The 57,671-nt window shown below is 61.0% G+C and carries 50 protein-coding genes and 4 pseudogenes (1 of these 54 running past the window's edge); 23 read left to right on the top strand and 31 right to left on the bottom strand.

The window, feature by feature from the left end; all coding sequences use genetic code 11:
* The 5 genes from aroK to pilM form a co-directional block, all read right to left on the bottom strand.
* On the bottom strand, positions 1 to 167 hold the beginning of the coding sequence (aroK, locus tag CEC48_RS07010; protein ID WP_088423068.1) for a shikimate kinase AroK. Its footprint begins 352 nt before the window's first position; the window shows 167 of its 519 coding nt (coding positions 1-167); its start codon is at positions 165 to 167; its stop codon lies beyond the left edge, outside the window.
* Positions 168 to 171: 4 nt separating this feature from the next.
* The gene (locus CEC48_RS07005; RefSeq protein WP_088423067.1) at positions 172 to 1,509 is read right to left on the bottom strand and encodes a type IV pilus secretin PilQ; all 1,338 of its coding nucleotides are present in this window, start codon (positions 1,507 to 1,509) and stop codon (positions 172 to 174) included.
* Positions 1,510 to 1,578: 69 nt separating this feature from the next.
* On the bottom strand, positions 1,579 to 2,592 hold the full coding sequence (locus CEC48_RS07000; protein ID WP_088423066.1) for a pilus assembly protein PilP: 1,014 nt from the start codon (positions 2,590 to 2,592) through the stop codon (positions 1,579 to 1,581).
* Positions 2,589 to 3,140 carry a PilN domain-containing protein gene (locus CEC48_RS06995; RefSeq protein WP_088423065.1) on the bottom strand — a complete coding sequence of 184 codons (552 nt, stop codon included), beginning with the start codon at positions 3,138 to 3,140 and terminating at the stop codon, positions 2,589 to 2,591. The genes CEC48_RS07000 and CEC48_RS06995 overlap by 4 nt, the downstream gene beginning before the upstream one ends.
* Positions 3,140 to 3,793: a type IV pilus biogenesis protein PilM gene (gene pilM / locus CEC48_RS06990; RefSeq protein WP_088423064.1), complete on the bottom strand. Its 654-nt coding sequence runs from the start codon at positions 3,791 to 3,793 to the stop codon at positions 3,140 to 3,142. The genes CEC48_RS06995 and pilM overlap by 1 nt, the downstream gene beginning before the upstream one ends.
* A 220-nt stretch (positions 3,794 to 4,013) precedes the next feature.
* On the opposite strand from pilM, the gene CEC48_RS06985 reads away from it, so the two are divergent.
* Positions 4,014 to 6,470: a penicillin-binding protein 1A gene (locus CEC48_RS06985; protein WP_371917747.1), complete on the top strand. Its 2,457-nt coding sequence runs from the start codon at positions 4,014 to 4,016 to the stop codon at positions 6,468 to 6,470.
* A 158-nt stretch (positions 6,471 to 6,628) separates the two neighbouring features.
* Here the strand turns inward: CEC48_RS06985 and CEC48_RS06980 are convergent, their stop codons facing one another.
* The 3 genes from CEC48_RS06980 to rpmE all read right to left on the bottom strand — a co-directional run bounded on the left by CEC48_RS06980 (position 6,629) and on the right by rpmE (position 9,149).
* Entirely contained in the window at positions 6,629 to 7,897 is a 1,269-nt protein-coding gene (locus CEC48_RS06980) for a malic enzyme-like NAD(P)-binding protein (RefSeq protein ID WP_088423062.1), read from the bottom strand.
* A 180-nt stretch (positions 7,898 to 8,077) separates the two neighbouring features.
* Positions 8,078 to 8,896 carry a thermonuclease family protein gene (locus tag CEC48_RS06975; RefSeq protein WP_088423061.1) on the bottom strand — a complete coding sequence of 273 codons (819 nt, stop codon included), beginning with the start codon at positions 8,894 to 8,896 and terminating at the stop codon, positions 8,078 to 8,080.
* Between the two features lie 10 nt (positions 8,897 to 8,906).
* Positions 8,907 to 9,149, bottom strand: a complete 243-nt coding sequence (rpmE, locus tag CEC48_RS06970) for a 50S ribosomal protein L31 (RefSeq protein WP_076018081.1) — start codon at positions 9,147 to 9,149, stop codon at positions 8,907 to 8,909.
* 326 nt (positions 9,150 to 9,475) lie between these two features.
* On the opposite strand from rpmE, the gene CEC48_RS06965 reads away from it, so the two are divergent.
* The 10 genes from CEC48_RS06965 (at position 9,476) to CEC48_RS06920 (ending at position 22,439) form a co-directional block, all read left to right on the top strand.
* Positions 9,476 to 11,695 (top strand): primosomal protein N', encoded by a 2,220-nt coding sequence (locus tag CEC48_RS06965; protein ID WP_088423060.1) that lies wholly within the window; start codon positions 9,476 to 9,478, stop codon positions 11,693 to 11,695.
* Positions 11,696 to 11,909: 214 nt separating this feature from the next.
* Entirely contained in the window at positions 11,910 to 13,646 is a 1,737-nt protein-coding gene (gene argS, locus CEC48_RS06960; RefSeq protein WP_088423059.1) for an arginine--tRNA ligase, read from the top strand.
* Position 13,647: 1 nt separating this feature from the next.
* The gene (locus CEC48_RS06955; protein WP_017478234.1) at positions 13,648 to 14,352 is read left to right on the top strand and encodes an SPOR domain-containing protein; all 705 of its coding nucleotides are present in this window, start codon (positions 13,648 to 13,650) and stop codon (positions 14,350 to 14,352) included.
* Positions 14,353 to 14,608: 256 nt separating this feature from the next.
* Positions 14,609 to 15,139, top strand: a complete 531-nt coding sequence (gene hslV, locus CEC48_RS06950) for an ATP-dependent protease subunit HslV (protein WP_088423058.1) — start codon at positions 14,609 to 14,611, stop codon at positions 15,137 to 15,139.
* Positions 15,140 to 15,177: 38 nt separating this feature from the next.
* Positions 15,178 to 16,515 carry an ATP-dependent protease ATPase subunit HslU gene (gene hslU / locus CEC48_RS06945; RefSeq protein ID WP_088423057.1) on the top strand — a complete coding sequence of 446 codons (1,338 nt, stop codon included), beginning with the start codon at positions 15,178 to 15,180 and terminating at the stop codon, positions 16,513 to 16,515.
* A 164-nt stretch (positions 16,516 to 16,679) separates the two neighbouring features.
* Positions 16,680 to 17,057 carry a gamma-butyrobetaine hydroxylase-like domain-containing protein gene (locus CEC48_RS06940; RefSeq protein ID WP_088423056.1) on the top strand — a complete coding sequence of 126 codons (378 nt, stop codon included), beginning with the start codon at positions 16,680 to 16,682 and terminating at the stop codon, positions 17,055 to 17,057.
* Positions 17,058 to 17,306: 249 nt separating this feature from the next.
* Complete coding sequence (phaC, locus tag CEC48_RS06935; RefSeq protein ID WP_088423055.1) at positions 17,307 to 18,986, top strand: class II poly(R)-hydroxyalkanoic acid synthase; 1,680 nt, start codon at positions 17,307 to 17,309, stop codon at positions 18,984 to 18,986.
* Between the two features lie 175 nt (positions 18,987 to 19,161).
* On the top strand, positions 19,162 to 20,007 hold the full coding sequence (gene phaZ / locus CEC48_RS06930; RefSeq protein WP_010169185.1) for a poly(3-hydroxyalkanoate) depolymerase: 846 nt from the start codon (positions 19,162 to 19,164) through the stop codon (positions 20,005 to 20,007).
* Between the two features lie 101 nt (positions 20,008 to 20,108).
* Positions 20,109 to 21,791 carry a class II poly(R)-hydroxyalkanoic acid synthase gene (phaC, locus tag CEC48_RS06925; protein ID WP_088423054.1) on the top strand — a complete coding sequence of 561 codons (1,683 nt, stop codon included), beginning with the start codon at positions 20,109 to 20,111 and terminating at the stop codon, positions 21,789 to 21,791.
* A 27-nt stretch (positions 21,792 to 21,818) separates the two neighbouring features.
* Positions 21,819 to 22,439 (top strand): TetR/AcrR family transcriptional regulator, encoded by a 621-nt coding sequence (locus CEC48_RS06920; protein ID WP_088423053.1) that lies wholly within the window; start codon positions 21,819 to 21,821, stop codon positions 22,437 to 22,439.
* Between the two features lie 76 nt (positions 22,440 to 22,515).
* On the opposite strand, the gene CEC48_RS06915 is transcribed toward CEC48_RS06920, so the two are convergent.
* The 3 genes from CEC48_RS06915 to CEC48_RS06905 all read right to left on the bottom strand — a co-directional run bounded on the left by CEC48_RS06915 (position 22,516) and on the right by CEC48_RS06905 (position 24,330).
* Positions 22,516 to 23,514 (bottom strand): phasin family protein, encoded by a 999-nt coding sequence (locus tag CEC48_RS06915; protein ID WP_088423052.1) that lies wholly within the window; start codon positions 23,512 to 23,514, stop codon positions 22,516 to 22,518.
* Between the two features lie 12 nt (positions 23,515 to 23,526).
* Positions 23,527 to 23,949 carry a phasin family protein gene (locus CEC48_RS06910; RefSeq protein WP_017478218.1) on the bottom strand — a complete coding sequence of 141 codons (423 nt, stop codon included), beginning with the start codon at positions 23,947 to 23,949 and terminating at the stop codon, positions 23,527 to 23,529.
* Positions 23,950 to 24,054: 105 nt separating this feature from the next.
* Positions 24,055 to 24,330, bottom strand: coding sequence for a polyhydroxyalkanoic acid system family protein (locus CEC48_RS06905; protein WP_017478217.1), 276 nt, complete (start codon positions 24,328 to 24,330; stop codon positions 24,055 to 24,057).
* 143 nt (positions 24,331 to 24,473) lie between these two features.
* Here CEC48_RS06905 and ubiE point away from each other — a divergent pair, with 143 nt between their 5' ends.
* The 12 genes and pseudogenes from ubiE to CEC48_RS06850 all read left to right on the top strand — a co-directional run bounded on the left by ubiE (position 24,474) and on the right by CEC48_RS06850 (position 34,665).
* On the top strand, positions 24,474 to 25,244 hold the full coding sequence (ubiE, locus tag CEC48_RS06900; protein WP_003209306.1) for a bifunctional demethylmenaquinone methyltransferase/2-methoxy-6-polyprenyl-1,4-benzoquinol methylase UbiE: 771 nt from the start codon (positions 24,474 to 24,476) through the stop codon (positions 25,242 to 25,244).
* The gene (locus CEC48_RS06895; protein ID WP_088423051.1) at positions 25,244 to 25,867 is read left to right on the top strand and encodes an SCP2 domain-containing protein; all 624 of its coding nucleotides are present in this window, start codon (positions 25,244 to 25,246) and stop codon (positions 25,865 to 25,867) included. The genes ubiE and CEC48_RS06895 overlap by 1 nt, the downstream gene beginning before the upstream one ends.
* A complete protein-coding gene (gene ubiB, locus CEC48_RS06890; RefSeq protein WP_088423050.1) occupies positions 25,864 to 27,468 on the top strand; it encodes a ubiquinone biosynthesis regulatory protein kinase UbiB in 1,605 nt (534 codons plus the stop codon). Before CEC48_RS06895 ends, ubiB begins: the two co-directional genes overlap by 4 nt.
* Before the next feature lie 41 nt (positions 27,469 to 27,509).
* The gene (hisI, locus tag CEC48_RS06885; RefSeq protein WP_010169173.1) at positions 27,510 to 27,902 is read left to right on the top strand and encodes a phosphoribosyl-AMP cyclohydrolase; all 393 of its coding nucleotides are present in this window, start codon (positions 27,510 to 27,512) and stop codon (positions 27,900 to 27,902) included.
* Between the two features lie 2 nt (positions 27,903 to 27,904).
* The gene (locus CEC48_RS06880) at positions 27,905 to 28,237 is read left to right on the top strand and encodes a phosphoribosyl-ATP diphosphatase (RefSeq protein WP_017478214.1); all 333 of its coding nucleotides are present in this window, start codon (positions 27,905 to 27,907) and stop codon (positions 28,235 to 28,237) included.
* A 25-nt stretch (positions 28,238 to 28,262) separates the two neighbouring features.
* Complete coding sequence (locus CEC48_RS06875) at positions 28,263 to 28,541, top strand: twin-arginine translocase TatA/TatE family subunit (protein WP_088423049.1); 279 nt, start codon at positions 28,263 to 28,265, stop codon at positions 28,539 to 28,541.
* Positions 28,542 to 28,551: 10 nt separating this feature from the next.
* Positions 28,552 to 28,998, top strand: coding sequence for a Sec-independent protein translocase protein TatB (gene tatB, locus CEC48_RS06870; protein WP_088423048.1), 447 nt, complete (start codon positions 28,552 to 28,554; stop codon positions 28,996 to 28,998).
* Entirely contained in the window at positions 28,995 to 29,786 is a 792-nt protein-coding gene (gene tatC, locus CEC48_RS06865; RefSeq protein ID WP_088423047.1) for a twin-arginine translocase subunit TatC, read from the top strand. Before tatB ends, tatC begins: the two co-directional genes overlap by 4 nt.
* Complete coding sequence (locus CEC48_RS06860; RefSeq protein ID WP_088423046.1) at positions 29,783 to 30,490, top strand: 16S rRNA (uracil(1498)-N(3))-methyltransferase; 708 nt, start codon at positions 29,783 to 29,785, stop codon at positions 30,488 to 30,490. Before tatC ends, CEC48_RS06860 begins: the two co-directional genes overlap by 4 nt.
* 178 nt (positions 30,491 to 30,668) lie before the next feature.
* Positions 30,669 to 31,727, top strand: a pseudogene (locus CEC48_RS32095) (methyl-accepting chemotaxis protein); the annotation flags it as partial.
* The gene (locus CEC48_RS32090) at positions 31,713 to 32,585 is read left to right on the top strand and encodes a methyl-accepting chemotaxis protein (protein ID WP_371917746.1); all 873 of its coding nucleotides are present in this window, start codon (positions 31,713 to 31,715) and stop codon (positions 32,583 to 32,585) included. The pseudogene CEC48_RS32095 and the gene CEC48_RS32090, both read left to right, overlap by 15 nt.
* 172 nt (positions 32,586 to 32,757) lie before the next feature.
* The gene (locus CEC48_RS06850) at positions 32,758 to 34,665 is read left to right on the top strand and encodes a methyl-accepting chemotaxis protein (protein ID WP_088423044.1); all 1,908 of its coding nucleotides are present in this window, start codon (positions 32,758 to 32,760) and stop codon (positions 34,663 to 34,665) included.
* Between the two features lie 138 nt (positions 34,666 to 34,803).
* On the opposite strand, the gene CEC48_RS06845 is transcribed toward CEC48_RS06850, so the two are convergent.
* The 20 genes and pseudogenes from CEC48_RS06845 to CEC48_RS06755 form a co-directional block, all read right to left on the bottom strand.
* On the bottom strand, positions 34,804 to 35,538 hold the full coding sequence (locus CEC48_RS06845) for an amino acid ABC transporter ATP-binding protein (RefSeq protein ID WP_088423043.1): 735 nt from the start codon (positions 35,536 to 35,538) through the stop codon (positions 34,804 to 34,806).
* Complete coding sequence (locus CEC48_RS06840; protein ID WP_088423042.1) at positions 35,531 to 36,490, bottom strand: amino acid ABC transporter permease; 960 nt, start codon at positions 36,488 to 36,490, stop codon at positions 35,531 to 35,533. The genes CEC48_RS06845 and CEC48_RS06840 overlap by 8 nt, the downstream gene beginning before the upstream one ends.
* A 129-nt stretch (positions 36,491 to 36,619) precedes the next feature.
* Positions 36,620 to 37,417, bottom strand: a complete 798-nt coding sequence (locus CEC48_RS06835) for a transporter substrate-binding domain-containing protein (RefSeq protein WP_088423139.1) — start codon at positions 37,415 to 37,417, stop codon at positions 36,620 to 36,622.
* A 218-nt stretch (positions 37,418 to 37,635) separates the two neighbouring features.
* A complete protein-coding gene (locus CEC48_RS06830) occupies positions 37,636 to 38,439 on the bottom strand; it encodes a transporter substrate-binding domain-containing protein (RefSeq protein WP_088423041.1) in 804 nt (267 codons plus the stop codon).
* A 220-nt stretch (positions 38,440 to 38,659) separates the two neighbouring features.
* Positions 38,660 to 41,247 (bottom strand): annotated as a pseudogene (gene mdoH, locus CEC48_RS06825) (glucans biosynthesis glucosyltransferase MdoH).
* A complete protein-coding gene (locus CEC48_RS06820; RefSeq protein WP_088423138.1) occupies positions 41,240 to 42,979 on the bottom strand; it encodes a glucan biosynthesis protein G in 1,740 nt (579 codons plus the stop codon). The pseudogene mdoH and the gene CEC48_RS06820 overlap by 8 nt, the downstream one beginning before the upstream one ends.
* Positions 42,980 to 43,246: 267 nt before the next feature.
* Positions 43,247 to 43,684, bottom strand: coding sequence for a D-aminoacyl-tRNA deacylase (gene dtd, locus CEC48_RS06815; RefSeq protein ID WP_017478202.1), 438 nt, complete (start codon positions 43,682 to 43,684; stop codon positions 43,247 to 43,249).
* Positions 43,681 to 44,652: a prolyl aminopeptidase gene (gene pip, locus CEC48_RS06810; RefSeq protein WP_088423039.1), complete on the bottom strand. Its 972-nt coding sequence runs from the start codon at positions 44,650 to 44,652 to the stop codon at positions 43,681 to 43,683. The genes dtd and pip overlap by 4 nt, the downstream gene beginning before the upstream one ends.
* 103 nt (positions 44,653 to 44,755) lie before the next feature.
* Positions 44,756 to 45,691 carry an alpha/beta hydrolase gene (locus CEC48_RS06805; RefSeq protein WP_088423038.1) on the bottom strand — a complete coding sequence of 312 codons (936 nt, stop codon included), beginning with the start codon at positions 45,689 to 45,691 and terminating at the stop codon, positions 44,756 to 44,758.
* Positions 45,692 to 45,844: 153 nt separating this feature from the next.
* Entirely contained in the window at positions 45,845 to 46,792 is a 948-nt protein-coding gene (locus tag CEC48_RS06800; RefSeq protein WP_088423037.1) for a choline ABC transporter substrate-binding protein, read from the bottom strand.
* A gap of 259 nt (positions 46,793 to 47,051) precedes the next feature.
* Positions 47,052 to 47,852: an N-formylglutamate deformylase gene (hutG, locus tag CEC48_RS06795; protein ID WP_088423036.1), complete on the bottom strand. Its 801-nt coding sequence runs from the start codon at positions 47,850 to 47,852 to the stop codon at positions 47,052 to 47,054.
* An 11-nt stretch (positions 47,853 to 47,863) separates the two neighbouring features.
* Complete coding sequence (hutI, locus tag CEC48_RS06790) at positions 47,864 to 49,069, bottom strand: imidazolonepropionase (RefSeq protein WP_088423035.1); 1,206 nt, start codon at positions 49,067 to 49,069, stop codon at positions 47,864 to 47,866.
* Between the two features lie 17 nt (positions 49,070 to 49,086).
* The gene (locus CEC48_RS06785) at positions 49,087 to 50,493 is read right to left on the bottom strand and encodes an amino acid permease (RefSeq protein WP_088423034.1); all 1,407 of its coding nucleotides are present in this window, start codon (positions 50,491 to 50,493) and stop codon (positions 49,087 to 49,089) included.
* A 170-nt stretch (positions 50,494 to 50,663) separates the two neighbouring features.
* Entirely contained in the window at positions 50,664 to 52,202 is a 1,539-nt protein-coding gene (gene hutH, locus CEC48_RS06780; RefSeq protein WP_088423033.1) for a histidine ammonia-lyase, read from the bottom strand.
* A gap of 114 nt (positions 52,203 to 52,316) precedes the next feature.
* Positions 52,317 to 53,840 (bottom strand): histidine ammonia-lyase, encoded by a 1,524-nt coding sequence (hutH, locus tag CEC48_RS06775; protein ID WP_088423032.1) that lies wholly within the window; start codon positions 53,838 to 53,840, stop codon positions 52,317 to 52,319.
* A 146-nt stretch (positions 53,841 to 53,986) separates the two neighbouring features.
* On the bottom strand, positions 53,987 to 54,811 hold the full coding sequence (locus tag CEC48_RS06770; protein WP_088423031.1) for a glycine betaine/L-proline ABC transporter ATP-binding protein: 825 nt from the start codon (positions 54,809 to 54,811) through the stop codon (positions 53,987 to 53,989).
* Entirely contained in the window at positions 54,808 to 55,659 is an 852-nt protein-coding gene (locus CEC48_RS06765; protein ID WP_088423030.1) for a proline/glycine betaine ABC transporter permease, read from the bottom strand. Before CEC48_RS06765 ends, CEC48_RS06770 begins: the two co-directional genes overlap by 4 nt.
* A 71-nt stretch (positions 55,660 to 55,730) precedes the next feature.
* Positions 55,731 to 55,873, bottom strand: a pseudogene (locus CEC48_RS32085) (histidine ABC transporter substrate-binding protein); the annotation flags it as partial.
* Entirely contained in the window at positions 55,866 to 57,305 is a 1,440-nt protein-coding gene (locus CEC48_RS06760) for a cytosine permease (protein WP_088423029.1), read from the bottom strand. The gene CEC48_RS06760 and the pseudogene CEC48_RS32085, both read right to left, overlap by 8 nt.
* Before the next feature lie 142 nt (positions 57,306 to 57,447).
* Positions 57,448 to 57,671: pseudogene (locus CEC48_RS06755) on the bottom strand (urocanate hydratase); the annotation flags it as partial.

Below are 57,671 nucleotides of genomic sequence, written 5' to 3'. Positions count from 1 at the left end.
AAGCCCAGCTCGCCTTCCTTATCGAAGATCCACGGGATATTGGCGCCCGTGCGCAATTCAATTTCCTTATCGGAGTCTTTGAATGGCAGGCGCAGCTCTTTGGCCAGCAAACGGCCGATGGTGCTTTTTCCAGCCCCCATCGGTCCAACAAGAATCAAATTTCGCACAGAATCAACGACTCACAGCAATCGCCTGGTTATTCATAATACGCGGAGTCAGGAATACCAGCAGCTCGGATTTTTTCTCCGAAACCACATCCCGCCGGAAAAGGCGGCCAAGATACGGCACATCGCCCAAAAATGGCACTTTATCTACCACTTTGCTTTGCGTATTGGAGAAAACCCCGCCAATCACGATGGTCTCCCCGTCCTTGACCAACACCTTGGCGTTGACCTCGTTTTTCTTGATCGGCGGCACATCGTTGAGCTTGTTGAGGTAGTCGGGCTCGTCCTTGGTGACCTTGACCTCCATGATCACCCAGCCATCCGGGGTGATTTGCGGGGTCACCTCCAGTGACAGCGAGGCTTCCTTGAATGACACCGAGGTGGCGCCGGTGGAGCTGGATTCCTGATAGGGAATCTCGGTGCCCTTGAGGATTCGCGCAGTTTCCTTGTCGGAGGTGACCACCTTGGGCTGCGAGACAATTTCACCGTTGCCGGTTTTTTCCATGGCGGTCAGTTCCAGGTCCAGCAGCAGGTTGTCGGTGATAAAAGCGACACCCAGGCCGGCGCTGCCATTGACCGAACCCAGGTCGACAAACGGCGAGCTGGGCGGGGTTTCGGGTGGCTCAGCACCTTCGGCCAGCGGTTTCCTGATCCCGCCTGCGCTCCAGTTACCCCGGTTGGCCTGCCCGCCCCAGCGCACGCCAAGACTTTTGTCGTAATCAACATTGGCCTCGACAATCCGCGCCTCGATCATCACCTGGCGCACCGGAATATCCAGCTGCGCCACGATTCTGCGCAGCTCCTCCAGGCGCTCCTGGGTCTGGTAGGCGATGATATTGTTGGTGCGGTCATCCACCGCCACCGAGCCGCGCTCGTCGGTTGCACCTTCCAGGCCCACGGCCGACTGGAACAGCTTGGCCAGGTCCGACGCCTTGGCGTAATTGACTTGCAGCAGCTCGCGGCGCAGCGGCGCCAGCTCGGTCATTTGCTTACGCGACTCCAGCACCAGCAGCTCACGGGCCGCCAACTCTTCGGCCGGTGCGACCAGCAGCACGTTGGCCGTCACACGCTTATCCAGCCCCTTGGTTTGCAGCACCAGATCCAGGGCTTGATCCCAGGGCACATCCTTGAGACGCAGGGTAATCGAGCCCTGCACATCGTCGCTGGCCACCAGATTGAGGCCGGCGACTTCGGCAATCTGTTGCAGCACCGCACGCAACTCGATGTTCTGGAAGTTGAGGGACAGCTTGTCGCCGGTGTAGGCCACACGCGGCGTGCTCAGGGGCACATTGCCAGGTGGCGGCAGGTGAATCAGGTCGATTCGATTGGGCACAGCCATGACCATCGGTGCCGTTAACGCTATCCATAGCGCTACACCGAAGGACGAAAAAGTCCTTTTCATTGTTTGTTTCCGTTATGAGTTCACGTTCAGGGCAAGGGTTTGCGAGCGTTCCAGCCATGCGCCCTGGCCATCCGGGAAAAGCTCGGCCAGTTCGACATGGGAGTCATGAATCGCCGTGATGCGCCCGTGGTCCGGGCCCAGGTAATCGCCGATTGCCAGGCGATGGATTGACGACGCCCCGCGCAGCAGCGCGTAGGTTTGGGTGCCAATAGACAAGGTGCCGACCATTTCGAATTGCTCTACAGCGAAGCCTTCGAGCACTCCGCGCGGCCTGGCGAAATCAGGCCCGGCAGCCGGTCGCCCTGCTGGCCTCACACGCTGGTGAGAGGGCAGCCGGAAAGGATCGCGCAAGGACGCAAAATCGTAGGCAATGGGCTCGGCGAAAACCGGTGGCGCTTCGCGTGAATCAGGCTCCAGGTCATCGCCCGCCTGATGGTTATAGCGATAAGTCTTGGCCACCAGGCTGAGGCGCAGCGCAGAGGGATCGACATGACTGAACATCAAGTCATGCACTGTGACAATCCTTGGCAGGCCGGCCATGCCATTGATGAACGCCGCCAGATCGTGAAAAGCGCCGGTGACGCCTATCTGCATGGGCGATTCGATATACAGGGGCTGAGGCTGGTCATCCAGAAGGTCGATGACCTCCAGCACCAAGCCATTGGCTGCGCCCAGGCGGCTGATGTCTTCAAGCAGCCCCGGCACTTCGGTATCTGCAGGGAGCTGTCGCAACAGGTGGGTGAAACGGCCTCGCATCGTTTCGAGTTCGCGGGCCTGAGATTCCAGACCGGCAGCCTCGCTGGTTTTTAAAGCAACCTGCTGCTCAAGCACCACTTCCTGCGCCTCAAGCTGGTGCAATTGCTCGCGCGACCCACTCAAGTAGAAGGTGTTGCCCGCTATCCACAGCAGGCAAACCAACGCGCCACCCAGCAAAGCCTTGCCCGGCAGGGGCCAGTTCGCGGCGTTTCGGTAGAGCTGGGCAATGTCGAGTTCCGTCAGCCTTGGCAGGCCTGACGCCCCTCTCATTGGCGCACCTCATCCGAGTGGCCGTGGCGAACCGTCAACTGAAAGCCATTATCGTCGCCCTGCTGCGCGCCGCGAACGCGCTGAAGCATTGGCGCCTGCAGGTCATCCGCAGCCTCAAGGCCACGCATCAACTGGGCAATGTCATGGTTCGATTCGGCAGTGCCGCTGATCGAAACAGAACCACCCTCCACGCTCACCTCACGCAACTGCACGCCGTCCGGCACGGCACGGGCCAACTGGTCCAGCAACTGAGCGCCCGCCGAACGGTCGTCCTGCAAACCCTGCACAACCTTCATCCGCGCCATCAACTGCTGGCGCTGCTCGTGCAACTCGTCGATGGCCTTGATCCTGGAGTCGAGCCCGGTGACGCCCTGGCTCAATTGGTTGTTACGGGCCATTTGCCGATCAATCGCGCGGTCGATCACCTGGTCTGCCAGCCATACCGCGGCCAGCGCCACAAGCGTCGCCCCCAGCAAAAACACCAGAAAATATTTACGCCGCCGCTCATTCCGTTCTGCGCGCCACGGCAGCAGGTTGATTCGTGTCATCAGTCGAAACTCCTCAGGGCCAACCCGCAGGCCACTCCCATTCCCTGGGCATCCACGGCCCATTGCGCACCATCGACGCGACGGCCCGGCGTGATGCTGTCCGAAGCCTGCCTGCCCGCGCGGGCCAATGCAAATGCTTCGACATCCACTATTCGCGTCGCCAGCCCGGCCAGGGCCAAAACTGCCTCACGGGCCTCGACCTGTTCCTTGAGGCAGGCGACAAGCAACACGTCGATTCGTTGCGGATCACGGGCCGACGGGCCCTGCACCTGAAAGTCGATGGCCACATCTTCCAACGGATAGGGAATGTACTGGTCCGCTTCCGCATGGATTCGACGCACCATTTCAGCATCGGTGAGCCCCGCATCCATCTCAAGCACACGGGTGATCACCGAAGGCCCGGCCACAGCCACGGCGGCATGCCTGAGGGAGGTGTGCACTTGTGCCAGCGCGCTGGAAAGTGCCTGCGCGACCGCATCAAAATCAACCACAGTGCTGTCGACCACCGCGTGGGCCGGCAACTGTTGCGTGGCATAAGCCCGGACGCTGTAGCCGCTGCCTGAAACCTCCAGTTCCACCAGCCTGATGCCGGCATCATTGATATCGACACCGAGGACGGCATCGGCTTTTCGCCTGAAAAATCCCTTTCCCATAAAACTCCCCAAAACTTTCCCTGTCTTACGGACTGATTGCTGCCAGGCTTCATGCATTCGGTCGGCTTGTATGAGCGGCGCGAATGACGCCCCAAGCCGAAAAATGCTTTAATGCCCAGCGTTTTTTCCCGCGTTTATCTGCTGGCCGGGTCGAGCCACCGCTTACCGTGCATGCCCCGACGCCTAACCCATTCTTTTCCTTGGAAATCCAAAAGCCTTGATTCGTCTGCTGAAGTTTTTCGGGTACTCCATTGTCGCGATCGTCTGCGGGCTGATGCTCGTGCTCAGCGGGGCCTATCTCTACCTTAGTCCGGGTTTGCCCTCCGTAGAGGCCCTGAGAAGTATCCAGTTGCAGATTCCTTTGCGGGTCTACAGCAGCGATGAAAAACTGATCGCGGAGTTCGGCGAAATGCGCCGCACCCCGATCCGTTTCGCCGACATTCCACCCAATTTCATCAACGCCCTGCTGTCGGCTGAAGACGATAACTTCGCCAATCACTATGGCGTCGACCCCAGCAGCCTGGTGCGGGCGGCCACGCAGTTGGTAAAAAGCGGACACATTCAGTCCGGTGGCAGCACCATCACCATGCAGGTGGCGAAGAACTTCTTCCTGACCAGCGAACGCAGCTTTTCTCGCAAGGCCACGGAAATTCTCCTGGCGTTGCAGATCGAACGTCAGCTGACCAAGGACGAGATCCTTGAGCTGTACGTCAACAAGATCTACCTCGGCAACCGTGCCTACGGCATCGAAGCGGCTTCCCAGGTTTACTACGGCAAGTCGATTCGTGACGCCAGCCTGGCGCAGATGGCGATGATTGCCGGCCTGCCCAAAGCCCCATCGCGCTTCAACCCGCTGGCCAACCCGGCGCGCAGTAAAGAGCGCCGCGACTGGATCCTGGGCCGCATGTACAAGCTGGGCAAGATCGACCAGGCCGCGTACGAAAGTGCGGTGGCCGAGCCGTTGAACGCCAGCTATCACGTGCCGACGCCGGAAGTGAATGCTCCGTATATCGCCGAAATGGCCCGTGCCGAGATGGTCGGTCGTTTTGGCAGCGAGGCGTACACCGAAGGTTTCCGCGTGACTACGACGATTCCGAGCAACTTGCAGGAAATCGCCAACAAGTCGGTACACGATGGTCTGGTCGCCTACGATCAGCGCCACGGCTACCGTGGCCCTGAATCGCGCCTGCCGGGCAAGACCCTCAGTGCCTGGACCGTCGAACTGGGCAAACAGCGCCCGATCAGCGGCCTTGAGCCCGCCATCGTCACCCAGGTGAAAAAAGATGGCGTGCAGGTACTGACCCGCACCGGCGAAGAACATGTGTCGTGGGACAGCATGAAATGGGCTCGCCCGTTCCTGAATACCAACAGCATGGGCGCGATGCCCAAGCAGCCGTCAGACGTGGCGCAGGTCGGTGACTTGATCCGCGTGCAGCGCCAGAAGGACGACAGCCTGAAATTCAGCCAGGTCCCCGTGGCACAGGGCGCACTGGTGTCGCTTGACCCGCAGAACGGTGCAATTCGCGCCCTGGTCGGCGGTTTTGCCTTTGAGCAGAGCAACTACAACCGTGCCACCCAGGCCAAGCGCCAGCCGGGCTCGAGCTTCAAGCCGTTTATCTACAGCGCTGCCCTGGACAACGGCTATACCGCCGCCAGCCTGGTCAACGATGCGCCGATCGTGTTTGTCGACGAATACCTGGATAAGGTCTGGCGTCCGAAGAACGACACCAACACCTTCCTCGGCCCGATCCGCATCCGCGAGGCGCTGTACAAGTCGCGTAACCTGGTGTCGATCCGCCTGCTGCAAGCGATGGGTGTAGGCAAGACCATCGACTACATCACGCGCTTCGGCTTCAACAAGTCGGACCTCCCGCCCAACCTGTCCCTGGCGCTGGGTACCGCCACGCTGACGCCGATGGAAATCGCCACCGGCTGGAGCACCTTTGCCAACGGCGGCTACAAGATCACGCCGTACCTGATCGACAAGATCGAAAGCCGTAGCGGCGAAACCCTGTTCACCGCCAACCCGCCGCGCGTGCCGGGCGACGTGGTCAATGGTGTTGCAGCCACTGACGGGCAGGCAGCACCGACCAATGGCGGCATCACCATCAATCCGACACCCGGCGAAGCTCCTGCCGCCGGCGCACCCGCCGCACCACAAGCGCCGGCCGTAGCCGAACGTATTGTGGATGGGCGCACCACCTACATCCTCAACAGCATCCTGGAAGACGTGATCAAGAAAGGCACCGGCCGTCGCGCACTGGCCCTGGGCCGCGCAGACATCGCCGGTAAAACCGGTACCACCAACGATTCCAAGGATGCGTGGTTCTCGGGCTACAACGCCGACTACGTGACCACCGTATGGACTGGTTACGACCAGCCGGAAAGCCTCGGTCGCCGGGAGTTCGGCGGCACGGTCGCACTGCCGATCTGGATGAGCTACATGGGTGCTGCGCTGAAGGATATGCCGCTGCATACCCAGCCAGAACCGGAAGGCATTCTCAGCCTGCGGATCGACCCGGTCAGCGGTCGTGCGGCAGCACCGAGCACGCCGAATGCATACTTCGAGTTGTTCAAGAGCGAGGACACGCCGCCGTCGGTCAACGAGCTGGGCAATGGTGTTGCACCGGGCAGCCCGCTGCCGGCGGATGAGGCGGCACCGATCGATCTGTTCTAACCCGATCTGTGGCTGAGCACAGATCCAATGTGTGGGGGCTTGGGTGGGAGCGGGCTTGCTCGCTCCCACATTTGGATCACCACAGGGCTCAAGCTAATCGCCACAAAAAAGCCCCGACTCGCAAGAGCCGGGGCTTTTTGTTGGTGCGCTACAACGGCTTAGCCGTTGAACACATCATCCACGCTTTGCAGCGGGTAGTTCTTCGGATACGGCAGGGTGGCCACACCAGTCTCGATTGCGGCTTTAGCCACGGCATCGGAGATCAGGGTGATCAGGCGCTTATCCATTGGTTTCGGGATGATGTACTCACGACCGAATTCCAGTTTTGCGCCACCGTAGGCATCGCATACATCCTGAGGCACTGGCAGCTTGGCCAGTTCGCGCAGGGCGTTGGCGGCAGCTACTTTCATCTCTTCGTTGATGCGCTTGGCGCGAACGTCCAGGGCACCACGGAAGATGAACGGGAAGCCCAGTACGTTGTTGACCTGGTTCGGGTAGTCCGAACGGCCGGTGGCCATGATCACGTCGTTACGGGTGGCGTGGGCCAGTTCCGGGGAAATCTCCGGATCCGGGTTGGAGCACGCGAACACGATCGGGTTGGCCGCCATGGCCTTGAGGCCTTCGGCGCTCAGCAGGTTCGGGCCGGACAGGCCAACGAACACATCTGCACCGTCAAGGGCGTCAGCCAGGGTACGCTTGGAGGACGGATGCGCGAACATCGCCTTGTACTGGTTCAGGTCGGTACGCTCGGACTGAATCACGCCCTTGCTGTCGACCATGTAAATGTTTTCCAGCTTGGCGCCCATGCTCACGATCAACTTCATGCAGGAGATGGCCGCAGCGCCGGCGCCCAGGCAAACGATCTTGGCTTCGCCGAGGGTTTTGCCAGCGATTTCCAGGGCGTTGATCATGCCGGCCGCGGTAACGATCGCGGTGCCGTGCTGGTCATCGTGGAAAACCGGGATGTCGCACTGTTCGATCAGGGCCTTTTCGATCTCGAAGCACTCAGGTGCCTTGATGTCTTCCAGGTTGATGCCACCGAAGGTGATGGAGATGCGTTTTACGGTGTCGATGAAAGCCTGCGGGCTTTCGGAATCGACTTCGATGTCGAATACGTCAATGCCGGCGAAGCGCTTGAACAGCACGCCTTTACCTTCCATGACTGGCTTGGAGGCCAATGGGCCGAGGTTACCCAGGCCGAGGATCGCGGTGCCATCAGAAATCACTGCAACCAGGTTGCCTTTGCCGGTGTACTTGTACGCCAGCTCAGGATCGCGGGCGATTTCGCGTACAGGCTCGGCTACACCAGGGCTGTAGGCCAGCGACAGGTCGCGGGCGGTAGCGGTGGCCTTGGTGAGCTCGACACTCAGCTTTCCTGGACGAGGATGGGCGTGATATTCGAGAGCGGCAGTTTTCAAATCAGACATATCGGCATTCCGCTTTTACTGTTAGACGACGGACCGCCGAGGATACGCGTGTCGCAAAGTCCCCACAAGACTGGGCAGTCACAGGTGTCAAGGGCCCTGCCCTACGACTTTTGGCCAAGAGCCACGGGATACAAGGGCTCAACTGTTCACAATCGATCTAAAAAATGTCTACAATTTTTCTTACGGCGCCCGCTGAAGCATGCCGGGATCGGTCAATGGCAGCAGCCAGCGCGCCTGGCCATTTTTCAGGCCTGCGCGCCGAGAACGGTCCAGCACCCAGCCGCGGGCTTCGATGGACTGGCCCTGCAAACCCTTCAACAGCGCACCGTCGAACGCGTCCACCAGATTGGGTGCAATGCGTAATACCAGTGAATCCTGCAACTCAATCCAGATTCCGCCGCGATTGCGCTCGATTTTGCTCACCTGGCCGCTGACCACGGCAAAACCGGAGCGCTGGATCTTCGCCACGTCGACTACCGGTGACTGGCGCCACACCCCCAACCGGGCCAGCCGGGCGCTGCGTTCGGCGGCTTGCTGGCAGGCAACCAGTTCCACATTCGGCGCGACCGCCACCTGGAAACCCAGGCCTTCGGCGAGCAACTGCGCCTCCAGATTCGCTCCATTGGCGCCGTAGAGATGAGCCAGGGTGCGCCCGTAGCGGTCCTTGCTCTCCCGGCCGGGCACTACGCCAACTCGCCCACCGCTTGCATCCACCAGGCTTTGCAAGCGCTCCCTGGCGGCCACGGCGAAGGGCTCGTCAGTGCGTCCCTGCTTGCCGGTTTCCGGGGCGTTGACGCCGATCATGCGCACGCTGCGGCCGTCCTTGAGGCGCACCGTGTCGCCATCCACCACCCGCTGCACGTCGAAGGTACCCACATTGCCAGGCGCCGGGCAGAACACCTCGGCCTGGGCGGGCGCCAGCCAAATCGCAGACACAAAAAAGGCGCCCGCAAGGGGCGCCTTTTTTATCAACACAGAAAAGCCAGACAGGCTTTTCAAGCCGATCGCCTTACTCAGCTTCTGGAGCTGGAGCAGCAGTTTTAGCTGCGCCGAAAGCACCGAAACGGGTCTTGAAGCGATCAACACGGCCGCCAATATCCAGAGTCTTCTGCTTACCGGTGTAGAACGGGTGGCACTCGTTGCACACGTCGATTGGCAGCGCTTTGCCGAAAGTCGAACGGGTTTCGAACTTGTTACCGCAGCTGCAGGTAACGTCGATGGCAACATAATTTGGGTGGATATCGGCTTTCATGGTGTATTCCTCAGGCTAGCGTGCCGCCAATCAACACTATTGTTGAATACCGCACGTAATTAGGCCGCGGATTCTACCAGACCTTTTTAAACGCGCAAGCGCTGCCCCGCTGCTGCCTGGTCAGAAAAGCGGCCTTTCATCAGAAAAGTGCGGCATGCCCAACACCTTGTGGGAGCGGGCTTGCTCGCGAAGGCGGCGGGTCAGCCACCCTATCTATCACTGATACACCGTTTTCGCGAGCAAGCCCGCTCCCACACAGGACACCTCCACCGCTGGTCTGCTAGGCTCCCGCCCTTCTTCGCCGCCCGTCATATGAGAACCCCCGCGTGCCCGACGCCATTTTGCGCCTCGCCCTGCCCTCGCCCCTGCGCCGCCTGTTCGATTATCGGGCACCTGCTGGCGTATTGCGGTCGCAGTTGCAGCCCGGCATGCGCGTGCGGGTGCCGTTTGGCCGGCGGGAGATGATCGGCATTCTGGTGGAAGTCGCCGATCACAGCGAAGTACCCGCCGAGAAGCTCAAGCCCGCCGTGGCCATCCTCGACACCATGCCGCCGCTGCCGCCTGCGCTGTTCAAGCTGTGCCTGTGGACCTCGCAGTATTACCAGCACAGCCTGGGCGACACCTTGAGCTGGGCGCTGCCGGTGCTGTTGCGTCAGGGCGAACTGGCCGAGGCGCGCCAAGAGCGTTTCTGGTCGATGGTGCCAGGGGCGCGCATGGACGACCCGCGCATCGCCCGCGCCCCGCGCCAGCGTGAAGCCCTGGCGACACTGGCCCAGCATCCCCACGGCGTCGCCCATCAGCTATTAAGCAAGCTGATGCTGAGCAAGGACAGCCTGGATTTGCTGCTGGCCAAGGGCTTGGTGCAGGTGGAGATTCGCAAGCACGCGCCCGGCGAGCGCCACGAGCACTGGCTGGCCCAGCCGGAGCTGCCGCTCAACCCCGAACAACGCGCCGCCTACGAGGCAATTCGCGCAGGCTTCGACAGTTTCCACGCGTTCCTGCTGGCCGGCGTCACCGGCAGCGGCAAGACCGAAGTCTATTTGCAACTGATCCGCGAAACCCTTGAAGCCGGCAAACAGGCCTTGGTGTTGATCCCCGAGATCAACCTCGGCCCGCAAACCCTGGCGCGTTTCGAGCAGCGCTTCAACGCGCGCATCGCCTTGGTGCACTCGGCAGTCAACGACCGCGAGCGCCTGGAGTCCTGGCTCGCCGCCCGGGACGGCGAGGCCGACATTATTATTGGTACCCGCTCGGCGCTGTTCACCCCGATGAAAAATCCCGGGCTGATCATCATCGACGAAGAGCACGACGGCTCCTATAAACAGCAGGAAGGCCTGCGCTACCACGCCCGCGACCTGGCGCTGGTGCGGGCCCGCCAGGAAAACATCCCGATTGTGCTGGGTTCGGCCACGCCGTCTCTCGAAAGCCTGCATAACGCTTACACCGGTCGCTACGGCCTGCTGCGCCTCAACGAGCGTGCCGGCGGCGCCAAGCAGCCACGCTTCCTGCGCCTGGATGTGAAAAGTCGCCCGCTGGACAGCGGCATTTCCGGGCCGATGCAGCAAGCCATCGGGCAAACCCTCGCCGCCGGCCAGCAAGTGTTGGTGTTCCTCAACCGCCGGGGCTTTGCGCCCACCTTGCTGTGCCATGACTGCGGCTGGATGTCCGAGTGCAAGCGCTGCGATGCGCGAATGACCGTGCACCAACGCTCCGGCGAGTTGCGCTGCCATCACTGCGGCCATGTGGAGCGGGTGCCGCGCCACTGCCCGCAATGCGGCAAAGTCGACTTGCGCCCGGTTGGCGCTGGCACCGAGCGCGCCGAGGAACGGCTGGGCATTCTGTTCCCGGATTACCCGGTACTGCGGGTCGACCGTGACAGCACCTCGCGCAAGGACGCGATGAATCAGCTGTTCGCCACCATCCAGAAGGGCCAGCCGTGCATTTTGGTGGGCACGCAGATGCTTGCCAAAGGGCATCACTTCCCACGGGTGACCCTGGTGTCGATCCTGGATGCCGACGGCGGGCTGTTCTCCGGGGATTTTCGCGCCAGCGAGCGCATGGCGCAGCTTATCGTGCAGGTCGCAGGCCGCGCCGGGAGGGCCGAAGAGCCAGGCAAGGTGATCATCCAGACGCACCTGGCCGACCATCCGCTGCTGATTCAACTGACAGAACAAGGCTACTTTGCCTTCGCAGAACAGGCCTTGAGCGAACGTCGCTCGGCCGGTTTGCCGCCGTTTGCGCATTTGGCGCTGCTGCGGGCCGAAGCCCATAAACCGGGGCAAGCCGAAGGTTTCCTGGATGAGGCGTGCAGCGTGGCTGAACGTTTGCTGGGCGAGCTGGGTCTGACCGGCATCGAACTGCTCGGCCCGGTGCCCGCGCCCATGGAGCGCCGTGCCGGTCGTTACCGCGCCCAGCTACTCTTGCAAGCCAGTGCCCGCGCCCCGCTGCACCGTTTATTAAGCACCTGGTTACTTGCCCTGGAGCAAATGCCCAGCGGTCGCCAGGTAAGATGGTCGCTGGACGTAGACCCGGTAGATTTGTACTAAACCCCTGTGGCGAGGGAGCTTGCTCCCGCTGGAGTGCGAAGCGCTCCCAAAAAACAGGCCCGTTGCGCAGCCCAGCGGGAGCAAGCTCCCTCGCCACAGGTTAATCGTCCGTCAAGGTCCAGCGAAGGTTGGCAAGCCCGCCCTTGCCACGGATAATGCCCAGTTTTTCCACCTGCGCATCGCGCGCCACCGCTTGCGGTCGAAAGAGAACACCATGAAAGACACCATTCGCCAGCTGATCCAACAAGCCCTCACCCAACTCGTCAATGAAGGTGTGGTGCCTGAAGGCCTGACGCCGGCGATCCAGGTGGAAAATACCCGCGACAAGACCCACGGTGATTTCGCCAGCAACATCGCGATGATGCTGGCCAAGCCCGCCGGCCTGAAGCCACGCGACCTGGCAGAAAAAATCATCGCTGCGCTGCCAGCTGACCCACAGGTCACCAAGGCTGAAATCGCCGGCCCTGGCTTTATCAACTTCTTCCAGAACACCCAGGCCCTGGCTTCGCGCCTGGACGCCGCCCTGGCCGACGCCAAGATCGGCGTGCGCAAGGCTGGTCCGGCGCAGCGCGTGGCAATCGACCTGTCGGCACCGAACCTGGCCAAGGAAATGCACGTGGGCCACCTGCGCTCCACCATCATTGGCGACGGCGTGGCGCGGGTCCTGGAGTTCCTGGGCGACGACGTGATCCGCCAGAACCACGTGGGCGACTGGGGCACCCAGTTCGGCATGCTGATGGCGTACCTGCAGGAAAATCCGATCACCAGCAACGAGCTGTCGGACCTGGAGAACTTCTACCGCGCCGCCAAGAAGCGTTTTGACGAATCCGAAGAGTTCGCCGACCGCGCCCGTGGCCTGGTGGTCAAGCTGCAAGCCGGCGATGCCGAATGCCTGGAACTGTGGGGCCGCTTCCGCGAGATTTCCTTGTCTCACTGCCAGGAAATCTACGAACTGCTCAACGTCAAATTGACGATGGCCGACGTGATGGGCGAAAGCGCCTACAACGACGACCTGATCAACGTGGTCAACGACCTCAAGGCCAAGGGCCTGCTGGTTGAGAGCAACGGCGCGCAGTGCGTGTTCCTCGAAGAATTCAAGACCGCCGACGGCGACCCGCTGCCGGTGATCATCGTCAAGGCCGATGGCGGCTACCTCTACGCCACCACCGACCTGGCCGCCGTGCGCTACCGCAGCGGCGTGCTGAAAGCCGACCGCGCCCTGTATTTTGTTGACCAGCGCCAGGCCCTGCACTTCCAGCAAGTGTTCGAAGTGGCGCGCCGCGCCGGTTTCGTGACCCACCCGATGCACATGGAACACATGGGCTTCGGCACCATGAACGGCGCCGACGGCCGCCCGTTCAAGACCCGTGACGGCGGCACCGTGAAGCTGATCGACCTGCTGAACGAAGCTCAGGAGCGTGCCTACAACCTGGTGAAGGAAAAGAACCCGGAACTGGCCGAAGCCGACCTGCGCAACATCGCCCGCGTGGTGGGAATTGGCGCGGTAAAATACGCCGACCTGTCCAAGCACCGCACCAGCGACTACAGCTTCAACTTCGAGCTGATGCTGAACTTCGAAGGCAACACCGCGCCGTACCTGCTGTATGCCTACACCCGGGTGGCCGGCGTGTTCCGCAAGCTGGGCAAGGACTTCAGCGAAGTCGAAGGCCAGATCAACCTTGAGGCACCACACGAGCAGGAGCTGGCCGCCAAACTGGCGCAATTCGGCGAAGTGCTGAACAGCGTTGGCGAAAAAGGCACGCCGCACATCCTCTGCACCTATTTGTACGAAGTCGCCGGTTTGTTCTCCAGCTTCTACGAGAACTGCCCGATCCTGACCGCAGACGACGAAGCGCAAAAGCAGAGCCGCCTGCGCCTCGCCGCACTGGCAGGACGGACCCTCAAGCAAGGCCTGGAGCTGTTGGGCCTGGAAACTCTGGAGCGTATGTAAGTTGGCTGCCAAGAAAAAACCTGCACCCAAGCGCGGCGCCAGCCGCTACCAGGCACCGGCGAAGAAACCTATCCCGGGCTGGTTGTGGATGGCCATCGGCCTGACGGTCGGCGCGTTTGTCGTGTTCCTGATGAAGCTGGACCCGGGCAAGGGCGACGACGTCAAACGGGTCAAGCAAGAGCAACAGAGGGCCACGAAAATGGCCGAGGCAAACAAGACCGTCCCTAGCCCGACTGCGCCGGTGAAGCCCAAGTACGACTTCTACACGCTACTGCCGGAATCGGAAGTGATCGTGCCGCCGGATGCCGTGCCGGAGAAAACCCTGCCGACGCCGCAGCCTGTACCGACCACACCGGTGACTCCGGCGGAAGCCGCGAAAATTGACACCGCCCGGGCCCAGGCTGCGTTGGCCGGGATTACCCCGCCGCCACCGCCGCCGGTTGCCACCACCAAGGCGGCGCCGGTGACCAAGTTTTTCCTGCAGGCGGGTTCGTTCCCGAAACAGGCGGACGCCGACCGTGTGCGGGCACAGATTATTCTGCTGGGGCAGGCGGTGACGGTGGAGTCCGGGACGGTTAAAGATGCGACCTGGTATCGCGTGTTGGTAGGGCCGTTCAGCAACCGTGAACAGCTGACCGTGGCTCAGAAGCAACTGGCGGGCGCCGGGTTTAGCAACCTGTTGTTACAACAACGCCAAAGCCGCTGATCCTGAGAACACAACAGGACCCATGTGGGAGCGGGCTTGCTCGCGAATGCGGTAGATCAGTCAATATTTCCGGCGACTGATACACCGCATTCGCGAGCAAGCCCGCTCCCACATTTTATTTTTATCGCTCTCAGGACCGAGTCCGACACATAAACACCACTCGTCCGCCCTCCCGTCCTACAGTTGAAATCCCCCTCACTACCCCCATATGAGTTCCATCAGGGCATTTTCGCCCCGCAGCGTGGAGACTCTCCCCTTGACCACCATCGTTTCAGTTCGCCGCCACGGCAAAGTCGTCATGGGCGGCGACGGCCAGGTTTCACTTGGCAATACCGTGATGAAAGGCAACGCGAAAAAAGTCCGTCGCCTGTACCACGGCCAGGTCCTCGCCGGTTTTGCCGGCGCCACCGCTGACGCCTTTACCCTGTTCGAGCGCTTTGAAGGCCAACTTGAGAAGCACCAGGGCCACTTGGTCCGGGCAGCCGTCGAACTCGCCAAAGAATGGCGCACCGACCGCTCCCTCAGCCGCCTGGAAGCCATGCTGGCCGTCGCCAACAAAGACGCTTCCCTGATCATCACCGGCAACGGCGACGTGGTTGAACCCGAAGAAGGCCTGATCGCCATGGGTTCCGGCGGTGGCTATGCCCAGGCCGCCGCCAGCGCACTGCTGAAGAAAACCGACCTGTCGGCCCGGGAAATCGTTGAGACTGCCCTGGGTATCGCTGGCGACATCTGTGTTTTCACCAACCACAACTTCACCATTGAGGAGCAGGACCTCGCCGAATAAGCCGCAGGCTTATTCCCGCTTGAGGACCGCCAATTACTATGTCCATGACTCCCCGCGAAATCGTCCATGAACTCAATCGCCATATCATCGGCCAGGACGATGCCAAGCGCGCCGTTGCCATCGCCCTGCGTAACCGCTGGCGCCGGATGCAACTGCCCGAAGAATTGCGCGTTGAAGTAACCCCCAAGAACATCCTGATGATCGGCCCGACCGGTGTCGGTAAAACCGAAATCGCCCGGCGCCTGGCCAAACTGGCCAACGCTCCGTTCATCAAGGTTGAAGCCACCAAGTTCACCGAAGTCGGCTACGTGGGCCGTGACGTCGAGTCGATCATTCGTGACCTGGCCGACGCCGCCCTGAAACTGCTGCGCGAACAGGAAATGACCAAGGTCAGCCATCGCGCCGAAGACGCCGCCGAAGAACGCATCCTCGACGCCCTGCTGCCACCGGCACGCATGGGTTTCAACGAAGACGCCGCGCCAAGCTCGGATTCCAACACCCGTCAGCTGTTCCGCAAGCGCCTGCGTGAAGGCCAGTTGGACGACAAGGAAATCGAGATCGAAGTCGCCGAAGTCGCAGGCGTCGACATCTCCGCGCCGCCTGGCATGGAAGAAATGACCAGCCAGTTGCAGAACCTGTTCGCCAACATGGGCAAGGGCAAGAAGAAAAGCCGCAAGCTCAAGGTCAAGGACGCATTGAAACTGGTGCGTGACGAAGAGGCTGGGCGCCTGGTCAATGAGGAAGAACTCAAGGCCAAGGCCCTGGAAGCCGTCGAGCAACACGGCATCGTGTTTATCGACGAGATCGACAAGGTCGCCAAGCGCGGTAACTCCGGTGGTGTCGATGTGTCCCGCGAAGGCGTGCAGCGCGACCTGCTGCCGCTGATCGAAGGCTGCACCGTCAACACCAAGCTGGGCATGGTCAAGACCGACCACATCCTGTTTATCGCTTCCGGTGCGTTCCACCTGAGCAAGCCAAGCGACCTGGTGCCGGAGCTGCAAGGCCGCCTGCCGATTCGGGTTGAGCTGAAAGCGCTGACCCCGGGCGACTTCGAACGCATCCTCAGCGAGCCACATGCGTCGCTGACCGAGCAATACCGCGAACTGCTGAAAACCGAAGGCTTAGGGATAGAGTTTTTGCCGGACGGTATCAAGCGTTTGGCCGAGATCGCCTGGCAGGTCAACGAGAAGACCGAGAACATCGGTGCCCGTCGCCTGCACACCCTGCTTGAGCGCCTGCTGGAGGAAGTGTCCTTCAGTGCCGGCGACATGGCGGGCGCGCAGAATGGAGTGGCGATCAAGATCGACGCCGACTACGTCAACAGCCACCTGGGCGAATTGGCGCAGAACGAAGATCTGTCTCGTTATATCCTGTAGGTCTTACGCAGGAACCGCTCTGCTTTAATGTGGGAGCGGGCTTGCTCGCGAATGCGGTCTATCAGTCAATATTTGCGGCGACTGACAGACTGCATTCGCGAGCAAGCCCGCTCCCACATTTTAAATGTCGGCTCCTTCAGGATCATCTTTGAGCGGTTCTCCAAATGACCAAACTACCTACCGCCATCAACCTGCACAAAGCCTCCAAGACCCTGGGCCTGACCTACGGCCCGGACGAGGTCTATCAGTTGCCCGCCGAATTCCTGCGGGTGCACTCCCCTTCCGCCGAGGTCCAGGGCCACGGCAAACCGATCCTGCAATTCGGCAAGCTCAACGTCGGTTTGAGCAAGATCGAACCCGCCGGCCAATACGCACTGAAATTGACCTTCGACGACGGCCATGACAGCGGATTGTTCACCTGGGACTATCTCTATCAACTTGCCGTGCGTCAGGACGCGCTGTGGGCGGATTATCTTGCCGAGCTTCAGGCCGCCGGAAAAACCCGCGATCCGAGCCAGTCGGTCGTCAGGCTGATGCTCTAAGTCAGGCCTTTTGCTCATTAGTGGGCATTTTCTAATTCCATCTGCTTGAATGCCCCTCTGTCGTGGCCAACGATTGGCCCGCTTGCGAAAAAAATTAAACTCGGGTAACCAATGGAACTGGCAAGTTCTCTGCATTTGACGATGCGGTATTAACGGTCACCCGAGCAGTAGTACCAGGCTGTGCTGTGTGGCAAGTAGTGGTACACAGCGGTACCCGGTACTCGTCTGTCGGACAATGGAGCGTCGTAGATGAGTAACAAGAACAACGATGACTTGAAACGCCAAGCCTCGGAAAACACCCTGGGGCTAAACCCGATCATCGCGTTACGGAAAAAGGATTTACTGGCATCCGCTCGGATGGTGCTGACCCAGGCCATCAAACAACCGTTGCACAGCGTCAAGCACGTCGCGCATTTTGGCGTCGAGTTGAAGAACGTCGTGTTCGGCAAATCACAGCTGACACCCGAGAGCGACGACCGTCGCTTCAACGACCCGGCGTGGAGCCAGAACCCGCTCTACAAACGCTACCTGCAAACCTATCTGGCGTGGCGCAAGGAACTGCACGACTGGATCGCCGACAGCAACCTGTCGGAGCACGACATCAGCCGCGGCCACTTCGTCATCAACCTGATGACCGAAGCCATGGCGCCCACCAATAGCGCGGCCAACCCGGCGGCGGTCAAACGCTTCTTCGAGACCGGCGGCAAAAGCCTGCTGGATGGCCTGTCGCATCTGGCCAAGGACATGGTGCATAACGGCGGCATGCCGAGCCAGGTCAACATGGGCGCCTTTGAAGTGGGCAAAAGCCTGGGCACCACCGAAGGCGCCGTGGTGTTTCGCAACGACGTGCTGGAGCTGATCCAGTACCGACCGATCACCGAGCAGGTGTACGAACGCCCGTTGCTGGTGGTGCCGCCGCAGATCAACAAATTCTATGTATTCGACCTGAGCCCGGACAAGAGCCTGGCGCGCTTCTGCCTGCGCAATAACCAGCAGACGTTTATCGTCAGTTGGCGTAACCCGACCAAGGCCCAGCGCGAGTGGGGCCTGTCGACCTATATCGAGGCGCTCAAAGAAGCGGTCGATGTGGTGAGCGCGATCACCGGCAGCAAAGACATCAACATGCTCGGCGCCTGCTCCGGCGGCATCACCTGCACCGCCCTGCTGGGCCACTACGCGGCGCTGGGCGAGAAGAAGGTCAACGCCCTGACCCTGCTGGTGAGTGTGCTGGACACCACCCTGGACACCCAGGTGGCGCTGTTCGTCGACGAGCAGACCCTGGAAGCCGCCAAGCGTCATTCCTACCAGGCCGGTGTGCTGGAAGGCCGCGACATGGCCAAAGTGTTTGCCTGGATGCGCCCCAATGATCTGATCTGGAATTACTGGGTCAACAACTACCTGCTGGGCAACGAACCGCCGGTGTTCGACATCCTGTTCTGGAACAACGACACCACCCGCTTGCCGGCTGCATTCCATGGCGACCTGATCGAGCTGTTCAAGAACAACCCGCTGATACGCGCCAATGCCCTGGAAGTGTGCGGCACTCCGATCGACCTGAAGCAGGTCACCGCCGATATCTATTCCCTGGCCGGCACCAACGACCACATCACGCCGTGGCAGTCATGCTACAAGTCGGCGCAGCTGTTTGGTGGCAAGGTCGAGTTTGTGCTGTCCAGCAGCGGGCATATCCAGAGCATCCTGAATCCGCCGGGCAACCCCAAGTCGCGCTATCAGACCAGCGATACAATGCCGGGCAAGGCCCTGGATTGGCAGGAGAATGCCACCAAGCACACCGATTCGTGGTGGCTGCACTGGCAGGCGTGGCAGGCGGAGCGGTCGGGCAAGTTGAAGAAGGCTGCGACGGCGTTGGGCAATAAAACGTACGCAGCGGCTGAAGCAGCACCGGGCACTTATGTACATGAACGATAGAGCACATACATTTTTGTGACTGGAACAGGATCAAATGTGGGAGCGGGCTTGCTCGCGAATGCGGTGTGTCAGTTGATGCATCTGGAGACTGATTCACCGTCTTCGCGAGCAAGCCCGCTCCCACATTGACCGAGTTCCGACAGGGAAATAGCGCGCCATTTCGCAGGGTAAGCCCATGCCGCAACCGTTCATCTTCCGTACCATCGACCTGGATGGCCAAGCCATCCGCACGGCGGTGCGCCCGGGCAAGCCTCACTTGACGCCGCTGCTGATTTTCAACGGCATCGGCGCCAACCTTGAGCTGGTGTTTCCGTTCGTCCAGGCCCTGGACCCAGACCTGGAAGTGATTGCCTTTGATGTGCCGGGGGTCGGCGGTTCGTCGACGCCCAGCCGGCCTTATCGCTTTCCCGGCCTGGCCAAACTCACCGCGCGCATGCTCGATTACCTCGACTATGGCCAGGTCAACGCGGTAGGGGTTTCCTGGGGCGGAGCCCTGGCGCAGCAGTTTGCGTATGACTACCCGGAGCGCTGCAAAAAGCTGATTCTCGCGGCCACCGCCGCTGGCGCGTTCATGGTGCCGGGCAAACCGAAAGTCTTGTGGCTGATGGCCAGCCCCCGGCGCTATATCCAGCCGTCCCACGTGGTGCGCATTGCACCAATGATCTACGGCGGCTCCTTCCGTCGGGATTCGAAACTGGCCGCCGAGCATGCCAGCAAAGTGCGTTCGGCGGGCAAGCTGGGTTACTACTGGCAACTGTTCGCCGGGCTTGGCTGGACCAGCATCCACTGGCTGCACAAGATCAAGCAGCCGACCCTGGTGCTGGCCGGCGATGACGACCCACTGATCCCGCTGGTCAACATGCGCATGCTGGCCTGGCGCATTCCCAACGCCCAACTGCACATCATCGACGACGGCCATCTGTTCCTGATTACCCGGGCCGAAGCGGTGGCGCCGATCATCATGAAATTTCTCCAGGAGGAACGCCTGAGGGCAGTGATTCACCCGCAACCTGCGCTATAGACGGCGGCGGTCAGGACGACCGTGCCGCGCAACTTGGCCAGAACCGACTATGGTTCTGAATTGGCGTGCTTGTTGATGGCTTGACGAAGGAGTGTTGGCGCATGCGAGAAAGACCCGTATCGAACCCGGTGCCCACACCCGCCGCGTTCATCAATGCACAAAGTGCGATCACCGGCCTGCGCGGCCGGGATTTGCTCTCGACCCTGCGCAGCGTCGCCGCACACGGCTTGCGCAACCCGGTGCACACCGCCCGGCACGCCCTGAAGCTGGGCGGGCAATTGGGCCGCGTATTACTCGGGGAAACGGTGCACGAGCCGAACCCGGCCGACAACCGCTTCGCCGACCCGACCTGGCAACTCAACCCGTTTTATCGGCGCAGCCTGCAAGCGTATTTGAGCTGGCAAAAACAAACCCGACACTGGATCGACGACAGCAACCTGAGCGCCGACGACCGGGCACGGGCGCATTTTGCCTTTGCCCTGCTCAACGATGCGGTGTCGCCGTCCAACACCTTGCTCAACCCGCTGGCGATCAAGGAACTGCTCAACTCTGGGGGCAACAGCGTGGTGCGTGGCGTCAGCAACCTGTTCGACGACCTGCTGCACAACAACGGCTTGCCGCGCCAGGTGACCAAGCAGGCTTTTGAAGTTGGCAAAACCGTAGCCACCACGCCGGGCTCGGTGGTGTTTCGCAATGAGCTGCTGGAGCTGATCCAGTACAAGCCCATGAGCGAAAAACAGTACGCCAAGCCGCTGCTGGTGGTGCCGCCGCAAATCAACAAGTACTACATTTTCGACCTGAGCCCGAACAACAGCTTCGTCCAGTTCGCCCTGAAAAATGGCCTGCAGGTGTTCATGGTCAGCTGGCGCAACCCGGATGTACGGCATCGCGAATGGGGCCTGTCCACCTACGTCGCAGCCCTGGAAGAAGCGCTGAACGTAACCCGTGCAATCACCGGTGCCCGCGAGGTCAACCTGATGGGCGCCTGCGCCGGTGGCCTGACCATCGCCGCGCTGCAAGGCCATCTACAGGCCAAGCGCCAGTTACGCCGCATCTCCAGCGCCAGCTACCTGGTGAGCCTGCTGGACAGCCAGATAGACAGCCCCGCCACCCTGTTCGCCGACGAGCAGACCCTGGAAGCCGCCAAGCGCCGCTCGTACCAACAAGGCGTGCTCGACGGCCGCGACATGGCCAAGGTGTTCGCCTGGATGCGCCCCAACGATCTGATCTGGAATTACTGGATCAACAACTACCTCCTGGGCAAGGAGCCGCCGGCGTTCGACATCCTGTACTGGAACAACGACAACACCCGCCTGCCGGCCGCGCTGCATGGCGACTTGCTGGACTTCTTCAAGCACAACCCGCTGAGCCATCCCGGTGGCCTGGAGGTCTGCGGCACGCCCATCGACCTGCAAAAGGTCACAGTGGACAGCTTCAGCGTGGGCGGGATCAACGACCACATCACGCCGTGGGATGCGGTGTACCGCTCCACGCAACTGCTGGGCGGCGACAAGCGCTTCATTCTGTCCAACAGCGGGCATATCCAGAGCATCCTCAACCCGCCGGGCAACCCCAAGGCCAACTACGTCGAGAACCTCAAGCTGAGCAGCGACCCGCGCGCCTGGTACTACGATGCCAATCACGTCGAAGGCAGCTGGTGGCCCAATTGGCTGGCGTGGATCCAGCAGCGCTCCGGTGTGCAGCGCGAAACCCTGACCGCCCTGGGCAACCAGAATTACCCACCGATGGAAGCGGCGCCGGGCACGTATGTGCGGGTCCGCTGAGCCCAACGAAGACCTTAAGAAGACTGGATGAAGACCCGCGACCGTATCCTTGAATGTGCCTTGCAGTTGTTCAACCACAAGGGCGAGCCGAACGTGTCGACCATGGAGGTGGCCAATGAAATGGGGATCAGCCCCGGCAATCTCTATTACCACTTCCATGGCAAGGAACCGCTGGTGCTTGGGCTGTTCGAGCGTTTCCAGGCCGAACTGTCGCCGTTGCTCGACCCGCCTGAAGACGCGCAACTGGCGGCCGAGGATTACTGGCTGTTTTTGCACCTGATCGTGGAGCGCATGGCGCACTATCGGTTTCTGTTCCAGGACCTGTCGAATCTGGCGGGGCGCTTGCCGAAGCTGGCCAAGGGCATTCGCAACCTGCTGACGGCGCTCAAGCGCACGTTGGCCTCATTGCTGGCCCGGCTCAAGACCGACGAGCAATTGGTCAGTGACACCCAGGCGTTGGGGCAGTTGGTGGAACAGATCACCATGACCCTGCTGTTTTCCCTGGATTACCAACGGATACTCGACCGTGAAGGTGAGGTGCGGGTGGTGGTGTACCAGATCATGATGCTGGTGGCGCCGCATTTGCTGATGCCGGCGCGGCTGGCGACGGAGCGTTTGGCGCTGCGTTACCTGGACGACTCGGACTAAAATGTGGCGCTCTGTAGACCCCATCAATAAAAAAGCCCGACCTTCGCAGGCCGGGCTTTTTTGTGTCCCGTAAAAATCAGGACTGACTGGTAGGCGTCGGGGTTGCCGGCGTTGCAGTCGGGGTAGCAGCAGCGTGAGTCGGTGGGGTCACCGAATTGGTCGCCGGTGCCGGGGTTGCAGGCTTGGCCGCTACCGCAGGCTTTGGCGCTGCTGGTTTTTTGGCTACGGCAGGCTTCTTCGCCGCGGCCGGTTTTGCAGCAGGCTTGGCCGCTACAGGTTTTGCCGCAGCTGGCTTGGCGGCGGGTTTTGCAGCGACCGGCTTGGCTGCAGGTTTCGCAGCGGCTGGCTTGGCAGCCGGTTTAGCCGCGGCGGTTTTCGCCACTGGTTTGGCTGCTGCTTTTACTGCCGGCTTGGCTGCGGGTTTTGCCGCAGGTTTAGCAGCGGCTTTAGCGGCCACTGGTTTGGCGGCAGGCTTGGCGGCCGGTTTAGCCGCTGCGGTTTTCGCCGCAGGCTTGGCGGCCGGTTTTGCGGCAACTTTGGCAGGCGCCTTGGCCGCAGGCTTGGCGGCAGCCTTGACCAGAGGTTTAGCGGCGGTTTTTGCAGCTGGTTTGGCCGCTGCAGTTTTCGCGGCAGGCTTGGCAGCCGGTTTGGCCGCTGCGGTTTTAGCCGCAACTGGCGCAACTTTAGCGCCGGTGAGTTTTTCGATTTGCTTGGTCAACGTATCGACCTTGCTGTGCAGCGCTTTCACTTCGGTACGGCTAGGCACGCCCAGTCGCGAAATGGCACTGTTCAGGCGCTTGTCAAAAGCCCCTTCCAGTTCGCCCCACTTGTCGCTGATACGCGATTTGGCAGAACCGGCGGAAGCCTTTGCCGCATCGACTTGTTTACCCACTGTGCTCTTGGTCAACTTTTCGGCCTTCTCGCCGTCTTTAACCAAAGTCTCGAAGTATTTGCCGCCGTCACTGCTCACCTTCGAGTACACGCCTAAACCAGCCAGCCAGATCTTGCGGGAGTATTTTTCAACTTCCCCGATCCACGAGCTGCCTTCTTTATCAGTAGTCTTTTTAACAGCCATCCCGTTGTCTCCTTAGTGTTTACGCGCGACACGTTCGAGCAATGCCGTCAGCTCATCGAGCTTAGCAGAGAGTGTCTCCACGTCATGTTTAGACGGAATGCCGATCCGATTCAAGGCACTTCCAACACGACTATCAAAAGCTCTTTCAACTTTATCCAGTTGCACTTCGACTCGACCTTTGACGCCGAAGACTTCGCTCTTGACTTGATCAATCTGACTGTTGGCTGCATCAAGTTGTTCAATCACAACTTTTTTTCCTTTACTTTCAACATGTTGACCGGTCTTTACGAGTTCCTTGAAGTACTCGGCGCCCTCACTGCCTACCTTGGCATAAGCCCCCAAACCGGCCAGCCAGATCTTGCGGGCATAAGATTTAACGTCAGTCAGGGCGTTAGTTCCGGTAGCAATTTTTTTCTTCAAAATAACTTTGGCCATGGTGCACCTCACGCATAAAGGGGGGAGGAACTGCCCACAGAAGTTGAGGGCTTGGGCACAAAGTAGGCAGAAAAATTAGAATCGGCACCCTAAGAAGGTCGAAAATCAGGCCAGGGCTTTATCCAGCGCCTTCTCGATTTCGGACTTGATGGTGCCACTCATGGCCGACATCAACAGGCCCAGTTCGACTTCGATGCGCAGGGAATCTTCAGCCACTTTCACGGTGCCTTTTACTCCCGAGCGTTTGAGATTCAGCGTGTCGCCGGCCCACGAAGACTCCAGGCCATACTGGTCCTTGAGTTTGCTCGCCAACTTGTCGGCTTTTTCGCGGGCAGCGTCTTTGCCCAGTGTGTGGGCACGTTCAACCTGTATACGGGCCATTTGAATGACTCCTCGTTATAGAGACTTGTCGACCCGCCATGCGGCAAAAGGTCTCGGTGACCACCTATCTTACCTTCAGCCTTGCCAAGACAAAGCATGCCTTGGGGATTAGAATGCCCCCATTCTCTTTTGGTGACAGCGATATGACTGATCAGCGCAAAGGCAGCGATGCCGAACCCACCACTCACTTCGGCTTCAAGAACGTCCCGGAAAGCCAGAAAGCGGAAAAAGTCGCCGAGGTGTTCCACTCGGTTGCCGCCAAGTACGACTTGATGAACGACGTGCTGTCCGGCGGCATGCACCGCCTGTGGAAGCGCTTCACCATTGAGTTGTCGGGCGTACGCACCGGCAACCGCGTGTTGGATATCGCCGGCGGTACGGGCGACCTGGCCGCCAAGTTCTCCAAGCTGGTGGGCCCGACGGGCCAAGTGGTATTGGCCGACATCAACGGCTCGATGCTCAAGGTCGGTCGCGATCGCCTGCTGGATAAAGGCGTGGCGGGCAATATCGAGTTCGTCCAGGCAGACGCTGAAAAGCTGCCGTTCCCGGACAACCATTTCGACTGCGTGACCATCGCCTTCGGCCTGCGTAACGTGACCCACAAGGAAGACGCGCTGCGCTCCATGTTGCGCGTACTCAAGCCCGGCGGCCGCCTGCTGGTACTGGAGTTCTCCAAGCCGACCAACGCGCTGATGTCCAAGGTCTACGACACTTACTCGTTCGCCTTCATGCCGTTGATGGGCAAACTGATCACCAATGACGCCGAAAGCTACCGCTACCTGGCCGAATCGATCCGCATGCACCCGAACCAGGAAACCCTGAAGTCGATGATGGTAGAAGCCGGTTTCGACCGCGTGACCTACCACAACATGACCTCAGGCATCGTTGCCCTGCACCGCGGCATCAAACCCTGATGCTGTTCGCGGGCCTTCTCGCCAGCGTTGAACACGGCCTCAACCGTATTCTGCGCCTGGACAGCACCGCCCTGGCGCGGCTGGCGCACCTGAACGGCAAGATCATCGCCGTCGATTGCACCAGCCCCGCCTTGCAGCTGTTTATCCTGCCCAGCGATGAAGGCCTGTTGCTGGCGTCCCACTGGGCCGCCGACGCCGACTGCACCCTGAGTGCTTCCGGCTCAAGCCTGCTGCGCCTGGCCTTGAGCCGGGACAAGACGGCGATCCTCCACGGCCCCGACGTGGAACTTGAAGGCGACAGCGCGGTGCTGATGGACCTGGCCGCCGTGCTGCAAGACCTGGAACTGGATTGGGAATACGAGCTGTCCCGTTGGCTCGGCCCGGTGGCCACCCAACTGATCAGCGGCCACCTGCGCAGCCGCACGCGCTGGTACCAGCAGGGTTTCGCCAGCCTGAACCAGAACCTCGCCGAATACCTGAGCGAAGAATCGCGCACCTTGGTCGGACAACGGGAAGCCGAAGCGCGCTTTCGCGAACTCGACCAGGCCAAACTCGACCTGGAACGACTTGAGGCGCGCTTCGAGCGCCTGAGCCGCTCCCTTGATTCAAGCGATAACGCATGAAGCTGCTCGCCGTCCGCCGTTTGTTTCGTATCCAGCGCGTCGTAATCCGCTACCGCCTCGATGACCTGCTGTTCGCCCTGCCGTTGCCGTGGTTTCTGCTGGCGGTGCGCTATGTGCTGCCGTGGCGCTGGTTCCCGCGCAAAACCCTCGACCTGAGCCGTGGTGCGCGCCTGCGCCTGGCGCTGCAGGACCTGGGGCCGATCTTCATCAAGTTCGGGCAGATCCTCTCCACCCGCCGCGACCTGTTGCCCGAAGACATCGCCGACGAACTGATGCTGTTGCAGGACCGAGTGCCGCCGTTCGACTCGCAACTGGCAGTCACGCTGATCGAAGAACAGCTGGGCAAGAAAATCAGCGAAGTGTTCAGCCGCTTCGACATCGCGCCGCTGGCCTCGGCCTCGGTGGCCCAGGTGCATGCCGCCCAACTGAAAAGCGGCGAAGAAGTGGTGGTGAAGGTGATCCGCCCGGGCCTCAAGCCGATCATCGGCCAGGACCTGGCGTGGCTGTTCATCCTCGCCCGCGCCGCCGAGCGCTTCTCTGCCGATGCGCGCCTGCTGCACCCGGTGGACGTGGTGCTGGACTACGAAAAAACCATCTACGACGAACTCGACCTGCTGCGCGAAGCGGCCAACGCCAGCCAGCTCAAGCGCAACTTCGAAGGCTCGCAGTTGCTGTACGTACCGCAAGTCTATTGGGACTGGTGCCGCCCCAAAGTGCTGGTGATGGAGCGCATCTACGGCGTGCAGGTCACCGACCTCGTGACCCTGGCCGACCAGCGCACCGACATGAAAATGCTCGCCGAGCGCGGTGTGGAAATCTTCTTCACCCAGGTGTTCCGCGACAGCTTCTTCCACGCCGACATGCACCCCGGCAACATCTTCGTCAGCACCGTGAACCCGTGGAGCCCGCAGTACATTGCGATCGACTGCGGCATCGTCGGCAGCCTGACCCCCGAAGACCAGGATTACCTGGCGCGCAACCTGTTCGCCTTCTTCAAGCGTGACTACCGCCGCGTGGCGCAGTTGCACATCGATTCGGGCTGGGTGCCGGCAGAAACCAAACTCAACGAATTCGAAGCGGCGATCCGCACCGTGTGCGAGCCGATCTTTGAAAAACCGTTAAAAGATATTTCCTTCGGTCAGGTGCTGATGCGCCTGTTCCAGACGGCGCGGCGCTTCAATATGGAAGTGCAGCCGCAGTTGATCCTGTTGCAAAAGACCCTGCTGAACATCGAAGGCCTGGGCCGCCAGTTGTACCCGGACCTGGACCTGTGGAACACCGCCCAGCCGTTCCTTGAACGCTGGATGCGTGACCGCGTCAGCCCGAAAACCCTGCTGGGCAACCTGCAAAGCCAGGTCGAGCAACTGCCACACCTGGCCAACATGACCCGCGACCTGCTGGAGCGCATGTCCCAGCCCCACGCCAACGACCCGCCGCCGCCGTGGCACAAGCGTAAGGACGACTGGTTCCTGCGCCTGCTGGGCGCCGCGCACCTGGTGGGCGGCACGATACTGGCCGCAGGCGGGCCACTGAATGAACTGGGCCACTGGCCGGCTGGCATCATGGTCGCCGTGGGCGTGTATCTGATCGTGCGTCGATAGCCAATCCGGTTATACACTGTCGTAAATTGCCGGAGCCGAAAATGAAAGACTGGCTGGACGAGATCAAGTGGGACAGTGACGGCCTGGTGCCGGCCATTGCCCAGGACTACAAGACCGGGCGCGTGCTGATGATGGCCTGGATGAACCGCGAGGCCCTGAGCCTGACCGCCGCCGAGAACCGCGCCATTTACTGGTCACGTTCCCGTGGCAAACTGTGGCGCAAGGGCGAAGAGTCCGGGCACGTGCAAACCCTGCACGAGATGCGCATCGACTGCGACGCCGATGTGGTGATCCTCAAGGTCGAGCAGATCGGCGATATCGCCTGTCACACCGGCCGTCACAGCTGCTTCTACCGCGTGTTCGAGAACGGCGAGTGGAAGACCGTCGAGCCTGTGCTCAAAGACCCGCACGCCATTTACTCGGCAGGACACTGAACATGACTGACACCCTGAACCGCCTGGCCCAGGTGCTGGAAGACCGCAAGGGCGCAGCCGCCGACAGTTCTTATGTCGCCAGCCTGTACCACAAGGGTCTGAACAAGATTCTGGAGAAACTCGGCGAAGAATCCGTCGAGACGATTATTGCTGCCAAGGACGCGCAAATCAGCGGCGACTGCAGCGACGTGATCTACGAAACTGCCGACTTGTGGTTCCACAGTCTGGTCATGCTCGCCCAACTGGGGCAGCATCCACAGGCAGTGCTTGATGAACTGGACCGTCGCTTCGGCTTGTCCGGGCACGCCGAAAAGGCCTCGCGCCCGTCCGCTTGACCAACTATTACAGAGGAATTGCAGCATGGGCATTTTTGACTGGAAACACTGGATCGTCATTCTTGTGGTCGTTGTGCTGGTGTTCGGCACCAAGAAACTGAAAAACCTCGGCACCGACGTCGGTGAATCGATCAAGGGCTTTCGCAAGGCCATGAACGACGACGAGAAGCCTGCCGACCCTGCCGCCAGCCCGGTGCCACCGGCTCAGCCTGTGCACCCGCAGGCCGCTCAGCCGATCACTGAACGTCGCACCTTCGACGTGCAGGCCGAGCACGTCAAAGAGCAGAACCAAAAAGACTCGTGAGTACTGAATAATGTTTGGTATCAGCTTCTCTGAACTGCTGCTCGTCGGCCTCGTGGCCCTGCTGGTACTGGGGCCGGAACGCCTGCCCGGTGCCGCGCGCACGGCCGGCCTGTGGATCGGGCGCCTGAAACGCAGTTTCAACGCCATCAAACAGGAAGTTGAACGGGAAATAGGCGCCGACGAGATTCGCCGGCAACTGCACAACGAACATATTCTGTCGTTGGAGCAGGAGGCACGGAAGATTCTCTCTCCCGTGCAGGAAACGCCCAAGCCGGTTGAACCTGTGGCCGAGCACTCGATTGCGCCGCCCACCGCGACAGCGCCTGCACCGGCCGCTGAACCTGTGCACGCCGCCGAGCCTGCGCCCGCCGCCCCCGTGACCCCGACCGAACCCGCGCCGACGCCTGCCGTGTCGCCCGCTCCCCACGACCCTACATTGCCGCCGCGAGCCCCATGAGCGCTGATAAACCGGAAACCGACCAGCACATGCCACTGGTCTCGCACCTCACCGAGTTGCGCACCCGCCTGCTGCGCTGTGTCGCGGCGATCTTCATCATCTTTGCCGGGTTGTTTGCCTTTACCCAGCAGATCTACACCTTCGTCTCCACGCCGCTGCGCAATTACTTGCCGGCCGGCGCGACGATGATCGCCACCGACGTGTCGTCGCCGTTCCTCACGCCGTTGAAGCTGACGATGATGGTCTCGCTGTTCCTGGCGATCCCGGTGATCCTGCATCAGATCTGGGGCTTTATTGCGCCAGGCCTGTACAAGCATGAAAAACGCATCGCCGTGCCGTTGCTGGTGTCGAGCATCCTGCTGTTCTACACCGGCATGGCCTTCGCCTACTTCCTGGTGTTCCCGCTGATCTTCAAGTTCTTCGCCGCCGCTACTCCGGCCGGTGTAGAGATGATGACCGACATCACCAGCTACCTCGACTTCGTGATGACGCTGTTCTTCGCCTTCGGCGTGGCCTTTGAAATCCCGGTGGCGGTGGTGCTGCTGGTGTGGATCGGCGTGGTCGACGTCAAATACCTGAAGAAGATCCGCCCGTACGTGGTCATCGGCTGCTTTGTGGTCGGCATGATCCTGACCCCACCGGACATCTTCTCCCAGACCCTGCTGGCCGTACCAATGTGGATGCTGTTCGAGATTGGCATCCTGTTTGGCGGCCTGGTAAGCAAGCGTGGCGACCACCCGGATGACCAACCTGCCGACGACGACCAGCCGCCAGCGACCCAGCCGTGAACCTGCTGCTGCTTGAGGAGGCCGACTTTATCGCGGCCGACCGGGTGGTGTTGCGTGATCGGCGCCTGGTGCATATGCAGGAAGTTCACCGCGCCGCTGTAGGCGACAGCCTGCGGGTCGGCCGGATTGGCGGGCTGATGGGCAATGCGCAATTGCTGCGCCTGGAAGCCCAGGAAGCTGAGTTGGAGGTTACCTTCGACCAACCGCCGCCGGCCAAATTGCCGCTGACCCTGCTGCTGGCCCTGCCCCGCCCGAAGATGCTGCGCCGAGTGCTGCAAACCGTGGCGTCCATGGGTGTGCCACGGGTGGTGCTGGTTAATAGCTACCGTGTGGAAAAGAGCTTCTGGCAGACGCCATTTCTTGAGCCGGAAGCGATTCGCGAGCAACTGATCCTTGGCCTGGAACAGTCCCGGGACACGGTGCTGCCCGAGATCGTTATCGAAAAACGCTTCAAGCCGTTCGTCGAAGACCGCCTGCCCGCCCTGGCGCAAGGCACCCTCGGCCTGATTGGGCACCCCGGCGACTACCCGCCCTGCCCTCGCGGCCTGGATGAGCCGGTCACGCTGGCCATCGGGCCGGAAGGCGGCTGGATTCCTTATGAAGTGGATTTGCTGGCCAAGGCCGGGTTGCAGCCTGTGCAATTGGGCGCTCGCATCCTGAGAGTCGAAACCGCCGTCACCGCACTGCTCGCACGCCTGTTCTGACACCACCCTCCCCTGTAGGAGCGAGCTTGCTCGCGAAAAACTCAAGGGCAACGCGCGCATCCAGAATGCCCGCGTTATCGTTGACGACCTTCGCGAGCAAGCTCGCTCCTACAGAAACATCCGGACCTGCCGATACACTCTGAATAAGTCCAAGCCTTGTTCCAGGGGAGTTCGCAGCATGTATCGTTGGTTAGCCGAAAAAATGGGGAATGTAAGCGTCAACCGCAAGCTGAGCATAGGCTTCGGCCTGGTATTGATACTGACCCTGCTGATCACGTTTACCGGCTGGACGGGCCTGGGCGGCGTGATCAGCCGCGGCGACAAGCTGGGCTATATTTCCAGCCTCAACGGGCTGACCAAGGACCTGCGCCTGGCGCGCCTGGACTTCGAAATGCGTCGTGGCGAACAAGGCACGGGCGCGGTCAACGACTTGATCACACAACTGGACACTGGGCTGAAAACCGCCGCAGCCCTGATCGAGCAACCCGACGACAAGCTCGTCGTGGAACAACAACTGGATGCCTTGAACCAATACAAAAAAGCCTTCGGCGCCATGGTGCAGGCTGGCCTCAAGCGTGAAGGCGCCCGTAGCCAACTGGGCGATACCGCTGACAATGCCGTCGCAAAAACCAACGAAGTGGAAAAATCCCTGCTGCAAGGCGACAGCGTCACCCTGTTCAACAGCGTGGTTGACCTGAGCAAACTGATCCAGCAGGCGCGCTTCCAAGTGCGCGGCTACACCTACAGCGCCAAGGTCGAAGCCGAACAGCCAGCGCTGGATGCCATCGACAACGCCCTGAAAAAAATCACCACCCTCAACGACCAGTTGCCCGAGCAATACCGGGCCAACCTGCAAGAGGCCAGCGTTTCGCTGCAGGCCTACCGCGCCGCCGTCAGCCAGTACCGCGATTCCCAGGTGGCCGCAGCCGCCGCGATGAAAATCATGGCCGAGCAAGGCGATATCCTGCTCGAGCGCAGTAACAAACTCACCACCTCGCAAACCGTGGTACGCGACACCGACGCTGCACATGCCAAGAATCTGTTGTTGCTGGCCACCGCCCTGGCGTTGGCCTTCGGCATCCTCGCTGCCTGGGCCATTACCCGGCAGATCGTAATTCCATTAAACCAGACGCTTAAAGTCGCCGAGCGCGTGGCGTCCGGCGACCTGAGCCACAACCTGATCTCCCTGCGCCAGGACGAACTGGGCCAGCTGCAACGGTCGATGCAGAGCATGACCGTGGGCCTGCGGGAACTGATCGGTGGCATCAGCGACGGCGTCACCCAGATCGCCAGCGCCGCCGAGCAACTGTCGGCCGTCACCGAGCAAACCAGCGCCGGGGTCAACAGCCAGAAGGTCGAGACCGACCAGGTGGCCACCGCCATGAACGAAATGGCCGCCACCGTGCAGGAAGTTGCACGCAACGCCGAAGAAGCCTCTGAAGCCGCCGTAGCCGCCGACCAGCAGGCCCGTGAAGGCGACAAGGTGGTCGGTGAGGCCATCGCCCAGATCGAGCGCCTGGCCAGCGAGGTGGGCAACTCCACCGAGGCCATGGGCCACCTCAAGCGCGAGAGCGACAAGATTGGCAGTGTGCTGGACGTGATCAAATCCGTGGCCCAGCAAACCAACCTGCTGGCCCTCAACGCGGCGATTGAAGCAGCGCGTGCCGGTGAAGCCGGGCGCGGTTTTGCGGTGGTTGCCGATGAAGTGCGCAGCCTGGCCCAGCGCACGCAGAAGTCCACCGAGGAAATCGAAGAGTTGATCGTCGGCCTGCAAAGCGGCACCCAGCAGGTGGCGACCATCATGGACAACAGCCGTAACCTCACCGACAGCAGCGTCGAGCTGACCCGCCGGGCCGGTAGCGCCCTGGAAAACATCACCCGTACCATCTCGACCATCCAGGCGATGAACCAGCAGATCGCCACCGCCGCCGAGCAACAAAGCGCCGTGGCCGAAGAGATCAACCGCAGCGTGCTCAACGTGCGGGATGTTTCCGAACAGACCTCGGCGGCCAGCGAAGAGACCGCCGCCTCCAGTGCTGAACTGGCGCGGCTGGGGATTTACCTGCAAACCCTGGTGGGCCGCTTCAAGGTCTGACCCGCTCGCGGCGGCCATCAAGGCCGCCGTCATGACAACTTGTGAAATTTCCTACGCGTTTTTCAGGTCGTGGATCACACACCTGGCGCCGAATAAAAGTAGCGTTTCAACTTCCCTGGCCCTTGTCAGCGGGACGCTTGAAACGCTCCTTTTGATTCGTTGGAGGTTCACCATGTTTCGTCCACTGACCCGCCTGCTTGGAAACATCAGCATCAGCCTCAAACTTACCCTGGGCTTTGGCCTGGTGCTCAGCCTCAGCCTGATCATCGCGTCTACCGGCTGGCAAGCCCTGAACGCATCCCTTGAGCGCTCACAAAAACTCACGCTGCTTTCGCAATTGGCCATCGTCGGCGAAGAGTTGCGGGCTGACCGTATCGTTTACCGAACGCTGAACGACCCGTCGAGCCTGGTGAAAATCGGCTTGCACATGGACAAGATTGACCATCTCCTGACGGACCTTTCACCACGATTTTTAGACCCGGTCAATCAACAACAACTGCAGGAAAGCCGGCTTTTTGTAACCAGCTTCAAAACCGCCTTGAGTGGCCTGGAAGGCTTGATCAAACACCGCGAAAGCGCCCGTGAACAGCTCAAGCGTGGCTCAGTCCAGGCCAGCGACACCCTCGCGCAACTGTCCAGCGACCTGCCCAATCAAGATGATGAAAAGGCACTCGACGCCGTAGAGCAACTGCGCCAAGCCATGGAGCAAGCCGAGGATCGCGCCCAAAGCCCCGCCTGGGCTGCCTCTTCGCTGGATGTTTATAGCCGGGGTGTCGACGACGCGATCCAGGCACTCGACCATGCGCAGGCCGCCGTTGCGACGCTGCCCGTGGACAGCGCCGCGCTGAAAAGCGCCTTGCTCGATTATCGCACGCAACTGACGCGCCTCAAGGAAGCCCAACTCACCACGGAAGCCACCCAGAACCAGCTTGAGCAATGGCTGGATCAGTTGCTCAAGGAAAGCGACCTGTTAAGCCAGGACCAAACCGCCAAACGCGATCAGGAAGCGGGGCTGGCTCGCACCCTGCTGTTGAATGTCACGGGGGCTGCGCTGTTCTTGGGGGTTCTGGCCGCGTGGCTGATCGCCGCGCAAATCGTCGCGCCGTTACGCCAAGCGCTGTCGACCGCCAACCGAATCGCCGAAGGCGATTTGAGCCACGACATCAACACCACGCGCCGCGATGAACTGGGGCAGCTGCAACGCAGCATCGGGCAGATGACCGTCAACCTGCGGGGCCTGATCGGTGGCATCGGCGACAGCGCCCGGCAGATCGCCAGCGCCGCCGAGCAACTGTCTACCGTCACCGAACAGACCCGCGCCGGGGTCGACGGCCAAAAGCGGGAAACCGAGCAGGTCGCTACCGCGATGAATGAAATGCTCGCCACCTCCCAGGAAGTCGCGCGCCATGCCGAACAAGCGTCGCTGGCCGCCACCGAGGCAGACCGGCAGGCAAACCAGGGCGATCAGGTGGTGGCTGAGGCGATTGTTCACATTGAACACCTGGCCCAGGAGATGGCCCGCTCAAGCCAGGCCATGCAAGGGTTGCAAGAGGAAAGCCGGAAGATCGGCAGCGTACTGGAGGTGATCAAGTCGGTATCGGAACAGACCAATCTGCTGGCCCTCAACGCAGCGATCGAAGCGGCCCGTGCCGGTGAGGCGGGCCGAGGTTTTGCCGTGGTCGCCGATGAAGTGCGCAGCCTGGCGCAACGCACCCAGCAATCGGCCGAAGAAATCGAGGAACTGATCAGCTGCCTGCACCGGGGCACGCAACACGTTGCCGATACCATGGACAACAGCCGCAGCCTCACCGACAACAGCGTGCAACTGACCCGCCGTGCGGGCGATGCGCTGGCTGGCATTACCCGTACTGTTTCGGTGATTCAGGAGATGAACCCACAGATTGCTGCTGCCGCCGAGGAGCAAACGGCGGTGGCGGAGGAGATCAATCGCAGCGTGCTGAAGGTCAAGGACGTATCGGAACAAACGTCGGCCGCGAGTCAGGAGACCGCAGCGGCCAGTGTCGAACTGGCACGCCTGGGTACCGACTTGCAGGTGTGGGTGGGCAAGTTCAAGGTCTGAAAATACCGACAGCCAACGCTAACCTGTGGCGAGGGAGCGTGCTCCCGTTCGAGTGCCAAGCGCTCGCAGCTTTTTTGGGGCCGCTTCGCAGCCCAACGGGAGCACGCTCCCTCGCCACAAAAAACGCTCGCAACGCGTTTACAGGACCTGGCGCAGGAAGGCTTGGGCCCGGGGATCCTTCGGCGCATCGAAGAACTGCGCCGGGGCCGCGTCTTCCAGCAGTTTGCCGTGATCAAAGAACAGCACCCGGTCTGCCACTTCCCGGGCGAAACCCATTTCATGGGTGACACAGACCATGGTCATGCCTTCCAGGGCCAGGGTCTTCATGACGTCCAGCACTTCGCCGACCATTTCCGGGTCCAGTGCCGAGGTGGGCTCGTCAAACAGCATCACCTTGGGCTCCATCGCCAGCGCGCGGGCGATCGCCACGCGTTGCTGCTGGCCGCCGGAAAGCCGTGACGGAAACTCGTTGGCTTTCTGGGCGATGCCGACTTTTTCCAGGAGAGCCAGGGCCTTGGCCTCGCGCTCTTTCTTGCCGCGTTTGCGCACCACTTTTTGCGCCAGGCAAAGGTTTTCCAGCACGGTCATGTGGGGGAACAGGTTGAAGTGCTGGAACACCATGCCGACTTCACGGCGATAGGCGTTCACGTCGGTTTTCGGGTCTGCCAGTTGCAGGCCGTCAATGCTCACCGAGCCCGAATCGAACTCTTCCAGGCCGTTAAGGCAACGCAGGAACGTCGACTTGCCGGAACCGGACGGGCCGATCACCACCAGCACTTCACCCTTGGCCACCTGGGTGGTCACGTTATCCACCGCGCGGACTACGTGGCCACGGGTGTCGAAGACTTTTACCAGATCGCGGACTTCAATCACTTTGCGCGAGCCTCCGCTCAAGCCGGCTGGCGATTTTCGACAGCGGCAGGTTGATCAGCAGGTACAGGCCTGCCACGCAGAACAGAATTTCAAACGGCGAGAACGAGGTGGTGATGACCTCGCGGCCGCTTTTAAGCAATTCGGTAATCGCGATCACCGACACCAGGGACGTGTCCTTCACCAGGCTGATAAATTGCCCGGCCAGAGGCGGTAGCACGCGTTTTAAGGCTTGCGGCAACACCACATGGCGCATCGACTGGCCGGCACTCAGCCCGAGGGAACGTGCCGCTTCATTTTGGCCACGGGTAATCGACTGCACACCGGCACGAATGATTTCAGCCACATAGGCGCCGGTAAACAGCGACAGCGCGGCGATCCCGGCGAATTCCCGGGACAGGTTGAGCACCGTGCCGATAAAGAAATAGAAAATGAAGATTTGCACCAACAGCGGCGTTCCGCGCACCAATTCGACGTAGATCGTCGACAAATCGCGCAAAGTCGGGTTGTTCGACAGGCGACACAACCCGGTCGCCAGGCCAATCAACAGCCCGAGCACCCCGGACACCACCGACAACCACAACGTGGTCCACAAACCCCACAACAACGGGCCCGCAGCCCAATGCCGGGTGACGCCGACCACGTCGCCCTCGGCCACGTCATCGTCCTTGGCCACTTGCAGGCTGTTCTCGGCGACGGTCAGGTGCTGTTCGTTGCCCTCGCCATTACGCAGGGTGACTTCAGCCACATCGCCCTTACGTACCAGCTCGCTGACGGTGGAAATGTCCGACGCACGCAGGGACTCTTCGGCCTGGTAGACGAAGTACTGCGGCACGCGGTTCCAGCGCCATTCGTAGGACATCAGCGAGGTGGCGTAATACAACGCGCCGGCCAGGCCGACCAGCACCAGCACCGTCAGGAGGTGCCAGGGCCATTGGGCTTTTTTCTGTTTCATTTCAGATTCCGGGATGTGTATCGCCTGGCAGGCCCTCTTCGCGAGCAAGCCCGCTCCCACATTAGATCGCGGTCTAAATGTGGGAGCGGGCTAGCTCGCGAAGGACTCGACTCGGTATTAAGCCAACCTTTATTCCATGTCCTTGAGCCACTCGGAGCTCTTGAACCACTTGTCATGGATGCGATCGTAGGTGCCGTCGTTACGGATCTGGTGCAGGAAGTTGTTGATGAAGTTGATGCTGTCGTAGTCGCCTTTCTTCAGGCCGAACGCCAATGGCTCAAAGGTGAACGGCTGGTCGAGGAACACCAGCTTGCCGGCGCCAACCTTATTCACGGCTACCACGTTGTACGGCGCGTCATAGACGAAGGCGTCAGCCTTGCCGTTGACCACATCCAGCACAGCTTCCTGCTCGTTGTCATAGCCGTGGTACTTGGCCTTGGAGATCAGCTTCTTGGCAACCATCTCGCCGGTGGTGCCGAGTTTGGAGGTCAGGCGGTATTTCTCGTCGTTCAGGTCTTTGTAGGACTTGATGGTGCCTTCCAGTTCCTTGCGGATCAGCAGGGTCTGGCCGACCACGATGAACGGTTCGCTGAAGTTCAGGCGCAGGTTGCGTTCCTGGGTCAGGGTCATGCCGCTGCCGATCATGTCGAACTTGTTGGTCAGCAGGGCCGGGATGATCCCGTCGTAGCCAGTGGAGATCGGCTCGAACTTGACGCCCATGGACTTGGCCATGGCCTTGAGGATGTCGACTTCAAAACCGATGATTTCACCGCGCTTGTTGGTCATCTGGAACGGCATGTAGGTCGGGTCCATGCCGACTTTCAGCGTGCCGCGCTTGACCGCATCATCGATGGCGCCGGCATGGGCCGCATTGACCGCCACCAGTGCGGTGAAGCCTAGCAGCAGCATCGAAAGATACTTTTTCATCATCAAGTCCCCTGAACTCATTTCTTGTGAGGTCGGCGCGCAAAAGGGCTGCACCATTTCGGGGTGCGATCCTAACTCACTCATCGCCTGGCACAAAGGTTTCGCCCTGATTTGTTGCCTGGGTATGACAGAAAAGCCCCACAACTGTGCAGAGAACGCTGCCGCTAGACACTTCCACCCACAGGCCAGCCAATTGTTTGATGTGTAAGCAGTTATGACTACCAGTCCACGTCCGCCATCCAGTCCGTGTCCTTGAGCCACTTGTCATGCAACCGATCGTAGGTGCCGTCCTGGGCCACCTGGTTGAGGAAATGATTGATCCAGTTGAGGCTGTCGTAATCGCCCTTTTTCACGCCGAACGCCAAGGGCTCATAGGTGAAGGGTTGCTCCAGGGCCAGTAGCGCACGGTTCTGGGGTTTGGTGATGGCTATCAGGTTATACGGCGCATCGTGGATAAACGCGTCGGCCTTGCCCTCCACCACTTGGCGCACACCCTCTTCAGGCGTTGGAAAGCTGCGCAGCCGAGCGGCGCCGAGAAACCTTTTCGCCGCCGCCTCGCCCGTGGTGCCTTCGGCCGCCACGATCCGGTAACCGGCCTCGTTCAAGTCTTCGATGCTGTGGACCTTGTCGGCCAAGCGAGGACTCAGCAGCACGGTCTGGCCGACGATGATGAACGAGTCACTGAAGTTGAGGGTCAGGTTGCGCTCCTGCGTTACCGTCATGCCACTGCCGACCAGGTCGAACCGGTTGGCCAGCAGGCCCGGGATCAGGTCGGTATACGGCACCGAAACCAGCTCCAGCTTCACCCCCAGCGCCTTGCTCATCTCCCGCAGCAGATCGATTTCAAACCCAACGATACGGCCCTTCTTGTCGGTCATCTCGAAGGGCACGTAAGTCGGGTTGGTACCGACTCTCAGCACGCCGCGCCGAACGGCTTCATCTATGGCCCCGGCGTGCGCCAGGTAACCGTGGGAAAACGTGACGATGCCGAGCAGCAGCATCGATAAATACCTTTTGATCATGAAAAGCCCCTGTTCCGTTAAACACCCGCGCACCCGGCCACGCGTAAGTTCGCGTAAACCAGAGGCTTGGAGTCAGATTTTGGGGGCGATGCTAACCCACTCGCAGGCACGGCAATACGCCTCGGAGAAGGGTCTTTTGTTTCGAAATAACAAGGAGTTAGCGCGATGAAGCAGAAGGGAAAAACAGCGTAGGACGGTTGCCGCACACGCCCCCGAGGCGTTACCTCGGGGGCGTCGGAATCAGGCCGGTTGAGCCTGGGACGACAGCGGTTTCAGCGGCAGCAACGGCGCATGCGGATCGGCCTTGACCGATTCGCGCCAAGCGTTGAGCCACTCGGCGTGGCCTTCGCTCCAGACCTGCTCGTGCAAGCGCGCCAGGGCGACCGGGTCGCTGAGCAACGCCAGGCGCTCGCCGTTATTGAGGCCGGCCGGGCCGACTTTCAACGCATGGCGAACACGGTCGATACGCAGCCATTCAATCGGCTCCGCCTGCCCGTGACGGGAAGTTGCCAAGGCGCACGTCAGGGCGTTCTGCTGTGGATCGACCACTGCCCGCACAAAACCGTCATTCAGTGCATGCCAACGGTTTTCGTGGGTGTACTTGTCGGTCGACAACAGCGCCTGGGGCGGATTGTATTCCTCAGGGATCAAGAACAGGCTCTCGTCGCGAGACTTGAGGCCCAGCTTGACCCGGCTGGAAATCACGGACACCGGGATCGACAGCATCAGCGAACCCACGATCGGCACCAGCCACCAGAGGAAGCTTGGGTTCAACCACACCACCAACAATGCCCAGAAGAAACCAAGCAGAGTCTGCGGACCGTGGCGCTTGACCGCCTCGCTCCATGGCGTGGAGTCGTCGTCACGCTGTGGCGAGTTCCAGGTCGCGGCCCAGCCAAGGAACGCGGCGAGTACGAAACGGGTGTGGAAGATCATCCGCACCGGCGCCAGCAGCATGGAGAACAGCATCTCCAGCAGCATCGACAGCGTCACCTTGAACTTGCCGCCGAACTCTTTCGCGCCCTTGGCCCAGATCAGGATGATGCTCAGCAATTTAGGCAGGAACAGCAGCACGATGGTGGTGGAGAACAGCGCCACCGCCTTGTCCGGATGCCATTGTGGCCATAGCGGGTACAACTGGCGTGGCGCCATGAAGTACTGCGGCTCCATCAGCGTGTTGACCGCCAGCAAGGCCGTCGACAGCACCAGGAAGAAGAACCACAACGGCGCCGACAGGTACGACATCACGCCGGTCAGGAACACCGCACGGTGCACCGGGTGCATGCCTTTTACCAGGAACAGGCGGAAGTTCATCAGGTTGCCGTGGCACCAGCGACGGTCACGCTTGAGTTCGTCCAGCAGGTTCGGCGGCAGTTCTTCGTAGCTGCCCGGCAAGTCGTAGGCAATCCATACGCCCCAGCCGGCACGGCGCATCAGCGCCGCTTCAACGAAGTCGTGGGAGAGGATCGCGCCGGCAAACGCACCTTTACCCGGCAACGGCGCCAGGGCGCAGTGCTCGATAAACGGCTTCATGCGGATAATTGCGTTGTGGCCCCAGTAGTGGGATTCACCCAACTGCCAGAAGTGCAGGCCGGCGGTAAACAGCGGGCCGTACACACGGGTGGCGAACTGCTGCATACGCGCATACAGGGTGTCCATGCCCGACGCACGCGGCGCGGTCTGGATAATCCCGGCATCCGGCGTGGCTTCCATCAGGCGCACCAGGCTGGTCAGGCATTCGCCGCTCATCACGCTGTCGGCGTCGAGGACCACCATGTACTTGTAGTCACCGCCCCAGCGACGGCAGAAGTCGTCGAGGTTGCCGCTCTTGCGTTTGACGCGACGGCGACGGCGGCGATAGAAGATCTTGCCGAAGCCACCGGCTTCGCGGCACACGTCGAGCCAGGCTTGCTGCTCGGCGATGCAGATGTCGGCCTCGTTACTGTCGCTTAAGACGAAGAAGTCGAAGCGATCCAGGTCACCGGTGGCGGCGACCGATTCAAACGTCGCGCGCAGGCCGGCAAATACCCGGGGTACGTCTTCGTTGCAGATCGGCATTACCAGGGCGGTACGGGCGTCTTTTGGAATCGGCTCGTCACCGGCACTTTTACCGGAGATACGGTATTTATCGTGACCGGTCAGCAGTTCCAGGAAGCCCATCAGCGCGGTCCAGAAACCGGCCGAGACCCAGCAGAACAGAATCCCGAACAACACCAGGATGCTGGTTTGCAAAGCGTAAGGCAGTACTTGGGTAGCGGTTTGCAGCAGGGTCTGGTTGCGGATCTCGTCAAGGTCGACGAAGGACCAGCCCTGGTACGGCATGATGCCTTTCATGTACCAGCCGGCGACGATCGTCTGGCCGAGCATCAGCACCAGCAGGATATAGCGGCGAATCGAACCGACGGTGCGCCAGCGGGCAGCGGGCAGCACGCGCTCATCCTTCGGCGGTGCCGGAGGGTTGGTGCGACCGGTCATGCGACGCCAGCCACGCACCAGGATATTGGTGCGCCACGGCTCAGGTACGACCTTGGTCCGACGGATCGGCGGCGTGGCCTTGAGGCAAACCCGGCCGCTGGCGTCGAGCGCAAGCATTTCGGCGTCTTGCAGCTCTTCGGCGGTGTTGAGGGTGAGCCGGGCGCCCACCGACGCTTGGGCGTCGGCAGGTGCGTCGAACGTGGACGATGACAGGCGCTTGTGCAATTCACTGAAGGACTCGCAGCCCGCCAGTTCGGCGCGCTGCTCATCGGTCATCGGTAGATGCGCCAGGTACTCGGCAAGAGTCTCTGGCTGGACTTGAGAATTACTCATCGGCAGGCAACTGATAGCTCCAGGTTTCGGTCAGGACTTGCTCTGTCTTGGCCGGCTCCGGTGTGGCTGGGGCCGCAGCTTCTGGCTGCTTGGCATCCTTGTCTTTCGGGTCTTTCTTGGCGGCTTTCTCGTGCTGCTTGGCCAGGACCTTGTCAGCCTTGAGCACTTGGTTCGAAACCTTTTCCGGCTCCGGCGCAACAATGTCCTGAACCAGGGCGGCGCGCATTTCAGTCGGCTTGCCTGCGTCCTTGATCTTCATGCGCAAGGTCAGGCGCCAGCCTTGGGTGTGCGGGTTGTAGCGCACGCTGTTTTCAACGATTTCGGCGTTGTCGCCCACGCTGACCTGGCTGCGAACCGGTGCATCCGGTGCGAGTTTCTTCAGGGACGGGCCCTCGAAGTCCACCAGGTACGCCACGCTGCCGTCTGGCTGACGGATCAGGTTGGATTGCTTGACGTCGCCGGTGGAGCGCAGGGTCTGCTTGACCCAGGCGCTTTCTGGCGAATGGAACTCGGCGTCTTTCAGTGTCCAGTGCAGGCGGTAGGCAACATCCAGCGGCTTGCCTGGCTCCGGCAGTTTTTCCGGGCTCCAGAAGGCAACGATGTTGTCGTTGGTTTCATCGGCGGTCGGAATCTCTACCAGGTCGACGGAACCCTTGCCCCAGTCGCCTTCAGGCTCGATCCAGGCGCTTGGGCGCTTGTCGTAGTTGTCGTCGAGGTCTTCGTAGTGGCTGAAGTTGCGACCGCGTTGCAGCAGGCCGAAACCACGCGGGTTTTCCACGGTGAAGTTGCTGACCGACAGGTGTTTAGGGTTGTTCAGTGGGCGCCAGATCCACTCGCCGTTGCCAGCATGGATCGACAGGCCGCTGGAATCGTGCAGCTCGCGACGGTAGTTGAGGACCTTGGACGGCTGGTTAGCGCCGAACAGGAACATGCTGGTCAGCGGGGCGATGCCCAGCTTGGTGACCTTGTCACGCAGGTACATCTGGGATTTGACGTCGACAATGGTGTCGGTGCCAGGGCGCAGGATCAGGCGATAAGCGCCGGTTGCCCGTGGCGAGTCCAGCAGGGCGTAGATCACCAGTTGTTTCTCGCCCGGCTTTGGACGCTCGATCCAGAACTCGGTGAAACGCGGGAACTCTTCGCCGGACGGCAAGGCAGTGTCGATCGCCATGCCGCGGGCAGACAGGCCATAGACCTGATCTTTACCCACGACGCGGAAATAGCTGGCGCCGAGCATGGTCATGATTTCGTCTTGCTTGTCGCCCTTGTTGATCGGGTACAGCACACGGAAGCCGGCATAACCCAACTGTTCGGTGGACTTGGGATCAAACTTGACGTCACCGAAATCGAAGCGGGACGGGTCGTATTTGATTTCCTGGACGCTGTCGGCGGTGACTTCGTTGATTTTCACCGGTGTATCGAAATGCATACCCTGGTGATAGAAGGACAGCTTGAACGGGGTGTTTTGATCGGCCCACTCGGCTTTTTCGTTACGGAAACGAATTTTCTGGTAATCAGCGAATTTCATTTCGCGGAATTCGTTCGGCAGATTGCTGCGCGGAGCTTCGTATTTCTGCCCGGCCAGCTCTTTGGCCTTGGCCGACACATCATCCAGACTGAATGCCCACAGTTGACCCGCGCCGAACAGGCAAAACAGGGCAGAGCCCGTTACCAGTGCGTTTCGTAACCGTTTGGCAGACAATTTTGGTGCATTACAGGGACTAACAATCACGAGCAACCCTCGCCGAAAACAGATCAAAAAACCAACGGCCAGCTATCTATATGCCAGGTTGGCGAGCATTGTTCCGACTCCCATGGGGCTAAATGATTCCCCAATAGCTATCGGACAAGTCTCTACCTAAGTCAAAAATGGACCAATTAACGCTGATCCCCGTAGCGCGCGATTATCTAGTAGCCCGCGAGACAACGCATCAGGGTCAGCGAAGTATTTGTAGCGAAAACCCGGTTTTTTGGGCATTACAAGTCGTTTTCAGTACATTCACGTCTGTAACAGGAAGGTGACCGGCCCGTCATTGACCAAATGCACCTGCATATCCGCGCCAAAACGCCCTGCCGCTACCGTGCCATGCAATTGTTGCGCTTGTAACAACAGGTAGTCGAAAAGTGCCTCGCCCAACGCCGGCGGAGCGGCCGTGGAGAAGCTGGGACGCAAGCCGCTCTTGGTGTCTGCCGCCAGCGTGAACTGCGACACCAGCAGCAAACCGCCGCCAATGTCTTTCAAGGACAAGTTCATCTTGCCCTCGTCATCGCTGAACACCCGATAGTTAAGCAGCTTATGCAGCAGTTTGTCGGCGCAGGCCTGGGTATCTGAAGGCTCGACGGCCACCAGCACCAGCAAACCCTGGTCTATCGCACCCACCACCTGCCCTTCTACCTCGACCCGGGCGCCGCGCACCCGTTGCAAAAGCCCCTTCATGCTTCTTCAGGCGGCAAATCAAGCAGGCGCCGTGCCATCTCACTCGCCGCACGCACCAGCGCATCGGTGATTCCGGGTTCGGAAGCCGCATGACCGGCCTCGCGGATGATCTGAAGTTCACTGTTGGGCCACGCCTGATGCAGCTCCCAGGCGTTATCCAGCGGGCAGATCATATCGTAGCGGCCATGCACGATTACGCCAGGCAGATGGGCGATCTTGTGCATGTCGCGAATCAGCTGGTTGGGCTCAAGGAACGAATTGTTGGTGAAGTAATGGCATTCGATACGGGCAATGGACAGGGCGCGCTGGGGTTCGGAGAAACGCTCGATCAATTGCGGGTTCGGGCAAAGGCCCAACATGCGGCCTTCCCATGTAGACCAGGCCTTGGCGGCGTGCATCTGGGCGATCTGGTCGTTGCCGGTCAGGCGTTTGTGATAGGCGCTGAGCAGGTCGTGGCGCTCCTCCGCAGGGATGGGCGCGAGGTAGTCCTGCCAGTAATCCGGGAACAGGCGGCTGGCGCCGGCCTGGTAGAACCATTGAATGTCCTGGGGGCGGGCCAGGAAAATGCCGCGCACGATCAGGCCATGCACACGCTCCGGGTGGGTTTGCGCGTAGGCCAGGGCCAGGGTAGAACCCCAGGAACCGCCGAACAGCACCCATTTTTCGATGCCCAGGTGCTCGCGAATCCGCTCAAGGTCGGCCACCAGGTCCCAGGTGGTGTTGTTTTCCAGGCTGGCCCTTGGGGTGGAGCGCCCGCAGCCACGCTGATCAAAAGTAACAATTCGGTACAGATTCGGATCGAAATAGCAGCGGCTGTTGGCGTCACACCCGGCGCCAGGGCCGCCGTGGATGAATACGACGGGCAAGCCTTCCGGGGAACCGCTTTCGTCGACATACAGTACGTGGGTTTCGTCGACGGCCAGATCGTGCCGGGCGTAGGGTTTGATCTGCGGGTACAAAGTCTGCATTGCGCGCTCCGTAAGGGGTCGAGTTCATCCCTGGGGGGACGTCTTTTATTTTGCCGTCAGGCATCATAAACCCGAATTGTGCAATGAGCATGCCCTGGTGGACTTAGACCTGTGTCAGCAGAACACCACGCAGGTAATCCAGCAGGTAAGCGTACAGCCGGTCGACCTCCGCCACCTGCCCCCGGCCCCGCAGGCAGCCGTGGATCAGGCCTTTGCCGGGATACAGCGTGGCCGCTACCCCGGCCGTTTGCAGGCGTTCGGCGTAGAGCATACCGTCGTCGCGCAACGGATCGAACTGGGCGACAGCGATCAAAGCCTGCGGCAACCCGCGCAAATCCGCGGCCAGCAATGGCATCGCGTACGGCGACGGTTTGCCCGGGCCACGCAGGTAGAGCGCCAGGTAGCACTCGGTGTCGGCAGCGCTGAGCAGCGGCGCGTCCACGCAGTCGCGGCGCGACGGCAGGTCGGCGGGGCCGCCCAGGCCGGGATAAATCAGGATTTGCGCCAAGGGCAGCGGTTGATGGTCATCCCGCAGGCCCAGGCACAAGGCAGCCGCCAGGTTACCGCCGGCGCTGTCACCGGCGACCACCAACCGTTGAAGGTTGATGGGGCAAGGCGCTTCACCCGCCTGGATCGCCCGCCAGACCGCACGACAATCATCGAAAGCGGCCGGGAACGGGTGTTCGGGTGCCAGGCGGTAATCGACGGCAATAACCAGCACCTGCAGCGAGTCGGCCAACTCAGCGCAGATAAAGTCGTGGGAATCCAGGCCGCCCACCACCCAGCCGCCACCGTGCATATAAAGGATGCATGGCCACCCGCCATCAGGGGTGGCCGTCGCCGGTTGATAAATGCGTACGCCCACGCCACCCAGGGGAACATCTGACACCTGCAACCCTTCGGGCCGCGCCGGGGTGAACGCCTGGCACATGCGGTCATAACCCCGGCGCAATCCAGCCAGCGACGTGTCGTCGCTGGTGAAGGACTCGGTATTTTCGACGAAGGCGCACATTTGCAGCGAAATCGGGTAATGGGACATGGGAAGTTTGTCCTGAAATATAAATTTAACAGCCGCCACGAACCCAATGTGGGAGCGGGCTTGCTCGCGAATGCGGTGTGTCAGCCAGCCTATCTGGTACTGATCCACCGCATTCGCGCGCAAGCCCGCTCCCACATTTTGATCTTCATTCGATCAGGGTTTGAGGCTGGCCTGCACCGCTGCCACGCCATCCTTGCCATCCAGCGTCGTCACACCCACCAACCAGCGCTGCAAGTCCTCGGGGTTATCCCGCAGCCATTGCCTGGCCACATCCTGCGGGGTCTTGCGGTCCATGATCGGCACCATCAACTGGCTTTCCTGGGCGGCGGTGTAGGTCAGGTTTTCCAGCAGGCGCGTCACGTTGGGGCAGCGCTCGGCGTAATCCGGCGCCGTCACCGTGGAGACCGTGGCCATGCCTTCGTTGGCACCGAACACATCTTCGCTGCCAGTCAGATAAGCCATTTTCATGTTGATGTTCATCGGGTGCGGGGTCCAGCCGACAAACACCACGAACTCCTTACGATTCACCGCGCGCTGCACCGCTGCCAGCATGCCCGCTTCGCCGGACGCCACCAGCTTGAAGCCGCCTAGGCCAAAGCGGTTGCTGTCGATCATTTTCTGAATATCGGTGTTGGCGCCGCTGCCCGGCTCGATGCCATAGATCTTGCCGCCCAGCTTGTCCTTGAAGCGGGCAATGTCGGCAAAGGTTTTCAGGCCGGCATCGGCAACGTACTGTGGCACCGCCAGGGTGGCCTGGGCGTCGGACAGGCTTGGTTTGTCGAATACCTTGACTTGATTGGCTGCGAGGAACGGCGCGATGTTGTTGTCCATCGCCGGTTTCCAGTAGCCGAGGAAGATATCCAGGCGCTTGTCGCGGATGCCGGCAAAGATGATTTGCTGCACGGCGCTGGTTTGCTTGCTGTCATAGCCCAGGCCATTGAGCAGCACGTCGGCCATGCCACTGGTGGCGATTACGTCGGTCCAGCTGACCACGCCCATGCGCACGGCCTTGCACGAGGCCGGGTCAGCAGCCATCGCGTTGGCGCTCAGCAGTGCGGCGCCGGTGAGAATCAACAGACAACGGTTGAACAGTCTTTTCATCGATGCGTTCTCACTCGGCAGTTTTTATTGTGGGGATGGCGTCTGACGCGCCGTGCCCAACACCTTACCCAGCGAGACCTCGACAAAAGCGACCTGTGGCGACAGGGATTTGCACACAGACGACTTGAGGGATGTGTTGCTGTTGAGGGCCTCTTCGCGAGCAAGCCCGCTCCCACATTCGACCGTATTTCTTCAGGAGGAACACGGTCGAATGTGGGAGCGGGCTTGCTCGCGAAGGCTATTTCAGCAGCCCCACCGATCACCGGTAGTGCTTTTGCCCCCACGCCAGGAACCCTTCCAGCAATTCCTTCAACACCACCCGCGTCGGTTCGGCCAAATCGGCGCGATAACGGAACGGCTCAAACTCCTCCATATACGTGCACTGCCCCAACTCCAGCTGCACCGCGTGGATGTTCTCGGCCGGGTTGCCGTAATGCCGGGTGATATGCCCGCCCTTGAAGCGCCCGTTGAGCACATGGCTGTACTGCGGGTGAGCGGCGCAGATGGCTTCCAGTTGGCTGGCCAGTTGCGGGTCGCAGGCGGCGCCATTGAAGGTGCCGAGGTTGAAGTCTGGCAGCTTGCCTTCGAACAGGTGCGGGATCACCGAGCGGATCGAGTGCGCATCAAACAACAACGCATAGCCGAACTCGGCCTTGAGCCGGGCCAGCTCGTTTTGCAGGGTGCGGTGATACGGCGTCCAAATTTGCTCCAGGTACGTGGTGCGCTCGGCCTTGGACGGCTCCAGGCCTTCACGGAACAGCGGCACACCGTCGAACAGCGTCGCCGGGTACAGGCCGGTGGTAGCGCCGACGTACAGCGGCTTGTCGTCTGAAGGCCGGTTCAGGTCGATGACAAAACGCGAATACTCGGCCGCCAGGGTGCTGGCGCCCAGTTCTTCGGCGAAGTCATACAGCGTGGGAATGTGCCAGTCGGTGTCCGGCAGGCTTTGCGCCTCGGGGATCAAGCCGGCTTGCACCGCCGGCGTCAGGCGCAGGCCCGCGTGGGGCATGCTGATCAGCAGCGGTACGCCGCCTTGTTTGAAGTTCAGAACCTTATCCACAACGCTACTCCTTACACAGTGACATCGGCGCCGTGGCGCACGACGCGTTTATCCAGCTCGCCGCCCAGCCAGTAGGCCAGGTCGGCAGGGCGATCAATCTGCCAGGCGACAAAATCAGCGACCTTGCCCACTTCCAGCGAGCCGTGGCTGTCGCCCAGGCCCAAGGCGGTGGCCGCGTGTTGCGTGGCGCCGGCCAGGGCTTCTTCCGGCGTCATGCGGAACAGGGTGCAGGCCATGTTCAGCATCAAGCGCACCGACAACGCCGGCGAGGTGCCGGGGTTGAGGTCGCTGGCGATAGCGATCTTCACACCGTGCTTGCGCAGGGCGTCCATCGGCGGCAACTGGGTTTCCCGCAGGAAGTAGAACGCGCCCGGCAGCAGCACCGCGACGGTGCCGGAGGCAGCCATGGCGATCGCGTCTTCTTCGGTCATGAACTCCAGATGGTCCGCCGACAGCGCCTGATAACGCGCCGCCAGGCTGGAGCCATGCAAGGACGACAATTGTTCGGCGTGCAGCTTTACCGGCAAGCCAAGCTTTTGTGCGGCGACGAAGACACGCTCCACCTGTTCCGGCGAGAACGCCAGGTACTCACAGAAGGCGTCGACCGCATCCACCAGACCTTCCGCCGCCAGTGCCGGGAGCATTTCAACGCAGATGTGGTCGATGTAGGCGTCGGCACGGTCCACGTACTCTGGCGGCAACGCGTGTGCTGCCAGGCAGGTACTGCGCACACTCACCGGCAGCTCGGCACCGAGGCGACGGATCACCCGCAAAATCTTGCGCTCGCTGGCCAGGTCCAGGCCGTAGCCGGACTTGATCTCGACGGTGGTCACACCGTCGCGCAGCAAACTGCGCAAACGCTTGTGGCCGCTGGCAAACAGTTCATCTTCGGTCGCCGCGCGGGTGGCACGCACGGTGCTGGCAATACCGCCACCGGCCGCTGCGATCTCGGCGTAGCTCACGCCTTGCAGCCGCTGCTCGAACTCACCACTGCGGTTGCCACCGAACACCGTATGGGTGTGGCAGTCGATCAACCCGGGCGTGACCCACGCACCTTGCAGGTCATGGGTGGTCGCGTAGTCGGCCTTCGGCAGTTCGGCACGCGGGCCGATCCACTCGATGAGCGTGCCCGAGGTCACGATGGCGGCATCCTCGATGATCGAGTAGTTGCCCTGGGCCATGGTTGCGACGTGGCAGTGTTGCCAAAGCGTTTTCATTCAACACCTGCGTTAGGTTATCGGTGAGACAAAGCCGGCTCGTAATGGACCTTGGCCGTTTGCCCGGCGGCGGGCTTGACCCACAGCAGGTAGGCAACGATCAGCAAGACGATCCACACGGCACCGACCATTAGGGCAGCCTGGGTGTCCGGGAAGTAACCCAGCACGCCGAAAATAAACAGCATGAACACGATGGCGGCTGCTGGCGCATAGGGCCAGAACGGCACCGGGAATTTCAGCTCGGCAATCTGTTCCTTGGTCATCGAGCGACGCATCGCTACCTGGGTGACCAGGATCATCAGCCACACCCACACCGTGGCGAACGTCGCGATCGAGGCGATCACCAGAAACACGTTTTCCGGGATCAGGTAGTTGAGCACCACGCCGCCCAGCAACGCGGCGCCCATCACCAGCACGGTCATCCATGGCACGCCCTGTTTCGACAACTGTGCAAAACCCTTGGGCGCCTGCCCTTGCTGGGCCAGGCCGTACATCATGCGGCCGGCGCCGAAGATGTCGCTGTTGATGGCCGAGACGGCAGCCGAGATCACCACGATATTGAGGATGGTCGCCGCCGAGCCTATCCCTAAGTTGCTGAATATCTGCACGAACGGGCTGCCCTGGCTGCCGATCTGCGGCCATGGGTAGATCGCCATCAGCACAAATAACGTCAGCACGTAGAACAGCAGGATGCGCAGCGGTACGGCGTTGATCGCCTTGGGGATCACGCGTTGCGGGTCCTTGGCTTCGCCGGCGGTGATACCGATGATTTCGATACCGCCAAACGCGAACATCACCACGGCGAAAGAAGCGATCAAGCCACCCACGCCGTTAGGCATGAAGCCGCCGTGGGCCCACAGGTTACTGAGGCCGGTGGCCGGTGCTTCGCCCGCCGAGTGAATGCCGAACAGCATGATGCCGAAGCCGCCGAGGATCATCGCGACGATGGCGCCGACCTTGAGCAATGACAGCCAGAACTCCATTTCGCCAAAGACTTTGACGTTGCACAGGTTCAGGCCGCCGATCAGGAACACGATGCCGAGCACCCAGACCCAGCGCGCGACTTCGGGAAACCAGAAGCCCATGTAAATGCCGAAGGCAGTCACGTCGGCGAGGCAGACGATGATCATTTCAAAGGCGTAGGTCCAGCCCAGGATAAAGCCGGCCATCGGGCCCAGGTAGGTGCTGGCGTACTGGCCGAAGGAGCCGGACACCGGGTTGTGCACGGCCATCTCGCCGAGGGCGCGCATCACCATGAACACGGCGGCGCCGCCGATCAGGTAGGCCAGGAGCACGGCGGGGCCGGCCATCTGGATGGCGGAGGCAGAGCCGTAGAACAGCCCGGTACCGATCGCGGAACCGAGTGCCATGAAGCGAATATGTCGGGCGGAGAGCCCGCGTTTTAAACCTTTTTCCGAGTGCATTTCTCGTCCTTAATTATTTTTATCCTGAGAAAATTCGAAGCGGTGTGGACAAGCTTTTTGTGGCGAGGGAGCTTGCTCCCGCTCGGGTGCGCAGCGCCCGCAAGTTTTTGGGGCCGCTACGCAGCCCAGCGGGAGCAAGCTCCCTCGCCACAAAGAGGGGTTCGATGTCCTTAGAGGCTCGGCAACAACTTCGCCGGCACCAGCTCATTCAGGCAGCGCGTGGTCAACAACTCGCTCGCTGCATTGATGTCTGGCGCAAAGAACCGGTCCTTCTCATAAAACGCCACTTTGCTGCGCAAGATCCCACGAGCCTTTTCCAGCGCAGGCGAGGTTTTCAACCCATTGCGCAGGTCCAGGCCCTGGCACGCGGCCAACCATTCCACCGCCAATACACCGCGGGTGTTCTCGGCCATCTCCCACAGGCGTTTGCCCGCAGCCGGCGCCATCGACACGTGGTCTTCCTGGTTCGCCGAGGTCGGCAGGCTGTCGACGCTATGGGGATGGGCCAGCGCCTTGTTCTCGCTGGCCAATGCCGCCGCTGTCACCTGGGCGATCATGAAGCCGGAGTTCACACCGCCGTTGCCCACCAGGAATGGCGGCAGTTGCGACATGTGCTTGTCCATCATCAACGAGATACGGCGCTCGCTCAGCGAGCCGATTTCCGCGATGGCCAACGCCATGTTGTCCGCAGCCATGGCCACCGGTTCAGCGTGGAAGTTACCGCCGGAAATCACGTCACCTTCAGCCGCAAACACCAACGGGTTATCCGACACGGCGTTGGCTTCCACCACCAGCACTTCGGCCGCCTGGCGGAACTGGGTCAGGCAGGCGCCCATGACTTGCGGCTGGCAGCGCAGGGAGTACGGGTCCTGAACCTTGTCGCAGTTCTCGTGGGACAGCGACACTTCACTGCTTTCACCCAGCAGGGCGCGATAAGCAGCCGCAGAGTCGATCTGGCCACGCTGGCCACGGGCAGCATGAATACGCGCGTCGAACGGCGAGCGCGAACCCAGCACGGCTTCCACCGTCAAGGCGCCACACGCCAGGGCACCGGCGAACAAATCTTCGCCTTCGAACAGGCCACGCAGCGCGTAAGCGGTGGAGACCTGAGTGCCGTTAAGCAGCGCCAGGCCTTCTTTGGCCGCCAGGGTCAGCGGCGTCAGGCCGGCGACTTTCAGTGCTTCGGTGGCTTCCAGCCATTCGCCTTTAAAGCGGGCCTTGCCTTCGCCCAGCAGCACCAGCGACATGTGGGCCAATGGCGCCAGGTCACCGGAGGCACCCACCGAACCTTTCAGCGGAATGTGCGGGTACACCTCGGCGTTGATCAGGGCGATCAGCGCGTCGATGACCTGCCGGCGAATACCGGAAAAACCACGGCTCAGGCTGTTGACCTTGAGCACCATGACCAGCCGCACCAGCGCATCGCTGATGGGCTCACCGACGCCTGCGGCATGGGACAGCACCAGGGAACGCTGGAGGTTTTCCAGGTCTTCACTGGCGATGCGGGTCGAGGCCAGCAGGCCGAAACCGGTGTTGATGCCGTAGGCGGTGCGGTTCTCGGCGAGAATCTGCTCCACGCAGGCGACACTGGCTTCGATCTGGGCCGAGGCGCTTTCATCCAGACTGAGGGTTACCGGCTGCTGGTAGATGGCCCGCAGTTGGGCAAGGCTCAGTTGGCCTGGAATCAGGTTTAGCGCAGTCACATTCATGCTCCTTTTGAGAGTGTTGTTAACTACCAGTCGCTCCGGATGTTTCCGTTATCCGCCGCTGTGCTCGTTTAGAGGATCAGTCGGCTTGGCACGCTGGTTATTGTTGGGAAAAGGTCAGTGCAAATTCGGTAACGTGTGTTGCAGTAAATCGGCGTCCTTGAGCAACGCGGCGGTGGCCGCGATGTCTGGCGCCAGCCAGCGGTCCTGGTCGTAGGCCGGGACGTGTTCGCGCAGCAAGCGCCAGGCGGTGTTGGTACCGGCGCCGAAGCGTTGCTCCTGCAGAAACTCAAACGCCTGGGCCGCCAGCAGGTACTCGATGGCGAGAATATGGGTGACGTTTTCCAGCACCGAATACAGCTTCAGCGCGGCGTTGGTGCCCATGCTCAGATGGTCTTCCTGCAAGCCCGAGGTGACGAAGTTGTCGAGCACTGCCGGTTGCGCCAACTGGCGGTTTTGCCCGCACAGCGAGGCGGCGACGTACTGCACGATCATCATCCCGGAGTTGACGCCAGGGTTACTCACCAGGAACGCCGGCAAGCCGCTGACGTGCGGGTTGATCAGGCGGTCCAGACGGCGCTCGGCGATGGAGCCGATTTCGGCCATGGCAATCGCCAGCATGTCTGCCGCCAGGGCCACGGACTGCCCGTGCGGGTTGGCCTGGGACACCACGCGGTAGTTGTCCGGAGTGCCGAGCACCAGCGGATTATCGGTGGCGCCGTTGAGCTCGGTTTCTATCTGGCGGGTGGCGTGTTCCAGTTGGTCACGGGCCGCGCCGTGCACCTGAGGAATCGAACGGATGCTCAGAGCGTCCTGGGTGCGAATACCTTTGCTGCTGGCGATCACTTCACTGCCATCGAGCAACGCGCGCAGGTTGATGCCCACTTGCTGCATGCCCGGGTGCGGCTTGAGCGCAATGATTTCTTCATCGAAGGCGTCGATCTGGCCGCGCTGGCCTTCGAAGCTCATGGCACCGATCACATCGGCCCATTGCAGCAGGCGGTGCGCGTCGGCCAGGGCCAGGCTGCTGAGGCCGGTCATGCACGGCGTGCCGTTGACCAGGCACAGCCCGTCCTTGGCGCCGAGCACCACCGGCTGCAAACCCTCTTCAGCCAGCGCCTGGTGTGCGGGAACGATACGGCCCTGGTAGCTGACGTTGCCGACGCCAAGCAAGGCGACGCCAATATGCGCCATGTGGGTCAGGTAACCCACGGAACCCTGGGACGGCACTTGCGGTGTGATGCCATGGTTGAGCAGCCCCAGCAGCGAATGCACCACCTGCGGGTGCAGGCCGGATTTGCCGTGGCTGTAGTTGATGACCGCCGCGCAAATGATCGCGCGGGTTTGCTCCACACTCAGTGGCGCGCCGACGCCGCAGGCGTGGCTGAGCAAGGTGTTGCGCGACAGCCGGCTCAGCTGTTCGTCCTTGAGCGACACGTTGCACAAGGCGCCCAGACCGGTGTTGATGCCGTAGGCGCGTTCGCCGCTGGTGACGATGCGCTGGACGATGGCTTGGGCATTGTCGATGCGAGCCCAGGCCTGGCCCGAGAGTTCGAGGATCGCACCGTGGCGGGCCACGGCGACCACGTCCTGCCAACGCATCGGGGCGTCGGCGATGATGATTTTTTCAGCCTGGGACATCGTTGACCTCTTCATGAAAATCGTAATTGTTGTGCAGCTTTGCCGGCCTCTTCGCGAGCAAGCCCGCTCCCACAGGGGGAACGCATTCCAAATGTGGGAGCGGGCTTGCTCGCGAAGAGGCCGGCCAACTCACCACAACTATCGGATCAAACCACCGCCACCCGCCGCTGAACAAACCGGTTCACATACTCATCTGCCGGCGAATGCAAAATCTCGCGAGGCGTGCCAACCTGGATCAGTTTGCCGTCCTTGAGAATCGCAATGCGGTTACCGATGCGCACCGCCTCATCGAGGTCGTGAGTAATGAACACGATGGTCTTGTGCAGGGTCTTTTGCAGCTCCAGCAACTGGTCTTGCATCTCGGCACGGATCAACGGGTCGAGGGCGCTGAACGCCTCGTCCATCAGGATGATGTCAGTGTCGGCCGCCAGTGCCCGGGCCAGGCCTACACGCTGACGCATGCCGCCGGAGAGCTGGTGCGGGTATTTGTTTTCGTAGCCCTTGAGGCCCACGGTTTCGATCCAGTGCAGCGCACGCTCGGCGCACACTTGCTTGGTTTCGCCGCGCACTTTCAAGCCGTAGGCGACGTTGTCCAGCACACTCTTGTGAGGCAGCAGGCCAAAGCTCTGGAACACCATGCTGATCTTGTGCCGACGGAATTGGCGCAAGGCTTCCATGTCCAGTTGCAGGATGTCTTCACCGTCCACCAGGATCGCACCGCTGGTGGGGTCGATCAGCCGGTTGAAGTGGCGCACGAGGGTCGACTTGCCGGAACCCGACAGGCCCATGATCACGAAGATTTCACCGGTGTCGACGCTCAGGGACAGGTCATTCACGCCCACCACGCAACCGGTCTCGGCCAACACCTCGTCCTTGGTCTTGCCCTGGCCAATCAGCGCCAGCGCATCCTTGGAGCGGTTGCCGAAAATCTTGAATACGTTTTTGACTTCAATTTTGCTGACAGTAGTCATTTGCTCGCCTCATGCCGTGGACGACCATAGGCTTGCGTAATGCGGTCGATGACCACGGCAAGAATCACGATCGCCAGACCGGCTTCAAGGCCGCGTCCAACGTTGAGGGTCTGGATGCCCACCAGTACATCTTCACCCAGGCCACGGGCGCCGATCATCGAGGCGATTACCACCATCGACAGGGCCATCATGGTGGTCTGGTTGATCCCGGCCATGATGCTCGGCAGGGCCAGCGGCAGTTGCACACCGAACAGTTGTTGCCAGCGGTTGGCACCGAACGCGTTGATCGCTTCCATGACTTCACCGTCAACCTGGCGAATGCCCAGGTCGGTCAGGCGAATCAGCGGCGGCGCGGCGTAGATCACCGTGGCGAAAATCGCCGGGACCTTGCCCAGGCCAAACAACATCAACACCGGGATCAGGTACACGAAGCTGGGCATGGTTTGCATGATGTCCAGCAGCGGCATCAGCACCGAGCGCAGGCGATTGCTGCGGGCCGCCAGAATCCCCAGGGGAATGCCGATCAGCACCGAGATCACCGTGGCCACCATCATCAGCGCCAGGGTTTGCATCAGCTTGTCCCACAGCCCGACCGCGCCCACCAGAAACAGCAGGCCGACGATCACAACGGTGGTGAACCACTTGCGGGTGGCATGCCAGGCGATACCGCCAACAATCAGCAGCATCAACCACCAGGGGGCTGCGCGCAGCAAACCTTCCAGGTTAACGATGGCCCACAGCAACGTATCGGAGATGTGCCGGAACACATCGCCGTAGTTGGTCACCAGCGCATCGACCCAATTGTTGACCCAGTCGGCGATGGAAAACGTAAAACGCTCAGGAAACATAGTGTGCTCTCGATCCAGTGGGTTGTGGCCGGGCGCCCGGTTGCCTGTGAGGGCCACCGGAAACGCTCAACCTACAAGGCCGCGTCGATTTTCTTGGCTGCGTTGTCGCTCACCCATGCGTGCCAAAGATCAGGATGTTCCTTGAGGAAAGTTTTCGCCAGTTTTGCTGTTTCAATTCGCTGTTTGTCATGCGTACCGGGTTCTGGTTAAACAGGTAGAGCAGCGCCGCCCTGCACGTCTGGCAGGACGAGGCGCTCGGGAATCGGGCTGTGCCATTTTTTCGCGGCCCAGTAGTACAACGCCGCCGGCACCACCAGCCCGATGATCCACGAGATATCGGTGTCGCCAAGGCTGGCCACCAGCGGGCCGGTGTAGAAATGCGTCGAGATAAACGGCATCTGGATCAGCACGCCGAACACGTAGATGCTGATGCCCATCAGGTTCCAGCGGCCGTAGCGACCGTTGGGGTTGGACAGTGCCGGGATGTCGTAGCGCTCTTTGGTGATGCAGTAGAAGTCCACCAGGTTGATCGCACTCCACGGCGTGAAAAACGCCAGCAGAAACAGGATGAACGCGGAGAAATCCTTGAGGAACGAGTCCTTGCCCAATAGCGCCAAGCCAGCGGCAATCGACACCATGATGAAGATGTACAGCAGGCGCACCACGCTCGAGATATGCCGGCTGCCACGGAAGCCACTGATGATCGTCGCGATCGACATAAAGCTGCCGTAGGCGTTGAGCGTGGTCACGGTGACCTTGCCGAAGGCAACGCTGAAATACAGCAGCGCCGCGACGATCCCGGTGCCACCCAGGCCGACGATAAACGACACTTCGTGGTGAGCGAACTGCGAGCCGGCCAGGGCCGCCGCAAACACACCAAACACCATCGAAGCCTGCGCGCCGATCACTGAACCGAGGCCCACGGCCCAGAAGGTTTTCGAGGCCGACGTGCTGCGCGGCAAGTAGCGTGAGTAGTCCGCCACATACGGGCCAAACGCAATCTGCCAGGACGCCGACAGGGAAATCGCCAACAGGAAACTGCTGAGGGAGAAATGCTTGTTGCCCAGCAACGCACCGATGTCGTTACCGGAGAGCAACTTGTAGAACAGGTAGACGAAGGCAATCACGCCCAGCACGCTGGCGATGCGACCGATCCCGTGAATCACCCGGTAGCCGAAGATCGTAAACACCATGATCAGCCCGGCGAACAGCACGATGCCGACCCAGTCTTCAACGTGGAGCAACTGCGCCACCGCCTGCCCCGCCAGCAACGAACCGCTGGCGGAAAAGCCGATGTACATCAGGCACACCAGCACCAGCGGGATCACCGCGCCATACACGCCAAACTGCACGCGGCTGGAGATCATTTGCGGCAAGCCCAGTTGCGGGCCCTGGGCTGCGTGCAGCGCCATGACGCCGCCGCCCAGCAGTTGACCGATCAACAGACCGATCAACGACCAGAACACATCACCGCCCAGCACCACAGCCAAGGCCCCGGTGACAATCGCGGTGATTTGCAGGTTGGCACCCAACCACAGGGTGAACTGACTTAATAGACGGCCGTGTCTTTCCGCTTCTGGGATGTAGTCGATCGAACGCCTTTCGATCAACGGGGTGGTGCGTGCACGAGCGTCATTTACAGCCATTTATGTTCAACCTCTGATGGATTGTTTTTGGGTGAAACGCAGATCAAATGTGGGAGCGGGCTTGCTCGCGAAAACGATGGGTCAGCTAACGACTTCGGTGACTGATACACCGCATTCGCGAGCAAGCCCGCTCCCACATTAGTTATTTGATCATCGGGAGATTGAGGCCCTGCTCTTTGGCGCAATCAATCGCGATCTGGTAGCCCGCATCGGCATGACGCATCACGCCGGTGGCCGGGTCGTTGTGCAGTACGCGGGCGATACGCTCAGCCGCTTCGTCGGTGCCGTCGCAGACAATCACCATGCCCGAGTGCTGGGAGAAGCCCATGCCCACGCCGCCGCCGTGGTGCAACGAAACCCAGGTCG

This window comes from Pseudomonas sp. K2I15, assembly GCF_002204795.1.
GTDB lineage: Bacteria > Pseudomonadota > Gammaproteobacteria > Pseudomonadales > Pseudomonadaceae > Aquipseudomonas.
Note: the sequence above shows the minus strand (reverse complement) of the source record. Positions and strands in the feature narration are given on the sequence as shown.

Coding starts and splice junctions, on each gene's coding strand:
- CEC48_RS07005 (WP_088423067.1), bottom strand. CDS start 1,509: ATGGTCATGGCTGTGCCCAATCGAATCGACCTGATTCACCTGCCGCCA.
- CEC48_RS07000 (WP_088423066.1), bottom strand. CDS start 2,592: ATGAGAGGGGCGTCAGGCCTGCCAAGGCTGACGGAACTCGACATTGCC.
- CEC48_RS06995 (WP_088423065.1), bottom strand. CDS start 3,140: ATGACACGAATCAACCTGCTGCCGTGGCGCGCAGAACGGAATGAGCGG.
- pilM (WP_088423064.1), bottom strand. CDS start 3,793: ATGGGAAAGGGATTTTTCAGGCGAAAAGCCGATGCCGTCCTCGGTGTC.
- CEC48_RS06980 (WP_088423062.1), bottom strand. CDS start 7,897: ATGTCTGATTTGAAAACTGCCGCTCTCGAATATCACGCCCATCCTCGT.
- rpmE (WP_076018081.1), bottom strand. CDS start 9,149: ATGAAAGCCGATATCCACCCAAATTATGTTGCCATCGACGTTACCTGC.
- argS (WP_088423059.1), top strand. CDS start 11,910: ATGAAAGACACCATTCGCCAGCTGATCCAACAAGCCCTCACCCAACTC.
- hslU (WP_088423057.1), top strand. CDS start 15,178: ATGTCCATGACTCCCCGCGAAATCGTCCATGAACTCAATCGCCATATC.
- CEC48_RS06940 (WP_088423056.1), top strand. CDS start 16,680: ATGACCAAACTACCTACCGCCATCAACCTGCACAAAGCCTCCAAGACC.
- phaC (WP_088423055.1), top strand. CDS start 17,307: ATGAGTAACAAGAACAACGATGACTTGAAACGCCAAGCCTCGGAAAAC.
- phaZ (WP_010169185.1), top strand. CDS start 19,162: ATGCCGCAACCGTTCATCTTCCGTACCATCGACCTGGATGGCCAAGCC.
- phaC (WP_088423054.1), top strand. CDS start 20,109: ATGCGAGAAAGACCCGTATCGAACCCGGTGCCCACACCCGCCGCGTTC.
- CEC48_RS06920 (WP_088423053.1), top strand. CDS start 21,819: ATGAAGACCCGCGACCGTATCCTTGAATGTGCCTTGCAGTTGTTCAAC.
- CEC48_RS06915 (WP_088423052.1), bottom strand. CDS start 23,514: ATGGCTGTTAAAAAGACTACTGATAAAGAAGGCAGCTCGTGGATCGGG.
- CEC48_RS06910 (WP_017478218.1), bottom strand. CDS start 23,949: ATGGCCAAAGTTATTTTGAAGAAAAAAATTGCTACCGGAACTAACGCC.
- CEC48_RS06905 (WP_017478217.1), bottom strand. CDS start 24,330: ATGGCCCGTATACAGGTTGAACGTGCCCACACACTGGGCAAAGACGCT.
- ubiE (WP_003209306.1), top strand. CDS start 24,474: ATGACTGATCAGCGCAAAGGCAGCGATGCCGAACCCACCACTCACTTC.
- CEC48_RS06895 (WP_088423051.1), top strand. CDS start 25,244: ATGCTGTTCGCGGGCCTTCTCGCCAGCGTTGAACACGGCCTCAACCGT.
- ubiB (WP_088423050.1), top strand. CDS start 25,864: ATGAAGCTGCTCGCCGTCCGCCGTTTGTTTCGTATCCAGCGCGTCGTA.
- hisI (WP_010169173.1), top strand. CDS start 27,510: ATGAAAGACTGGCTGGACGAGATCAAGTGGGACAGTGACGGCCTGGTG.
- CEC48_RS06880 (WP_017478214.1), top strand. CDS start 27,905: ATGACTGACACCCTGAACCGCCTGGCCCAGGTGCTGGAAGACCGCAAG.
- CEC48_RS06875 (WP_088423049.1), top strand. CDS start 28,263: ATGGGCATTTTTGACTGGAAACACTGGATCGTCATTCTTGTGGTCGTT.
- tatB (WP_088423048.1), top strand. CDS start 28,552: ATGTTTGGTATCAGCTTCTCTGAACTGCTGCTCGTCGGCCTCGTGGCC.
- tatC (WP_088423047.1), top strand. CDS start 28,995: ATGAGCGCTGATAAACCGGAAACCGACCAGCACATGCCACTGGTCTCG.
- CEC48_RS32090 (WP_371917746.1), top strand. CDS start 31,713: ATGCAGAGCATGACCGTGGGCCTGCGGGAACTGATCGGTGGCATCAGC.
- CEC48_RS06850 (WP_088423044.1), top strand. CDS start 32,758: ATGTTTCGTCCACTGACCCGCCTGCTTGGAAACATCAGCATCAGCCTC.
- CEC48_RS06840 (WP_088423042.1), bottom strand. CDS start 36,490: ATGAAACAGAAAAAAGCCCAATGGCCCTGGCACCTCCTGACGGTGCTG.
- CEC48_RS06835 (WP_088423139.1), bottom strand. CDS start 37,417: ATGAAAAAGTATCTTTCGATGCTGCTGCTAGGCTTCACCGCACTGGTG.
- CEC48_RS06830 (WP_088423041.1), bottom strand. CDS start 38,439: ATGATCAAAAGGTATTTATCGATGCTGCTGCTCGGCATCGTCACGTTT.
- dtd (WP_017478202.1), bottom strand. CDS start 43,684: ATGAAGGGGCTTTTGCAACGGGTGCGCGGCGCCCGGGTCGAGGTAGAA.
- pip (WP_088423039.1), bottom strand. CDS start 44,652: ATGCAGACTTTGTACCCGCAGATCAAACCCTACGCCCGGCACGATCTG.
- CEC48_RS06805 (WP_088423038.1), bottom strand. CDS start 45,691: ATGTCCCATTACCCGATTTCGCTGCAAATGTGCGCCTTCGTCGAAAAT.
- CEC48_RS06800 (WP_088423037.1), bottom strand. CDS start 46,792: ATGAAAAGACTGTTCAACCGTTGTCTGTTGATTCTCACCGGCGCCGCA.
- hutI (WP_088423035.1), bottom strand. CDS start 49,069: ATGAAAACGCTTTGGCAACACTGCCACGTCGCAACCATGGCCCAGGGC.
- CEC48_RS06785 (WP_088423034.1), bottom strand. CDS start 50,493: ATGCACTCGGAAAAAGGTTTAAAACGCGGGCTCTCCGCCCGACATATT.
- hutH (WP_088423033.1), bottom strand. CDS start 52,202: ATGAATGTGACTGCGCTAAACCTGATTCCAGGCCAACTGAGCCTTGCC.
- hutH (WP_088423032.1), bottom strand. CDS start 53,840: ATGTCCCAGGCTGAAAAAATCATCATCGCCGACGCCCCGATGCGTTGG.
- CEC48_RS06770 (WP_088423031.1), bottom strand. CDS start 54,811: ATGACTACTGTCAGCAAAATTGAAGTCAAAAACGTATTCAAGATTTTC.
- CEC48_RS06765 (WP_088423030.1), bottom strand. CDS start 55,659: ATGTTTCCTGAGCGTTTTACGTTTTCCATCGCCGACTGGGTCAACAAT.
- CEC48_RS06760 (WP_088423029.1), bottom strand. CDS start 57,305: ATGGCTGTAAATGACGCTCGTGCACGCACCACCCCGTTGATCGAAAGG.